General features: G+C 61.4%; 58 protein-coding genes (1 of these 58 running past the window's edge). 16 read left to right on the top strand and 42 right to left on the bottom strand.

The window, feature by feature from the left end:
* Window positions 1-548: 548 nt before the first annotated feature.
* From FSO04_RS27045 to phnS, 8 genes are all read right to left on the bottom strand, one after another.
* Window positions 549-1,109 (bottom strand): phosphonate degradation HD-domain oxygenase, encoded by a 561-nt coding sequence (locus FSO04_RS27045; protein WP_168435864.1) that lies wholly within the window; start codon window positions 1,107-1,109, stop codon window positions 549-551.
* A 4-nt stretch (window positions 1,110-1,113) separates the two neighbouring features.
* Window positions 1,114-2,565 carry a phosphonoacetaldehyde dehydrogenase gene (phnY, locus tag FSO04_RS27050; RefSeq protein ID WP_154564287.1) on the bottom strand — a complete coding sequence of 484 codons (1,452 nt, stop codon included), beginning with the start codon at window positions 2,563-2,565 and terminating at the stop codon, window positions 1,114-1,116.
* Window positions 2,562-3,818: a phosphonoacetate hydrolase gene (gene phnA, locus FSO04_RS27055; protein WP_154564289.1), complete on the bottom strand. Its 1,257-nt coding sequence runs from the start codon at window positions 3,816-3,818 to the stop codon at window positions 2,562-2,564. The genes phnY and phnA overlap by 4 nt, the downstream gene beginning before the upstream one ends.
* Before the next feature lie 57 nt (window positions 3,819-3,875).
* Entirely contained in the window at window positions 3,876-4,610 is a 735-nt protein-coding gene (locus FSO04_RS27060; protein WP_154564291.1) for a phosphonate utilization associated transcriptional regulator, read from the bottom strand.
* A gap of 94 nt (window positions 4,611-4,704) precedes the next feature.
* Window positions 4,705-5,568: a 2-aminoethylphosphonate ABC transport system, membrane component PhnV gene (phnV, locus tag FSO04_RS27065; protein WP_154564293.1), complete on the bottom strand. Its 864-nt coding sequence runs from the start codon at window positions 5,566-5,568 to the stop codon at window positions 4,705-4,707.
* Window positions 5,558-6,502, bottom strand: coding sequence for a 2-aminoethylphosphonate ABC transporter permease subunit (locus tag FSO04_RS27070; protein WP_154564295.1), 945 nt, complete (start codon window positions 6,500-6,502; stop codon window positions 5,558-5,560). Before FSO04_RS27070 ends, phnV begins: the two co-directional genes overlap by 11 nt.
* Window positions 6,480-7,580 (bottom strand): 2-aminoethylphosphonate ABC transport system ATP-binding subunit PhnT, encoded by a 1,101-nt coding sequence (phnT, locus tag FSO04_RS27075; RefSeq protein WP_054039278.1) that lies wholly within the window; start codon window positions 7,578-7,580, stop codon window positions 6,480-6,482. The genes FSO04_RS27070 and phnT overlap by 23 nt, the downstream gene beginning before the upstream one ends.
* 88 nt (window positions 7,581-7,668) lie before the next feature.
* Entirely contained in the window at window positions 7,669-8,760 is a 1,092-nt protein-coding gene (gene phnS, locus FSO04_RS27080) for a 2-aminoethylphosphonate ABC transporter substrate-binding protein (protein WP_154564299.1), read from the bottom strand.
* A 375-nt stretch (window positions 8,761-9,135) separates the two neighbouring features.
* On the opposite strand from phnS, the gene FSO04_RS27085 reads away from it, so the two are divergent.
* Window positions 9,136-10,245, top strand: a complete 1,110-nt coding sequence (locus FSO04_RS27085; protein WP_168435868.1) for a 2-aminoethylphosphonate--pyruvate transaminase — start codon at window positions 9,136-9,138, stop codon at window positions 10,243-10,245.
* A 103-nt stretch (window positions 10,246-10,348) separates the two neighbouring features.
* Here the strand turns inward: FSO04_RS27085 and FSO04_RS27090 are convergent, their stop codons facing one another.
* Window positions 10,349-11,104, bottom strand: a complete 756-nt coding sequence (locus FSO04_RS27090; protein WP_154564301.1) for a DeoR/GlpR family DNA-binding transcription regulator — start codon at window positions 11,102-11,104, stop codon at window positions 10,349-10,351.
* Between the two features lie 175 nt (window positions 11,105-11,279).
* On the opposite strand from FSO04_RS27090, the gene FSO04_RS27095 reads away from it, so the two are divergent.
* Window positions 11,280-12,839 carry an ABC1 kinase family protein gene (locus FSO04_RS27095; RefSeq protein WP_154564303.1) on the top strand — a complete coding sequence of 520 codons (1,560 nt, stop codon included), beginning with the start codon at window positions 11,280-11,282 and terminating at the stop codon, window positions 12,837-12,839.
* 87 nt (window positions 12,840-12,926) lie between these two features.
* On the opposite strand, the gene FSO04_RS27100 is transcribed toward FSO04_RS27095, so the two are convergent.
* Window positions 12,927-13,937 (bottom strand): L,D-transpeptidase, encoded by a 1,011-nt coding sequence (locus FSO04_RS27100; RefSeq protein ID WP_233464995.1) that lies wholly within the window; start codon window positions 13,935-13,937, stop codon window positions 12,927-12,929.
* 414 nt (window positions 13,938-14,351) lie between these two features.
* On the opposite strand from FSO04_RS27100, the gene nadE reads away from it, so the two are divergent.
* Window positions 14,352-15,212, top strand: a complete 861-nt coding sequence (nadE, locus tag FSO04_RS27105; RefSeq protein WP_154564307.1) for an ammonia-dependent NAD(+) synthetase — start codon at window positions 14,352-14,354, stop codon at window positions 15,210-15,212.
* 133 nt (window positions 15,213-15,345) lie between these two features.
* On the opposite strand, the gene FSO04_RS27110 is transcribed toward nadE, so the two are convergent.
* The 5 genes from FSO04_RS27110 to FSO04_RS27125 form a co-directional block, all read right to left on the bottom strand.
* The gene (locus FSO04_RS27110; RefSeq protein WP_154564309.1) at window positions 15,346-15,612 is read right to left on the bottom strand and encodes an RNA-binding protein; all 267 of its coding nucleotides are present in this window, start codon (window positions 15,610-15,612) and stop codon (window positions 15,346-15,348) included.
* 5 nt (window positions 15,613-15,617) lie between these two features.
* Complete coding sequence (locus FSO04_RS46475; RefSeq protein ID WP_166618253.1) at window positions 15,618-15,764, bottom strand: hypothetical protein; 147 nt, start codon at window positions 15,762-15,764, stop codon at window positions 15,618-15,620.
* Between the two features lie 399 nt (window positions 15,765-16,163).
* A complete protein-coding gene (locus FSO04_RS27115) occupies window positions 16,164-16,817 on the bottom strand; it encodes a hypothetical protein (protein ID WP_154564311.1) in 654 nt (217 codons plus the stop codon).
* 253 nt (window positions 16,818-17,070) lie between these two features.
* Window positions 17,071-18,735 carry a S10 family peptidase gene (locus FSO04_RS27120; RefSeq protein ID WP_154564313.1) on the bottom strand — a complete coding sequence of 555 codons (1,665 nt, stop codon included), beginning with the start codon at window positions 18,733-18,735 and terminating at the stop codon, window positions 17,071-17,073.
* 223 nt (window positions 18,736-18,958) lie between these two features.
* Window positions 18,959-20,515 carry a S53 family peptidase gene (locus FSO04_RS27125; protein ID WP_154564315.1) on the bottom strand — a complete coding sequence of 519 codons (1,557 nt, stop codon included), beginning with the start codon at window positions 20,513-20,515 and terminating at the stop codon, window positions 18,959-18,961.
* Between the two features lie 306 nt (window positions 20,516-20,821).
* Between FSO04_RS27125 and FSO04_RS27130 the strand changes: the two genes are divergently transcribed.
* A complete protein-coding gene (locus tag FSO04_RS27130; RefSeq protein ID WP_154564317.1) occupies window positions 20,822-21,331 on the top strand; it encodes a DUF1993 domain-containing protein in 510 nt (169 codons plus the stop codon).
* Window positions 21,332-21,467: 136 nt separating this feature from the next.
* Here the strand turns inward: FSO04_RS27130 and FSO04_RS27135 are convergent, their stop codons facing one another.
* Both FSO04_RS27135 and FSO04_RS27140 read right to left on the bottom strand, forming a co-directional pair.
* The gene (locus tag FSO04_RS27135; RefSeq protein WP_154564319.1) at window positions 21,468-21,788 is read right to left on the bottom strand and encodes a YnfA family protein; all 321 of its coding nucleotides are present in this window, start codon (window positions 21,786-21,788) and stop codon (window positions 21,468-21,470) included.
* Window positions 21,789-21,974: 186 nt separating this feature from the next.
* A complete protein-coding gene (locus FSO04_RS27140) occupies window positions 21,975-22,604 on the bottom strand; it encodes a LysE family translocator (protein ID WP_154564321.1) in 630 nt (209 codons plus the stop codon).
* A 155-nt stretch (window positions 22,605-22,759) separates the two neighbouring features.
* Between FSO04_RS27140 and FSO04_RS27145 the strand changes: the two genes are divergently transcribed.
* Together FSO04_RS27145 and FSO04_RS27150 are read left to right on the top strand one after the other, a co-directional pair.
* On the top strand, window positions 22,760-23,227 hold the full coding sequence (locus FSO04_RS27145) for an Lrp/AsnC family transcriptional regulator (RefSeq protein WP_054039235.1): 468 nt from the start codon (window positions 22,760-22,762) through the stop codon (window positions 23,225-23,227).
* A gap of 65 nt (window positions 23,228-23,292) precedes the next feature.
* Window positions 23,293-23,526 (top strand): hypothetical protein, encoded by a 234-nt coding sequence (locus FSO04_RS27150; RefSeq protein WP_054039234.1) that lies wholly within the window; start codon window positions 23,293-23,295, stop codon window positions 23,524-23,526.
* Between the two features lie 244 nt (window positions 23,527-23,770).
* Here FSO04_RS27150 and FSO04_RS27155 read toward each other — a convergent pair whose 3' ends face one another.
* Together FSO04_RS27155 and FSO04_RS27160 are read right to left on the bottom strand one after the other, a co-directional pair.
* Entirely contained in the window at window positions 23,771-25,243 is a 1,473-nt protein-coding gene (locus tag FSO04_RS27155; RefSeq protein ID WP_154564399.1) for a carbohydrate porin, read from the bottom strand.
* A 599-nt stretch (window positions 25,244-25,842) separates the two neighbouring features.
* Window positions 25,843-26,037 carry a hypothetical protein gene (locus FSO04_RS27160; protein ID WP_154564323.1) on the bottom strand — a complete coding sequence of 65 codons (195 nt, stop codon included), beginning with the start codon at window positions 26,035-26,037 and terminating at the stop codon, window positions 25,843-25,845.
* Between the two features lie 393 nt (window positions 26,038-26,430).
* On the opposite strand from FSO04_RS27160, the gene FSO04_RS27165 reads away from it, so the two are divergent.
* Window positions 26,431-26,574, top strand: coding sequence for a hypothetical protein (locus FSO04_RS27165; protein WP_154564325.1), 144 nt, complete (start codon window positions 26,431-26,433; stop codon window positions 26,572-26,574).
* 136 nt (window positions 26,575-26,710) lie between these two features.
* Window positions 26,711-28,387: an NRAMP family divalent metal transporter gene (locus FSO04_RS27170; protein WP_154564327.1), complete on the top strand. Its 1,677-nt coding sequence runs from the start codon at window positions 26,711-26,713 to the stop codon at window positions 28,385-28,387.
* Window positions 28,388-28,451: 64 nt separating this feature from the next.
* Here FSO04_RS27170 and dhaK read toward each other — a convergent pair whose 3' ends face one another.
* The 10 genes from dhaK to FSO04_RS27220 all read right to left on the bottom strand — a co-directional run bounded on the left by dhaK (window position 28,452) and on the right by FSO04_RS27220 (window position 37,531).
* The gene (dhaK, locus tag FSO04_RS27175; protein ID WP_168435865.1) at window positions 28,452-29,441 is read right to left on the bottom strand and encodes a dihydroxyacetone kinase subunit DhaK; all 990 of its coding nucleotides are present in this window, start codon (window positions 29,439-29,441) and stop codon (window positions 28,452-28,454) included.
* Between the two features lie 14 nt (window positions 29,442-29,455).
* The gene (gene dhaL / locus FSO04_RS27180) at window positions 29,456-30,088 is read right to left on the bottom strand and encodes a dihydroxyacetone kinase subunit DhaL (RefSeq protein WP_154564329.1); all 633 of its coding nucleotides are present in this window, start codon (window positions 30,086-30,088) and stop codon (window positions 29,456-29,458) included.
* Window positions 30,085-31,131 (bottom strand): ABC transporter ATP-binding protein, encoded by a 1,047-nt coding sequence (locus tag FSO04_RS27185; protein WP_154564331.1) that lies wholly within the window; start codon window positions 31,129-31,131, stop codon window positions 30,085-30,087. The genes dhaL and FSO04_RS27185 overlap by 4 nt, the downstream gene beginning before the upstream one ends.
* Window positions 31,124-32,227 carry an ABC transporter ATP-binding protein gene (locus FSO04_RS27190; RefSeq protein ID WP_154564333.1) on the bottom strand — a complete coding sequence of 368 codons (1,104 nt, stop codon included), beginning with the start codon at window positions 32,225-32,227 and terminating at the stop codon, window positions 31,124-31,126. The genes FSO04_RS27185 and FSO04_RS27190 overlap by 8 nt, the downstream gene beginning before the upstream one ends.
* 4 nt (window positions 32,228-32,231) lie before the next feature.
* The gene (locus FSO04_RS27195) at window positions 32,232-32,426 is read right to left on the bottom strand and encodes a hypothetical protein (protein ID WP_154564335.1); all 195 of its coding nucleotides are present in this window, start codon (window positions 32,424-32,426) and stop codon (window positions 32,232-32,234) included.
* Entirely contained in the window at window positions 32,423-33,376 is a 954-nt protein-coding gene (locus tag FSO04_RS27200) for a carbohydrate ABC transporter permease (protein ID WP_154564337.1), read from the bottom strand. Before FSO04_RS27200 ends, FSO04_RS27195 begins: the two co-directional genes overlap by 4 nt.
* Complete coding sequence (locus FSO04_RS27205) at window positions 33,373-34,329, bottom strand: carbohydrate ABC transporter permease (RefSeq protein ID WP_154564339.1); 957 nt, start codon at window positions 34,327-34,329, stop codon at window positions 33,373-33,375. The genes FSO04_RS27200 and FSO04_RS27205 overlap by 4 nt, the downstream gene beginning before the upstream one ends.
* Window positions 34,330-34,395: 66 nt before the next feature.
* Entirely contained in the window at window positions 34,396-35,727 is a 1,332-nt protein-coding gene (locus FSO04_RS27210; protein ID WP_154564341.1) for an ABC transporter substrate-binding protein, read from the bottom strand.
* A gap of 114 nt (window positions 35,728-35,841) precedes the next feature.
* On the bottom strand, window positions 35,842-36,861 hold the full coding sequence (locus FSO04_RS27215) for a LacI family DNA-binding transcriptional regulator (RefSeq protein ID WP_171928806.1): 1,020 nt from the start codon (window positions 36,859-36,861) through the stop codon (window positions 35,842-35,844).
* Between the two features lie 193 nt (window positions 36,862-37,054).
* Window positions 37,055-37,531 (bottom strand): OsmC family protein, encoded by a 477-nt coding sequence (locus FSO04_RS27220; RefSeq protein WP_154564343.1) that lies wholly within the window; start codon window positions 37,529-37,531, stop codon window positions 37,055-37,057.
* A 109-nt stretch (window positions 37,532-37,640) separates the two neighbouring features.
* On the opposite strand from FSO04_RS27220, the gene FSO04_RS27225 reads away from it, so the two are divergent.
* Window positions 37,641-38,282, top strand: coding sequence for a GntR family transcriptional regulator (locus FSO04_RS27225; protein ID WP_154564345.1), 642 nt, complete (start codon window positions 37,641-37,643; stop codon window positions 38,280-38,282).
* Window positions 38,283-38,285: 3 nt separating this feature from the next.
* On the opposite strand, the gene FSO04_RS27230 is transcribed toward FSO04_RS27225, so the two are convergent.
* Window positions 38,286-38,624, bottom strand: coding sequence for a hypothetical protein (locus FSO04_RS27230; protein ID WP_154564347.1), 339 nt, complete (start codon window positions 38,622-38,624; stop codon window positions 38,286-38,288).
* Between the two features lie 346 nt (window positions 38,625-38,970).
* On the opposite strand from FSO04_RS27230, the gene FSO04_RS27235 reads away from it, so the two are divergent.
* Window positions 38,971-39,690 (top strand): glycine zipper 2TM domain-containing protein, encoded by a 720-nt coding sequence (locus FSO04_RS27235; protein ID WP_154564349.1) that lies wholly within the window; start codon window positions 38,971-38,973, stop codon window positions 39,688-39,690.
* A gap of 152 nt (window positions 39,691-39,842) precedes the next feature.
* Window positions 39,843-41,849 carry a bifunctional DedA family/phosphatase PAP2 family protein gene (locus FSO04_RS27240; protein ID WP_154564351.1) on the top strand — a complete coding sequence of 669 codons (2,007 nt, stop codon included), beginning with the start codon at window positions 39,843-39,845 and terminating at the stop codon, window positions 41,847-41,849.
* A 260-nt stretch (window positions 41,850-42,109) separates the two neighbouring features.
* Here FSO04_RS27240 and FSO04_RS27245 read toward each other — a convergent pair whose 3' ends face one another.
* The 5 genes from FSO04_RS27245 to FSO04_RS27265 form a co-directional block, all read right to left on the bottom strand.
* Complete coding sequence (locus FSO04_RS27245) at window positions 42,110-42,697, bottom strand: PqiC family protein (RefSeq protein WP_154564353.1); 588 nt, start codon at window positions 42,695-42,697, stop codon at window positions 42,110-42,112.
* Window positions 42,698-42,796: 99 nt separating this feature from the next.
* The gene (locus tag FSO04_RS27250) at window positions 42,797-43,183 is read right to left on the bottom strand and encodes a response regulator transcription factor (RefSeq protein WP_154564355.1); all 387 of its coding nucleotides are present in this window, start codon (window positions 43,181-43,183) and stop codon (window positions 42,797-42,799) included.
* Between the two features lie 252 nt (window positions 43,184-43,435).
* On the bottom strand, window positions 43,436-44,071 hold the full coding sequence (locus tag FSO04_RS27255; protein ID WP_154564357.1) for a response regulator transcription factor: 636 nt from the start codon (window positions 44,069-44,071) through the stop codon (window positions 43,436-43,438).
* Window positions 44,072-44,076: 5 nt separating this feature from the next.
* On the bottom strand, window positions 44,077-45,291 hold the full coding sequence (locus tag FSO04_RS27260; protein ID WP_166618254.1) for a PAS domain-containing sensor histidine kinase: 1,215 nt from the start codon (window positions 45,289-45,291) through the stop codon (window positions 44,077-44,079).
* A gap of 689 nt (window positions 45,292-45,980) precedes the next feature.
* On the bottom strand, window positions 45,981-46,265 hold the full coding sequence (locus FSO04_RS27265) for a hypothetical protein (RefSeq protein ID WP_054039195.1): 285 nt from the start codon (window positions 46,263-46,265) through the stop codon (window positions 45,981-45,983).
* Window positions 46,266-46,481: 216 nt separating this feature from the next.
* Between FSO04_RS27265 and FSO04_RS27270 the strand changes: the two genes are divergently transcribed.
* Window positions 46,482-47,069, top strand: coding sequence for a hypothetical protein (locus FSO04_RS27270; protein ID WP_233464996.1), 588 nt, complete (start codon window positions 46,482-46,484; stop codon window positions 47,067-47,069).
* Between the two features lie 38 nt (window positions 47,070-47,107).
* Here the strand turns inward: FSO04_RS27270 and FSO04_RS27275 are convergent, their stop codons facing one another.
* A complete protein-coding gene (locus tag FSO04_RS27275; protein WP_168435866.1) occupies window positions 47,108-47,869 on the bottom strand; it encodes a bestrophin-like domain in 762 nt (253 codons plus the stop codon).
* Between the two features lie 145 nt (window positions 47,870-48,014).
* On the opposite strand from FSO04_RS27275, the gene FSO04_RS27280 reads away from it, so the two are divergent.
* Window positions 48,015-48,422 (top strand): lipid-binding SYLF domain-containing protein, encoded by a 408-nt coding sequence (locus FSO04_RS27280; protein WP_154564363.1) that lies wholly within the window; start codon window positions 48,015-48,017, stop codon window positions 48,420-48,422.
* Window positions 48,423-48,581: 159 nt separating this feature from the next.
* Here the strand turns inward: FSO04_RS27280 and FSO04_RS27285 are convergent, their stop codons facing one another.
* From FSO04_RS27285 to FSO04_RS27300, 4 genes are all read right to left on the bottom strand, one after another.
* Window positions 48,582-49,166, bottom strand: coding sequence for a YceI family protein (locus FSO04_RS27285; protein ID WP_154564365.1), 585 nt, complete (start codon window positions 49,164-49,166; stop codon window positions 48,582-48,584).
* 36 nt (window positions 49,167-49,202) lie between these two features.
* Window positions 49,203-49,763, bottom strand: a complete 561-nt coding sequence (locus FSO04_RS27290) for a YceI family protein (RefSeq protein WP_154564367.1) — start codon at window positions 49,761-49,763, stop codon at window positions 49,203-49,205.
* 150 nt (window positions 49,764-49,913) lie between these two features.
* Complete coding sequence (locus FSO04_RS27295; RefSeq protein WP_154564369.1) at window positions 49,914-51,065, bottom strand: porin; 1,152 nt, start codon at window positions 51,063-51,065, stop codon at window positions 49,914-49,916.
* Window positions 51,066-51,182: 117 nt separating this feature from the next.
* On the bottom strand, window positions 51,183-52,832 hold the full coding sequence (locus FSO04_RS27300; protein WP_154564371.1) for an FAD-dependent monooxygenase: 1,650 nt from the start codon (window positions 52,830-52,832) through the stop codon (window positions 51,183-51,185).
* A 368-nt stretch (window positions 52,833-53,200) separates the two neighbouring features.
* Here FSO04_RS27300 and FSO04_RS27305 point away from each other — a divergent pair, with 368 nt between their 5' ends.
* The 3 genes from FSO04_RS27305 (at window position 53,201) to FSO04_RS27315 (ending at window position 55,180) form a co-directional block, all read left to right on the top strand.
* The gene (locus tag FSO04_RS27305; RefSeq protein ID WP_325063536.1) at window positions 53,201-53,587 is read left to right on the top strand and encodes a MarR family winged helix-turn-helix transcriptional regulator; all 387 of its coding nucleotides are present in this window, start codon (window positions 53,201-53,203) and stop codon (window positions 53,585-53,587) included.
* Between the two features lie 119 nt (window positions 53,588-53,706).
* Complete coding sequence (locus FSO04_RS27310) at window positions 53,707-54,276, top strand: TetR/AcrR family transcriptional regulator (protein WP_154564375.1); 570 nt, start codon at window positions 53,707-53,709, stop codon at window positions 54,274-54,276.
* A 58-nt stretch (window positions 54,277-54,334) separates the two neighbouring features.
* The gene (locus FSO04_RS27315) at window positions 54,335-55,180 is read left to right on the top strand and encodes an SDR family NAD(P)-dependent oxidoreductase (RefSeq protein ID WP_154564378.1); all 846 of its coding nucleotides are present in this window, start codon (window positions 54,335-54,337) and stop codon (window positions 55,178-55,180) included.
* 70 nt (window positions 55,181-55,250) lie between these two features.
* On the opposite strand, the gene FSO04_RS27320 is transcribed toward FSO04_RS27315, so the two are convergent.
* Window positions 55,251-55,580 carry a 4Fe-4S dicluster domain-containing protein gene (locus FSO04_RS27320; RefSeq protein WP_154564380.1) on the bottom strand — a complete coding sequence of 110 codons (330 nt, stop codon included), beginning with the start codon at window positions 55,578-55,580 and terminating at the stop codon, window positions 55,251-55,253.
* A protein-coding gene (locus FSO04_RS27325) for an FAD-dependent oxidoreductase (protein WP_154564382.1) crosses the window boundary here: on the bottom strand, window positions 55,577-56,306 show its 3' end. It continues 935 nt past the right edge of the window; only the last 730 of its 1,665 coding nucleotides appear in the window; its start codon lies off the right edge, out of view — the gene reads right to left on this strand; the stop codon is at window positions 55,577-55,579. Before FSO04_RS27325 ends, FSO04_RS27320 begins: the two co-directional genes overlap by 4 nt.

Genomic DNA, 56,306 nt, shown 5'->3' on the forward strand with positions numbered 1-56,306 from the left:
AGAACCGGTCGCTCACTCAACGTACTGACGAATGATTAACCTGCCGGCGTGAATCCACCCCGACAGGAAAACCTTCCTTTAATACTCGTGTGAGACTTGATACTTTCGCTTCCGGCAGACCCCGAAGGATCCACTGCGCGTCGCGCATCAAGCGCCCACACTTATCGGCTGTTAATTTTTAAAGATCGATTACGCATTCACTACCGAACCTGCACCGTCGTCGTCAACATCACAACCACCCGGCACCGCTTCGTTCTGCGTCGCTGCATCAGCAGCAGAGAAACGAGATTATGAAGAACTTTCGCTACGCCGTCAACAGGTTTTTCTAACTTCCTGAACCCGCTCACATCGCGCAAAGCCTTGCCACTACTGGCTCTCCCGCTCCCCGTGCCCCGGTGTCCGAAGCACGAAAGAGCGAGATTCTAGCGAGCCGGACGGCCCCTTGCAAGCGTTATTTTGATACGCATGGACTGCGCCAGAAATGGCGCGAGAATTGAAAACGAGTGGCACAACAAGCTCACCCGACGCTCAGCCGAAAACCACCTCGTTCAGGTGGCCACGTGCTTCTGCATCACGCGCTCGACTACGCCCAAAAAATGATCGAGCCCCGGCGTCGCACGGTTCTCTTCTTTTGCGCGATCGTCCCATTTACGCAGACGCAATGCGTCTTCCGCGTAGGGTTTCTGCAGGAACGCCTCAGCCTCTTCCTTGCTGAAGATGCCGCCTTGCAATTCCAGGCTCCGCACCGAATCAGCGGAAAGCTGGCCGAAGTACGCATCGTCGATTGCGCAGAGACAGCGCTTGGCGTCGACGTGCAACCGGATCGGCTCCAGCACCGCGTCCGACAACACCGGCCGCAAGAACGGTAGCGCGAAATACTGATGCAGATCGTCGATGCCCCGCTCCGTCGGCGTTTCGCCTTGCAGATTCAGCAAATGGCCGAGGTCGTGCAGAAACGCGGCGGCGACGAGTTCATCGTCCGCATCCGCCTCTTCCGCCAGTGCGCCGCTTTGCAGCGCATGCTCAAGCTGCGTCACAGGCTCACCGCTATAGGCGAGCTTGCCGTATTGCTCATATAACGAACGGATGTCGTTCAGACTCAATGCCACGTTCTTACTCCCAAGGTAATGAAAAGGTCTTCAGATTGGTGAAGCTCTTCATCGCTTCCTGAACACCTTCCTTATAGCCAAGCCCGGAATCCTTGATGCCGCCGAACGGCGTCAGCTCGATCCGGTATCCCGGCACTTCCCACACGTTGACTGTTCCCACGCGCAATTCATTGATGAAGCGCGTGATCGCGTCCTGCCGGTTCGTGCACACACCGGACGACAACCCGAATGGCGTCCCATTGCTGATACGAATAGCGTCGTCGAGCGTATCGAAGGTAATGATCGGCGACACCGGGCCAAACGTTTCCTCGCGCACCAGCGTCATTGACGGGTCGACGCCATCGAGCACCGTCGGCGAATAAAGCGCGCCGTCGCGCTGATTGCCGATGCGCAAGCGCGCGCCACTAGCCACAGCCTCGTTCACACGCGCCTCGAATAGTTGCGCGGCGGCGACGTCGATCACGGTGCCCATCTGATTGGACGCGTCGAATGGATCACCATAGGTCCATGCGCGCGTCTTCTCCACGACCAGATCGGTGAAATCCGCCGCGATGCTCTTCTGCACCAGCATCCGTTTGACTGCAGTACACCGCTGCCCGGAGTTCTTATACGAACCCTGCACGGCTAGTGTCGCCGCACGATCGAGATCGGCGTCTTCGAGCACGATCAGCGGATCGTTGCCGCCCAGTTCCAGCACGACTCGCCGGTAAGCCGCCTTCGCCGCAATGTATTTGCCGATCGCCACGCCACCGGTGAAAGTGACGAGATCGGCCAAAGGATGCGTAATCAGTTCGTCGGCGATTTCGCGCGGATCGCCGGTCAGCACTTGCAGCATCGGTGCCGGCAAACCCGCTTCATAAAGAATGTCCGCCAGAAAAAACGCCGACAACGGCACCTTCTCCGACGGCTTCAGCACCACACGATTATTGGTTGCAATAGCCGGCGCAATCTTATGCGCGACCTGGTTCATCGGATGGTTGAACGGCGTAATCGCGACGATCACACCCGCCAGCGGCTCACGCTGCGAAAACACCCGACGCTTCTTGCCATGCGGCGTGAGATCGCAGGAAAAACTCTGCCCGTCGTCGCGCAGGGCTTCGATCGAGGCGAACTTGAACACATCGGCGACGCGGCCGATCTCGTAGCGCGAATCCTGCTTCGACAAACCCGACTCGAGCGAAATCAGATCCGAGGCCTCCTCGGTCCGCTCCCGCAGCAACGCCGCAGCGCGCTCGAGAATCTGCGAGCGCTCGTAGCGCGTGAGCTTCGCTTGATAGGCGGCGGCGTATTCAAACGCGGCGCGTACATCGTCGATGCTCGCCAACGGGACCGTGCCCACCCGCGCCCCTGTATAAGGATCGAACACATCGAGCGTGCGCGAGCGCGTCGCGTGCTCGCCCTTAAGCCGCAGCGTTTCCGCCCGAAATGCCGGATGATCCCGCAGCACGGCGTTCATGATGCCGACACGTGATTCAACGCGACGTCGAAGATATCGAAGTTGCGCAACCGTTTCCCGGAAGGCAAACCCTCGACGCGGCGATTGAACAGCAACGGCACTTCCTGCTCGGAGATGCCGCCGTGCGAGCGTAACGGCACGGTCAGTCCGGACAGATCGTGCTCATCGCGACGCGTGCCGAGCACCACATGTCGGGTACTCACCACGACGATATCGCCGACGCGGTCATTCGGCAGTTCGAAGCGCTCGCAAGCGGCGTGATTGTCGAGCACGACTTCAATGCCCTGCAATCCGCCGATTCGCTCAATCACCTGCGTAACGCTCACATCGTGCGGCAAGTAAATCGTCGCGAACGAACCGAGCGCGCCGTGATGCACGACATAGGGATCGGTAATCGGCAAGATGACACGGGCGCGGCGAGCACCAAGCCATTCATCAAGCACGTCCTGCAGATAGATCACATTCGGCTCGCCGGTCTTCGGATCATGCTTGGCGTTCATGCCGTGGTCGGCGGTGAGGCCGATCACCCAGCCGAGCGCGTCGAGCTTGGCGAGGTAGCCGTCCATCATCGCGTAAAACGCATTCGCGCCTTCGGTGCCCGGCGCCCATTTGTGCTGGATGTAATCGGTGGTCGACAGATACATCAGGTCGAGCTTGCGGGTTTCAGCAAGCCGCACGCCGGCGGCGAACACGAACTCGGACAAGCCCGCGCTATATACATCCGGCACCGGCAAGCCGACCAGATCGAGTACTTCATCGATGCCGTTTTCTTCGCGCGTCACCTTGTCGGCTTTTTCCGCCGAGAAGCAAATGCCCTCCAATTGCCAGCCGAGCAGCCGGCGCAGCTTGTCTTTCGCGGTGACCACGGCGACCGCCGCGCCTGCGTCCGCCGCGGCAGCCAGCAAGGTCCCCGCGCGTAGATAGGCCGGATCGTTCATCATCACTTCCGCGCCTTCGCCGCCGTTCGCGTCCGGGTCCCAGAAGTAGTTGCCGCAAATGCCGTGAACCGAGGGCGGCACACCGCACACGATCGAGAGATTATTCGGGTTGGTGAACGACGGAATCACACAATCGCCCTTGAAGGCCGCGCCGCCCTTGAGCATCTTGCCGATGAAAGGCGCGACGCCCGCCGCGACCGCGGCTTCGAGGTAATCGTATTCGCAGCCGTCGACGCACACTACGACCGTCGGTTGCGAGGGCAGCCGGTAACTGCGGCCGTTGACTTCGATCGTACGTTCGCTTGCGTTTGCCATCATTACCTTCCATCCGTTGAGAGCACGCGTGCTCTGGTCAATCCGTTGCAGCCAGCCTCAATCGTTCGATGCCGCCGACATCTGCACCGCGCCCAACGACCCCGCCGGTTCGCACGCCTCACGCGCGCGCTGCAGGCCGCCGTTCACATGCGCATGCATCAGCGCCGCGGCATGTTCGGCATCGCGCGAGGCCAGCGCCGTCAGAATCGCACGATGTTCGGCGAGCGAGCGCTCCATCGCGTCGGCATGCACCACCAGCGCGGCGCGGCGAAACAGACTCAACTCGCTCACCAGCCTTCGATATGTCTCATATAGCTTCACATTGCCCGACGCCGCCACGATCGCGTCGTGAAACGCCACGTTGGCGCGCGCGTAGGCATCGTGATCCTGCGCATCGAGCGCGGCGCGCATCGCGTCGAGCCACTCGCGCAACACCGCAAGCTTCTGCGCATCGATACGCGAAGCCAGCATCCGGCACGCCGCTTCCTCAAGCACCGCGCGCACCGCATAAATCTCGTCCGCTTCAGCCAGCGACACCGTTCGCACGAACACGCCGCGGTTTTTTTCGGTGCGCACGAGGCCCGCTTGCTCCAGCGCGCGAAACGCCTCGCGCACCGGCCCGCGCGACACTTGCAGACGCGCGGCCCAGTCGGCTTCGTTGAGTTTGTCGCCGGGTGCGAGCGCACCTTCGATGATGTGCCGTTCGATTTCGTCGCGGACCAGCGTCGTCAGCGAATGCCTGCGCACAACCTCAATCGGATCGACAGAAGCAGTTTGCATATATTCGGTCATTTTGACAAATTTCGCCACATCGATATGTGTTTGCGTGTTTGCGCGCCCGCCGCCTGGCATGCGCCACGCAAACACAACAATCAGAAGGTGCCCGTCAGTCCACCCGACGGCGCGGGACACGCGCCGCGATCAGCAGCAGCGCGGCAAGCGAGACCATCAGCAGAATCAGCGACAACGCGGAGGCCGGCAGGTAATACCCGCGCTCCACTTGCCCAACCACCACGATCGGCACCGTCGCAAAGCCCGGCGGGTACACCGTGAGCGTGGCGCCGAGTTCGCCGAGCGAGAGCGCGAAGCCGAGTGCGAGACTCGCGCGGATCGCCGGCACCAGTTGCGGCAGCACGACGCCGCGCAGCACCATCGACGGCGGCGCACCCAGGCTCGCTGCCGCTTCGCGCAGAATGGTCAATTCCGGACGCAACGCGGCGGCCGCGCAGCGGTAGCAGAACGGCAGCACCAGCGCGAGCTGCACGAACACGACGATGGCCGCCGAGCTCGACAGATCGAGCGGACGCTTGTGGTACGCGATCAGCACGGCCAGCCCGAGCACCACGCTCGGCACGCCGTTGGGCATCATCGCGATGGTGTCGACGAACGCGCCGAGACCGCGCCGGTCACGGCCTTCGAGCGCCAGTGCCAGCCACAGTCCGAGAATCGTGCCGAGCACGGCAACGCCCATGCCGATTGCGAGGCTCGTCGTCAGCGCGTCGAAGTCGCTGGAGCCGAGGCGCTCGAACCAGCGCGTGCTGAGGCTGTCGGGCAGGATCGTGCCCGACCAGTGCCCGGCCACGCTCGACAGCGCGACCACCAGCACCGGCAGGACGAACAGCCAGAAGCACAGCAACGCGGCAAAGCCGAGAAACAGACTGCCGAGTATGCGTACCGGCAGACTGCGGCGCACCGGCCGCGCCTTCTTGTGCATAACCGGCAAAACGGTTGGGTCGAGTTCAACGGCCATGGCCCGCTCCTTTCACCTTGCGACGGTTGACCTGGCGGTACAACGCGTACAGCGACAACGACATGATCAGCATCACGACCGCGCCGGCGGCGGCGGTCGGCAGATCCAGGTCGACGGTCGCCGAGCTGTAGATCGCGACCGGCAGCGTAATCAGATGCGCGCTGCCGAGCACGAGCAGAATGCCGAACTCGTTCAAGGTCAGCAGAAAGCACAGGATCGTGCCCGCGGCGATGCCCGGCCACGCGAGCGGCAGGATCACCTTGAATGCAACCATCCAGCCGCTCGCGCCGAGACTGCGGGCGGCTTCGATCAGACGCATGTCGAGCGTGGCGAACGACGCCAGCGTAGGACGCACGACAAACGGCGCGTAGAAGACCACTTCCGCGAGAATCACGCCGCCCACGCCGAACAGGAAATTGAGCGGCGGCGCCTCGAGATGAAAAAGCTGCTGCAAGGCGATGCTGACCGAGCCTTGCGAGCCGTACAGAAAGATCAGCGTGAACGCGACCAGAAACGACGGGAACGCGACGAACAGTTCGAGGAATCGCGTGACCATACGCGCGCCGGGAAACGGCTTGAAGAACAAGAGCGACGCGAGGCCGATACCGAGCAACGATGCGAGCCCGGCACTCACACACAGAATCCACAGCGTGGTGCCGACTACGCCGCGCGTTTCAGGATTGCCGAAAAACGCCGAGTAGGCCTGCAGGCTCAAACCGTGCGGGCCCGTGAAGCTCAACAGCACCAGACGTACAAGCGGATAGATCACCAGCGGACCCAGCACGACCACCGCAAGGAACAGAAGATGCCATTGCGCCGCGCGTTCGCGTCGCTTCACCGCCGCCGTGTGCGAGGCCGCGCTCGCGCTGCGGCGGGCATCGGCAGCGGCTTCGCTGATCGAATTTGGGGTATCAGGGGTTGATAAGGACGACATCGTCAGCCTCATAACGCAGGGAAACACGCGCGCCCTTCTCCGGCATCATGCCGTGGCCACGCTGCATGGTGACCAGCACGGGCTCGTTAGGCATCGCGTCCAGAGCGACCGACACCGACAACACCGCGCCGTACCATTCGACCGACGTAATCGCGCCATGCAATTGCCCCTCGCCAAGCGGCACGATACGCAGCGCTTCCGGACGCAGACAGGCCACCCGCTCGCGCTCGTTGTAGCGCACGTCGTCCATGCCGAATGCGACCTGCGGCGGCAACAGATTGGCCGCGCCCAGATAACGCGCGACGAAACCGTCGTTCGGCGTGTCGTACAACTGTTGCGGCGTGCCGAGTTGCGCGATGCGGCCTTCGCGCATCAGCAGCGTGCGGTCGGACAGCACCAGCGCGTCGTCCTGATCGTGCGTCACGCAGACGATCGTCAGATTCGGCAGGCGCTCGTGCAGCGCCTTCAGTTCGGAACGCACCGAGGCACGCAGATTGGCGTCGAGTGCGGAAAGCGGTTCGTCGAGCAACAACACATCGGGCTCGATCACAAGCGCACGCGCCAAGGCCACGCGCTGCTGCATGCCGCCCGATAATTGCGCCGGCATGTGATGCCCGGCGTCACCCAGTTGCACGAGCTTCAACGCGTCGGCGACACGTCGCGCGACATCCTTCGACTGCGTGCGGCGCGCACGCAAGCCGAAAGCCACGTTGTCGAATACCGATAAATGCGGGAACAGCGCATAGCTCTGGAACAGCAAGCCGAGATTGCGCTTATGCGGCGGCACGTGCGTCAGGTCGTGACCGGCGACGGTCAAGGTGCCCGACAGTCCGTCCGCTTCGATGAACCCGGCGATGAAGCGCAACAGCGTGGTCTTGCCACAACCGCTGCGGCCGAGCACGGTGAGCAATTCGCCGCGCTGAATGGTCAGCGACAGATCGTCGAGCACGGTGCGCGTGCCGAAGCGCACCGTCAGATGGTCGATCTGCACGCCGCCCGGCGTGTTCGAACGCGCGCCGTCGAGCGCGTCCGGTGAGGCGCCGAGCGCGCCTGGGTGAGCAAGACTGGCCGTATTCACCGGGTTCATCCTCCAACTGGATTAATGCTGATACGGCGCCCCGCACGAATGCGAGGGCGCCGCCTGACTCAATGGCGAACGGTCCGGCTTACTTCGGCTTGACGACTTCGATCTGCTTGCCCGACGAACCGATCACATCGCTCTTCCAGCGTGCCGTCCAGTCAGCCTTCTTCGCCATCACTTGCGTCCAGTCCACCGGGATCAGCGTTACGCCGGCGATCGCCTTCTTGACTGCTTCGCCGTTCTTGCCGGCGAGCGGCACGTCCGTGCGGCCCGGGATGCCGAAGATATCCGGCACCTTGGCTTGCACGTCGGTCGACATCAGGTAGTCGATCAGCTTCTTGCCTTCTGCCTGATTCGGGCCGTTCTTGATCAGGCCGATCGCGTACGGCAACTGGAAGGTGGTCGGCTTATCGCCGGCTTTGGCTGCGAGGAAAATCGGCTTGAGCGACAGACCGCCGTTCGCTGCATCGTCCAGATCCATCTGCAGGTCGCCGTTGGCGAAGGCGATTTCGTTACGCGAGAGCAGCACGTCGAGGTAGCCCGTGCCCTTGGTGTGGAACTTGGCGCTCTCTTCGAGCTTCTTCAGATAGTCGAACGCCTTGTCTTCGCCCATCAGCGACGTGGTCAGGATGATCACGGCCATACCGTCGCCAGCCGTAGCCGGGTTCGAGTAGGCGACCTTGCCGCTGTAGTCCGGGTGCAGCAGGTCGGCAAAGGTCTTCGGCTGGTTCTTGGTGACGTCCGGGTTGATCGCGAACGAGAAGTAGTTGTTCACGAAAGTCGCCCACGAACCGTTCGGCGCCTTGGCGATCGCCGGCACGTTCTTGTAGTTGGCGCTCTGATAAGCCTGCAGCAGGCCGCTCTGGTCGGCTTGCTGGATGAACGGCGGCAACGTGACGATCACGTCGGCCTTCGGCTGATCCTTCTCGATGGTGGCGCGGTTCACCACTTCGCCGCTACCTGCCGTGACGATGTTGACCTTCACGCCTTCCTTCTTTTCGAAGGCCGGCAGCACATCCTTATAGAGGTTTTCGAGGCCGTCGGCGGTGTACAGCACCACAGCGTCAGCCGCATGGGCCTGCATCGCCGTGCCGCCGAATGCCGCCGCGGCGATCAGCGCCGGCAACAGCTTGCGTGCGAGGCCAGCCGTGGCGTGAAGGGAATTCGTCTTTGTCATGTCGCTCTCTCCGAAAGGCAAAAAACCAGACGGTCGGGATATCCCGATACCTGTTGTGATTGAACGGCGGTAGCGCCGCGCCGCTTGCGTGTTGCCCGCAGCCAGTTGCCGTGCAGTTTCGCCCGAATTCGCGCGGATTGCAGATTGCCGACAACTTTGCCGCTTCTTCTCCAGCCTGACTTACAGCTCATCTACGACACTCGCGCTGCCGGCCATGCCTGAACGGGCACGGCAAGGATCACAGGTTTCCATGACAACGCCATGACTATTCTGTCGAATTCCAAAAATTGACACAATTCGCCAATAATATCCAAATCAATCTTTTCGTCACCCTCCCCGGGCGACGGACATTCATCTGATGACGGAGGCTCTGTGATTCCTGGAAACGATCCGATCCTGTTGACCCCGGGCCCGTTGAGCACTTCGCTGCAAACCCGCGAGGCGATGCTGCGTGACTGGGGTTCGTGGGACGCCGCGTTCAACCGTATGACCCATAGCGTGTGCGCTGACCTGGTCAAAATCGTACATGGTGAAAGTGACTATGTATGCGTACCGCTTCAAGGCAGCGGCACGTTCGCGGTCGAAGCGGCGCTCGGCACGCTGGTGCCGCGTCAAGGCTGCGTGCTGGTTCCGAACAACGGCGCGTATTGTGCCCGTCTGATCCGGATATTGCAGCGAATGGGGATCGCTTATGTGGAACTGACGCTGCGCGAAGACGAACCGGTCAGCGCGGCGGCCATCGAAGACGCCCTGAATCGCGACTCGCGTATCACTCACGTCGCGCAAGTCCACCTGGAAACGAGCGCCGGCCTGCTCAATCCGCTCGACGATATCGCCGCGGTGTGTCAGCGGCACGGCAAAAGTCTGATCGTCGACGCGATGAGTTCGTTCGGCGCGCTGCCGATCGATTTACGGCGCGGCGGCATCGACGCGCTGATCTCGGCGAGCGGCAAATGCCTGGAAGGTGTGCCGGGCATGGGATTCGTGATTGTGCGGCGCAGCGTGCTGGAGCGGAGCGAAGGACGCTCGCCGTCGCTCGCGCTGGATCTGTACGATCAATACGTCTATATGGAGAAGACGACGCAGTGGCGTTTCACGCCGCCGACTCATGTGGTCGCGGCTTTGCGGCAGGCGCTCGATCAGTTCATTGCGGAAGGGGGACAAGCGGCACGCGGCGCGCGCTATACGCAGAACTGTGCGGCGTTGGTGAGTGGCATGAAAGCACTCGGCTTCGAACCGTTTCTGAAACCCGAAGTGCAGGCGCCGGTGATCGTCACGTTCTACGCGCCGCGCGACCCTGCGTGGAATTTTGCAAACTTCTATGCCGCGGTGCGCGAGGCGGGTTACGTGCTGTATCCGGGCAAGCTGACGCAAGTGGACACGTTCCGCGTGGGTTGCATCGGCGCGATCGATGCGAACGAACTGCATAACGCGGTGGCCGCGATCGACCGTGCGCTCAAATGGCTCGGGATTCGCGTGAAGTGAAGTGACGTGGATGCCGCGAAGCAGCCGTGGTGCGCAGGTACGTGGGGCGCTCGCTCATGCGCCCAGGCCACCAGCCGCTCGGGTGCTCCGTGGGCACAGCCGCTCAGGCGATCAGGATTTCCGGCCCATGCGCCGTGATCGCCTTGCCGAGCGCCTTCTCCGGCGCCAATTCGGTGACCAGATAGCGCGCCGATTCGATACCGTTGATGCGCACCGGCGTCACGCGCCCGAACTTCGAGTGGTCGGCGACGACCACCACCGTGTCGGCGGCGGCGATCATACGGCTGCGCACTTCGGCGGCCATGCGGCTGTAGTCGGTCAGGTAGCCGTCCGGCGAAATGCCGCCCGCGCCAATGAAGGCGAAGTCGGCGTGGTACTGCGTCAACTGATGGACCGTGTCGAGGCCGAAAGTGGCGTCTTCGATATCCGACAGTTCGCCGCCGAGCAGCGTCACGCGGTTATCGTTGCGGCGGCCAAGCAGCAGCGCGATGCGCCAATCGTTCGTATAGACCGACAGGCGATGCCGGTCGAGCAGCGCCCGGGCCACCGCCTGGGTGGTGCTGCCCGAATCGATGATCAGCGAGGCGCCGTCCGGCACGAACTCGGCCGCGCGTTCGCCGATGGCCCGCTTGGCGCCGGCGTTGGCGCCTTCTCGCGTATCGAGGTCGGGCTCGCGCCGGTCGCTGGATAGCGCGCCGCCGTGGGTCGTGACGAGCAGACCGCGCCCGGCCAGTGCATTCAGATCGCGGCGGATCGTCTCGCGCGACACATTCAGTTCGCGCACCAGTTCAGCGACCGAGAGCGCGCCGGTTTTGGCGACTTGCGCCAGGATGTATTGGTGACGTTGTTCTGCGAGCATCTATTGGAGGCCGGGAGCCGGCACGCTTGGGTTTCGCCACGATTGGAGAAGGCCGCGGTATTGTATTACGCGTGGCGCGGGGATGCTCCTCTTACGGCGCTTACCTGCTAACCTGAACGCCTTGGCCGCGCGCCGACGCCTGTCGAAGCCGCGTAGTCCGTCAACCGAACTGCCGATGCCGCCACTGTTTCGCCGTTTACTGCTGCTGTTCCACGCGTTGCGTTATGGCGCACGCCTGCTCTGGCTTGCCGCCCCATCCGACCACAAACTGCACTGGATGATCGAGCTGATCGGCCGCGTGCACGCGGCCGGGCGCAGCGGCGCGAGCCTGCACGGCGTGCTGCCCGCGCTCGGGCCGCTCGCAAGCCGCTTCGCGCAGACCCTGGTCGACCGGCCCGAACTCGCGACCGGCACCCTGCACGATGCCATCGACGCAATTGATCATCTCGAAGCCCCGCTGCCGCCGCAGGAATCCGAACAGGCTTTGGCACGCGCATTCGGCCGGCCGCTCGCCACGATCTTCAGTGCAGTCGATCTGGTGCCGGTGCGCGGCGGCTTTGCCGAACAGACGCACTTCGCGCGGCTTATCGTGCCGGTCAACGGCCATAGCGAAGTGGCCATCAAGCTGGTGCGCGCCGATCAGTTGCAACAGATCGGCGACGAACTCGCGCTTCTGCGCTGGGTCGCGCGCTGGCTGGAGAAACTTTCCGGCTCGGCCCGCCGCCTGCAACTGCGGACGTTGGCGCAGACCTTCACCGACGACATCCAGCGCCGTTTCGACCTGCGCGCCGAAGCCGCCAATCTGAGCCAGACCGGCCATCACTTCGACGGCGACCGGCGCATCGTCGTGCCGGTCGTGATCTGGGACCTGTGCACCAACCAGACGCTGACGATGCAACGCGTCAGCACCTTGGCCGCCAGCGACCTGCCCGGCCTGCATTTGCATCACGTCAAGCTTGCGCCGCTGGCTGCACATATCGTCGAGGTGGTGACTGAACAGGCATTCGAGCACGGCTTTTTTCACGCGACGCTCGATGCGCGCAAGGTGCGCGTGAGCATCGAACCGGACACGCTGGGACGCCTCGTGCTGGCGGAGTTTTCGATCATGTCGAGTCTGTCGACCGGCGAGCGCGAATTCTTCGTACACGGCGCGACTGCCCTCTTCGACCAGGACTACGGCCGGCTCGCCGAACTGCATCGCGACGCCGGTCATGTGTCCGACGACACGCGCAAGGAGATGCTCGAAGCCGAGTTGCGCACGCGCGCCGAAGCGCACTTCGCAGCCGCGCCGGAGGACCGCTCGGCGGGTTCGCTCTTTCATCATCTGCTGCACGCCGTGCATCCGTTCGACGGCGCCGTGTCCGGGCGGCTCGCCACCGCCCAGCGCTCGTTCCAGCAGGCGGAAATGCTCGCGCGTGCGCTGCATCCAGGCGTCGATACGTGGAATGTCACACGCGGCGTGCTGGCGGGCATAGCGCGGCGCGACATGGATCACCGCGGCTGGATCAAGCGCATCTCGCGCGAGTTGCCGCATTTGGCGCATATGCTGCCGCGCGTGCCGCAACTGGCCGTGCGCTATCTGCAGCATGAGCACGATCGCGCCCGCACCCCGCAGCAGAATGCGCAGTTGATGCTGGATATCAGCCGTGAATATCGGCGCACGCGTGTGCTGCTGTGGGCGTGCGCGGTGTGCGGCGGAGTACTTGGCGCGGGGACGGTATTGCTGATGTGGTGATGATTGCAGCTTCGAACAAGACGCGCGTCTTGCATCCCGGCAGTTCGATATCGGCTCAGTACCCTCGCCCGCCGCTTAACCCGCCGCCTAATCCGCTGTGTCGGCGCCGGCCGGCACTTTCGCGCGCACCTTGCTTCCCGGGGCCGGCGCCCAGGCCGGGCGGCTCTTGCGCGCCGAATCCACCACGACGATGTAGCGCCCCGCCCACGGCGTCACCTGGCGATCGCTTTTCAATACCCACAGCGATTTGCCGGACTCGACGAGCGCGACATATTCAGCGTCGAGAATGCCGTAGTGGTCGATAAACGCATTGAGCGAAGCAGGAATCCGCACGCAGCCCTTCGAATGACGAATACCGAGCAGCGGCTCGAGCCGGTCCGGATCGGTGGCGTGCATCTGGAAACGCATCTGCGACATGCCACCCTTGCCCCAACCCCGTTCGCCCTGCGCCCAGCCGAGGTCGAAGATCCGCATGTCGCGCTTGCCGTAGCCGCGGATGTGGTTCTCGTTCAGCGTGCCTTCGGAGCGAAAGTCCATGTTGGACGGCGTATGTTCGAACACGCCGAGCGGCGTGATGAAGTGGTCGTACTCGCCAGGCCTGCCCGTTGAGACCGGCGACGCGCCGATCATCTGCCAGTTGTCGGACGGCGTTGCCCGGAAATAGATGAACAGCGCCTGCACGTTGGTGTTGCGATCGACCACCACGACATATTCGCCCGACAGGTTGCCGAACATGTGCTCGCCGAGCGCCGTTTGCAGACGGTCGGCATAGGCGCGCTGCTCCGCGGCCGGCACTTTCAACCGACGCGTGACGTCTTGCGCGAACACGTCACGCAGCAGAAACGCGCGACGCGGGTCGACCACGCCGGCCGCACCGGGCGCGGCAACGGCCGACGCGTCGACCGCGCGCGCCGGGTGGTTCGCCACTGCGGATGCCGATGGTCGGGCGGACGTGGCGCCCGAAGCCGAAGCCGTGCCCGACGCCGCGATAGCGGCGCCACATGACGCCGCGCAAAAGACAGCCGCAAACACGCGCGCCAGATAGCGCACTGAACCAACGGCGCGCGCGAAACTCGGCACGAAGCGTAAATCCGACATACACACCACTTCGCTTCGACGATCTACCGATGCGGAAGTACTGCGGTCCGGTGCAGGCTGGCGAGGCCAATTGGGGTAGTTCATCGCGTATTTGAGCAAACCTGATTATTATTGATTGCTCGCCGGCTCACGGCGGCGCTCGGAACGAGGATGTTACTAAGCACATTGGCATCTGTCGATGAAGACTCGGCTAATTCACCCATATCACCGTATTAACAACCGATATTCGACGCTCTGGGCCGCGGTTTTAAAAGCAGCGCAAAGTGAATTGAAAGCCAATCCGCGATAAAACCGCGAAACCGATTCGTCACGACATGCTCGCAGAATCGGCTCGTTCGTGGACCGGTCGCTCGAGCAATCCGCGCGAGCGTTCATGGTTGACACTCGCGTTACGCACATGGAGGAAAGAGGAACATGACGCAACAGGACCCAGCCGCACGCCAGGCAAGCATCGCAGCGGAAATGCATGTCGCCGCCGAGTTCGACGCCGCACAGGAAATCGAGCGCCGGGTCGCCTTTCTGGCGAACTATCTGCGCAGCAACGGCCTGAAAACTTACGTGCTCGGCATCAGCGGCGGCGTCGATTCGACTACCGCCGGTCGGCTTGCACAACTCGCGGTCGAGCGGCTGCGCGCCGAACATTACGACGCGCGTTTCGTCGCGATCCGTTTGCCCTACGGCGTGCAAAAAGATGAAGCCGACGCGCAGCAGGCTTTGAGCTTCATTCGCGCGGACGAAAATCTCACCATCGATATCAAACCCGCCGCCGATGCAATGCTCGCCGCACTGGATAACAGCAGTGTGCGATTTAACGACGACTCTCAGCAGGATTTCGTCCACGGCAATATCAAGGCACGCCAGCGAATGATCGCGCAATACGCGGTAGCCAGCGCACGGGCCGGCGTGGTGATCGGCACGGATCACGCGGCCGAATCGGTGATGGGATTTTTCACGAAGTTCGGCGACGGCGGCGCCGATGTGCTGCCGCTCACCGGCCTGAACAAACGTCGTGTGCGGGCACTGTCCAAAGCCTTGGGCGCACCCGAATCGCTGGCGCACAAGGTGCCGACCGCCGACCTGGAAATGTTGCGCCCACAACGACCGGACGAAGACGCATACGGCATCCCTTACGATGATATCGACGACTTTCTGGAAGGCAGACCGGTGAGCGACGCGGCGCGCGCAACGGTCCTGCGCTTCTATGACGTCACGCGGCACAAGCGGGCGCTGCCCTACACGCCGTTCGATTGGCCAGTGAAGACAGGCGGGGAATGAGAAAAGGGAAGTAAAGAAAAGGGAAGTAACAACCAGAATGCGCGGGGATGCCCGTCAGGAATTGGCGCCTGACGCAGCGCGTTCTCCCCACGCGGCGCATTCGAAGCAATCGGCAAACGCGGTTGCGACAGACTCAGTGAGCAGGCGGTGTGTCGTCACTAAACAGATCAGCACTGGCCTCGAGCGTCAGGCCGCCCAAATGCTTGCCGTGAATCTGCCGCGCGATCACCTCGCCCACATACGGCACTTCCGCGTTTAACTCGACAGTAGCGTAGGCGCTGGGTTTTCCGGCGTCGACCACCTCGACGTGTTTCGCGTAATGCCCAAGCTCACGCTTGAGGAATTCCCGCACTTCCTGCTCGCTGCACGATTCCGCGATATTGCGCACGATCAGGTTCATGCCGCCTACCCTCGGCGCGCGCTGCGATCCGCAGCCTGCACTCGCACCGGGCGCAGCGCTGCACGCTGTTTCGCCTGAGCAGCCGCGAGTTGGCGGATCAAGGCGGCGCCGGCCGCACCCACAGCAGCCAATGTCAGATAGAAGGCAATCATTTAAATCTCCCCTTCGAATTTCGTCCTGTTTTCAGGATAGCCACAATCGACAACAAAAGCGATGCGACACAATGTCGTAAAAACGGACCTAAAAAACTTCCGTTAATGCACTGTACCTGAATAAGCAGCGATAAAAATAGCAAAACACATGTTCATTCAGTGGTGCAGGCCCGGTACACGCACCAGACGCGGACGCTGGACGCAAAAATCGGGCCGCACCGGACAGCGACATTTATCGCCACCGGCATCCTGCGGGGGACGTGCGCAAAGGGCGGGCTGATCGTCGGGATCAGTCCGCCGCTTGCACGTTCGGCGCGCTCACCCACCATGCATTCTTGCCTTACGGCACGTGAACCAGCACCGCGGACGAAGCGTCGACGCCGTCGGAGACAGGCGGCCTCATGGCGCGCTGTCGCGACCGTCGCCTCGTCCATTGCTGTCGCCGGTTGCGACATCGAGACGGCTCACATCGCAAGACGTCTGGCTAAAGCCCGAATAGACCACCGACCAGTTACCGACAATCGCGGCTTGCGCCTCCGCGAGACTCAGCTTCCCTTCGCAAACGCAGCGTTTGAGCATGACCGCGGCGCGCGCCTTGCGACGCTCGCCCTGCTGGCCTGCCCACGGCAGAAGATCGAGATTGGCGGGTGCGTTCGGCGAGCCGCCGAGCACAATGGGCACGCGCCTGTCCAGCGCGAAAGCGGGACCGTTGTCGGCAGCGATGCCGCGCGCGGCAAGCATGCGGTCCTTGTGGGCCATCAATTCGTCGAACGGTGGTGCAACCGTGTCCGCATAGCCGGGTCGGCAAATCGTTTCACCGACCGACTCCTGCGTGACGCGCTCGTCGAGCATCGCTGAATCCTGAGCCTGGACTTCACCGACGCGCAAGGCGAATATCGCGGTGAAACCAAGCAGGAACGCAAGACGCATCTTGCGGCCGGGACGCGCCGCACTCCACCGGCGCGCAGGCGTCGGCGGAACCGTCTGGTATGTCCTGCTGGTTGCGTCGCTGTAATAGATGATGCGGCGCCCGTCTGCAATGCCTGCGTTCATTCGTTGGCGCGCCGGCAGCGGCGCGCAATAGTTCAATTCGCAGACTAATTAAAACACATTCAAAATCCCTGCGCGAAAAAGGCATACAGACGCAGGTTAGTGGAGATGCGCCCCAAGGCGCTCGCAAGTGAACGCCAGCGCGGTCCTGGCGTGCACGAATACACGTGGCAGGACCGTGTCGATACGCCGTACAAAGGCGGCGCAGTTGCCTGCGCCGCGCCCGGGCACGGCTCAGGCAACGCGCAACCGCAAGCTACTTCGCCTTTTGCACCACCCGAGCCTGCAAGGCGCGGATACGGAAGAGCGCCTGGGTATTGGACACCGTCGTGTCGTACATCTTGGCGAGATCCGCCTTGAGCGCGGTACGCGAACCACCGTCGAGATAGACCATATGTCCCGACGGATAAAAACGCGCCGACAGATTCTGCCGGACCTGCTGGCTGACAAGCGGCATTTGCTGCAGATCGAGCACGGTCTGATAGAACGGCGTGACGTAGTCGAAGAAACCGTTCGCCGACAGCACCTTCAGGTCAGGATTGAGCGCCATCACGGCGGCAAGGTCGCCGGCGGTGTACAGAATGATGTTGCCCTTCGCGTCGAGCCCCTTCTGCGCGCCGGTCGGATCGATATGGCTGAAGTCCCAATACTGGAATGCCTGATCGTTGAGGTCCGTGAACGCCGAATTCGACGTGTATTTCAACTGCTCATTCAGATACACGTTCCACATCGTCGTATAGACGCCGGTCACCGCCGTCATGGTCGGATCGTTGCCGCCGGAATTCGGGTCGATCTTGCCGGCGATGCCGGTGTTGATCGCCGTCACGCGGCCGTCGTACTCGCCGAGCGCGAGACCCTGCGATTTCAGCAGCGTGGTCAGGAACAGCGAATTGCCGCGGCTGTCGTACGATGCGATGTCGAGGCTCCAGGCGAGCAAGGTGGTTTTGTCGATACCGGTGTATTCGCTGAGTTTTTCGACGGTTGCGGAATCCGTCGTCGGAAACTTGCGCAGCGCCGCCAGATAGTCGGTGCGCGCGAATTGCGCCACTTCTTCGGCAAACGTGCCGAGGTCGGTTGGCCGCGGCGCAATGCCGAGTTTCTTGTGATACCACGCGTCCGCCGCGGTGGTGGGCAACGCGCCGACCGGGTTGCCGGATTGCGTGTAGTCGAGAATGGACGATTGCAGCGTGATGCCGTTCAGGTCGACGCCGTCTTCGTGCAGCCGGTACGCCAGCACGCAACTGCGCGCCGTGCCGTAAGACTCGCCGAACAGATACTTCGGCGAATTCCAGCGGTTGTTCTTGGTGAGAAAGCGCTTGATGAACTGCTTGATCGAGTCGGCGTCCTGGTCGACACCCCAGAAGGCACGGTTCGTCTTCGGCGCAATGGCCGCCGAGTAGCCGGTGCCGACCGGATTGATGAAGACGAGGTCGCTCTTGTCGAGCAGGCTGTCAGGGTTGTCTTCCATCGAATATGGCGCGGGCGGCGTAAAGCCCGGCATCGATGTCTTGATGCGGCGCGGCGCGAACGAGCCCAGCAGCACGAACACCGAAGACGAACCCGGGCCGCCGTTGTAGAAGAACGTTACCGGGCGGGTTTCCTCCTTCTGATTGTCCTGCGTGAACGCGACGTAGAACATCTTGGCTTCAGGCTGCGAACTGCTTGGGTCGACAATGACGAGGTGACCCGCCGTCGCCGTGTAGTTGATCTTCTGGCCGCCGATCGTGGTCGAATGGTGCGTCACCGCGGCTGTTTCCGAGGTATCGGTGACGGAATCGTCCGGACCGTTGCCATACGCGACCGGGTCGAAGAACGGCTGATCTCCGGCTTTGTGCGACGTGCCGGCGGCGGCCGTCGCGGGCGAAGCATGCGTGTTGTGTGACGACTGCGGACTAACGGAAGCTGACTCGGTGTTCGTCATGATCGCTCCATGGATTCGTTAAAGCCTTGGTGTGTCTCTCTTGATGTGTCTCGATGTCTCTTGATGTCACTCGTGTGTCCTGCGTTGCCTGCGTCTCCTGAAGGCAAGCACCGTACCGCCTGCGGCCAGAACGCAACGCACCGCGACCAAGCGCGGACAGCCGGTGAGCGCCGGAGCTGGCAATCAGCGAGGCGCGTTCCGAACTGAACCGCGACTCATCAGACTATAGTGCCGCCGCCACCTTCTGACCATTGGGACTGCCGAGCCCCGTGCACGCATCCCAGCCTGGCGACGCGGCGAAGCTGCCGTTGTTGCCCTGGGTGATGTCGTTGAACGCAGCCGGCGCCTTGTACAACTTGGGGTTGATGAAACCGGCCGGTTGCCCCTTCGCCGCGTTGATCCGCGCAATCAACGCCGCCCACAGCGGTGCAACCGCGCTGGTGCCGCCGACCACCGTCTGCGTGCCGTCGATCAATACGCTATAGCCGGTGATGGGCGATGCATCGCCGGCGACGTCCGGCACGCCGCGCCCGCTGAGCGCCGTCTTCGCGCCGCTCGATGAAGTGGCCGACAGACCCTGTTGCCACACCGGCACCGGAAAGGTCCGGCTCACGCCACCGCCGCCTGCGCCGCCCTGTGCGCCGTCGTTCCACACCACCTCGTGCGAAATCGATGTGCCCGACGCGGTCAGGCTCGTGCCGCCACATGCCAGCACGTAAGGGCTCGACGCAGGAAAGTCGACCTGATCGCCGCTGGAACCATCGCTCGAGCCGCTATCGCCCGACGCCGCGCAGACCGTCACACCGAGCGCTGCCGCCGTTTGCAGCACACTGTTGAACGCCTGCTGCGACTGGCTGGTCCAGTTCGACTCCGGGCCGCCCCAACTGATCGAGACGACCGAGGGTTTGTTGGTCGCGTCATGCACCGCTCGGCTTACTGCGTCGATGAAACCGGCGTCGCTGTTCTGTGTGAAATAGACCGCGATCGTCGCGCCAGGCACAATCGCACCGACGATCTCGATGTCGAGCGTGACTTCGCCGTCGGGCCCGTTCGGGTCGCCGCTCGGCTGATTGCTACCCTGATCGACGCCGACAGATTTCACCTTGGGTGAAGCAACGCCCAAGCTCGCAAAGTAACTCGTGAGGTCGGACGTGTTGTACCCGCCGCCGAGTTCGATGATGCCGACGCATTCGCCGCTGCCGTCGCCTTGCGGAAACTGATACAGCGACGCGAGCTGCAGCGGCGTAAAGGACGCCTGATGCGCTTTGGCCGGCTGGAACGGCGGCCGGATGCGAAAGTGCGGCCGCGCCTGAGGCCGGTTATCAAGGCCGAGCACGGCTTGCACGATGCCGTGCAAATCGTCCGGCACACTGATCGTGCCGGTTCGGCCGCGGAACTGGCCCGCCGTGTGGTGCTGGTAGTGTTCCAGCTTGACGCCAAAGGCGGTCTGGAACTGCGCGATCGTGCCGCTCAGCACCACCTGGCGCGCTGCCGGATCTTCCCGCACCACCGTCAGGCCGTGTGCAGTTGCAAAGGCTTTGACCTTGGCGATGTCGTCCGGAGCGGCGCTGTAATCTCTTGCAAAGGCCTCCCGCGATAGAGGTTTGACGCTCGGGTCGCCCGCTTCGATCTTGCTCATCAGTGCGTCGAACTGCGCCTGGTGTTGACGGCGCAGCATCACGAAAACCTCGATCCGTTCTGCCGGATCGCATTGCCCAACGACTGTCGAACCTTGTTCCGCCGTGCGCTCGCTTCCCGGCAGCGGTTGTCTATTGACCATGGTGTCGATTCTCCTGTTAGCGTGACGGCGCGGGCCGCAAAGCAGACCCCAGGCACGGCACGCGCCTGCACGAACTCACCGCCACGTGGCCAGCGGCGGATTGCTGTTTCAAGAACTTCGCCAAATCGTCCGACCCATGCATTCGAACACAGTTCCGGCGTGCGCGGCAGTTGTCCGAATGGCTAACGCCGCGTTCGATCAATGCGCATCGCGCAGCACCCGCGCTATCATGCTGAAGCGGCAATCCAGCCGTTGCAGCGCCTCGCGCGCCACCCGCGCGCACGATCGAAGAATCAGAGGAACCCCATGTCAATTTCGATGTATCAAGCATCATTGCCCGTGCTGGTGCGCGGCATGACTAACCTGCAAGTCATCCTCGGCAAGGCCGAGGCGCACGCTGCAGAGAAACAGATCGACCCGTCCGTGCTCACGAACGCGCGGCTCGCGCCGGACATGCTGCCACTATTGCGCCAGGTCTATATCGTGAGCGACACGGCGAAGGGCTGCGCCGCCCGTCTGGCCGGCGTCGAAGCGCCGAAGTACGACGACGTCGAACAGACCTTCGAAGAACTCGATGCTCGCCTTCAAAAGACGATTGATTATCTGAAGGAATTCAATCCGCAACAGATCGACGGATCTGAAGAACGTCCGATCACACTGAAAATGCGCGTTGGCCCGATCGAGTTCACGGGGCTGTCCTATCTGCTCGGTTTCGTGCTGCCGAATTTTTATTTTCATGTCACGACGGCGTACGACATTCTGCGTCACAACGGTGTCGAACTTGGCAAGCTCGACTATCTGGGCGGCATCAAGTAAGAAGGCGTATGCGCTGTGGCGTGAGTGCCATGTGATTGCGACATGAACTGCACATGAGCCGCACATCGGCCGCGTGCGAACCGGCGCATGAACCGCTCATGAAGCGGGTACGAGCACGAGCAGTACACGTGCGGCGTCAAACACGCGGCTGGAACGCGATGATCGCCATGCCGGCCAGGGTGAATGCCACACCGGCCGCATCCCACAGCGTGGGGCGCACTTTGTCGACACCCCATAGCCACACGATCGCCACTGCCACGTACACACCGCCGTAAGCCGCATATACGCGGCCTGCGGCGGTGCCGTGCAGCGTCAGCAGCCAGGCGAACAATGCGAGGCTGAGCGCGCCCGGCACCAGCAGCCAGATGGAGCCCCCCTCCTTCAGCCAACGCCAGGGCAAATAGCATCCAACGATCTCGGCAATGGCGGTCACGGCATAAAGCAGAAAAGTTTTCATCGACAGATAGAAGCGAGCGGTTGTGTTGCCGCGGGACGGTACGCGGCTGTCTATCGGCTTTATTAACACAATCACTTAGCGCGCGGGCATGATGCATGCATCGACCGTCGCGTCGCGCCACTCTATTCGCTACCTGTCGTGGGCATCGCATCACCGTGTGCCGACATCCGCAAGTCCGGAAGTCAGTCAGTCCAGCGAAAGCCGCAACGCAAAGCCGATCAGCGCCGCTGAGAAAGTCCAACGCTGCAGTGTCTGCGCGAGAGGATGAGCCCGCATCCAGCCGGCAATGCGCGCCGCGCCAATCGCGTACGCGATGTCGAAACATGCGCCGATGGCGAGCAGCACCAAACCTAGTTCGACCATCTGCAGCGCAACCGGTCCGGCTACAGGACGCACGAACTGAGGCAATAACACCGAGCAGAACAACAGTGCTTTTGGGTTCAGCAGATTGGTCAGCAAGCCCTTGACGAAAGCGGTCCGCAACGGCCGCGACTCGGCGCCCATCACACCACCTTCGGGCAATGCGAACACCGGTGAACGGAAGATCTGGATACCAACCCACGCGAGATAAACCGCGCCACCGTAACGCACCACGTCGTACAACCAGGGCGCACTGCGCAACAGCGCCGCCACCCCGCATGCCGACAATGTGACGTGCGTGGCCCGCGCCACCCCAAGGCCGCCAGCCGCGGCGAAGCCACTGCGCACGCCGCGTCCGATGCTGGTCTGCAGAACCAGCGCCATGTCGGGCCCAGGCACGGCATAAACCACAAACAACGCAGCAATATAAACGACCAGAAGGTGTGCGGAAATCATAGAAGCCTCTTGTTTTCAAGGGCTCTATCTTGCCGTCGTCGGCGGAGGGTTTGCTGGCGAAATACAGGAGCAGCGACCTCATCTTTGAAGGAATACGCTAATATTCCACTCCCGAGCCATGTTTTCCGCCAACGCACTGTCAACACCCCAAAGCCATGACAACCGACCTCGATAAAACAGACCGCGCGATCCTCGCCGCGCTGCAGAACGACGGCCGCATGTCGAATGCACGGCTCGCCGACATGGTCGGCCTGAGCGAGACACCTTGCGCCCGCCGCCTCAAGCGCCTCGAAAACGACGGCTATATCGATCAGTACCGCGCGATGCTTTCGCGCTCCGCCCTCGGCCTCGGCGTCGTCGCGTTCGTCTATGTGCGTTTTGCCGTGCACGACCGCGCGGTCGCCACCCGTTTCGAACGCGAGGTCCAGGCAATCCCGCGAATTCTGGCGTGCCACAACGTGTCGGGCAGCGCCGACTATATTCTGCAGGTGGTCGCGCGCGATCTCGACGATTACGGCACGTTCATGCGCGATGAGATGCGCAGCCTGCCGGGCGTGACTTCGGTGGAATCGGCGTTGTCACTCCGGGAAATCAAGGCTAACGGCGGCCTGCCGCTGTCCTGACTGCGGACGTGGCATAGTCACGCATTTGATACGGCGCGAGCCGACCAGACGAGCACGGAGTTTTCATGGATCACGAACAGGCGAGAGCCGAAGAATCAGCCGCGATGGAGCGCGTCTTGACTGCAACCACGCGGGTAAAGGCGGCCTTCGCGTCACTGCAATCGCAATTCCCACCGGCCGGCAGCGGCCAGCCTTCGCAGTTCGCGCTGCAAACGTTCGACGCTGCGTTGCAGGAACTCGAAGATGCGCAGGCCGCATTCGACGAATTGCTTGGCGATCTGCTTGACGGCAATCGGTGAGTGGCATAGCCGGTCTCTTCACTGCATAGCTGCTGCGTAGGACGCGTGCGGTGGCCGTCTTCAGTTTCCACCGAGGCGGGCGTCGCGTTATCCGGAGTGGCCGGCCGGGCTTGACCGTTAGTTGCGTATTGACGTCATGGAACTGGAATTCCCACAACGCCCCATCGCCCATCCCCCTACCCGGTCCTGCGGGCTTCAACGTGCCACTGCGTCCAGAAGCGCGTTGAAACGGCCAGCGGTCCACTCAGAAAACGATATTGGTCCGCAACCCGACGATCGCCTCGTTACCGACGCGTTGGGACGGATTGCCCGGATCCGGAATACCGCCCGCCGGCCGGGACACATATTGGAAGTCCGCCTGCAACTGCCACCACGGAGCGACCTGATACTGGTAGGTCGCCTCGACGACGGTCTCGGCGCTGCGCGACGGATAGCCCGGTGTCGTCAGCGAGGCGGTATCGCTCGCGAGCCCTTGAGCACGCGAGCCGATCTTCGCGTAACCGACGGCCAATCCGGCAACGTCGTTGTCGCGCCCTTTGAACGGCGCTTTAAGTGTTACACCCGCATTCACGCCGAGGTCCACCAGATTCCGATCACCCGGCGCGCCCATGATTCTCGCGAAGGCACCCACCGACTGCGGACTGTCCCCGCCCCGTTGCCAGACCGTCTGATCGGCCACTGCGTAGAAGCTGTAATCGCCCCGGTGACTCGCCGGCACGCCACTGCTCGCCGGATTCGCCAGCGACAAACCGGCACTGTCGAAACGCTGGTCCGCAAATTTTTGCGTGTTGTACCAGAAGCCCAGCTTGTAGGTGCCAGGCAGACCGGCTGCCTGCGTACCCGAGGGATTCGCCGCAGGCTGGTTGATGGCGTACTGCACCTCGCCGATGAACAACGCGCCGCCACGCAGATTGAAATTCGTGCCGTGGCGGTTCTGTTGCTGTGGGTCGCCCGTCTCGCTGCCCGCCGGATTGCCGTCGAAGACACCGGCCATCACAGTCCATGCATCCGAAGGCCTGGCGCGCAATCGCACGCCGAGTGACGACAGCGGATAGGCAGGGCCGCCCGCCGGCATATCGACCGACGGCAACACAGGCCAGCCGAAGGTCGCGTTGACGAACGGCGTCGCGAACTGGCTCACCATGAATTCCTGGTCGAGACTCTGCTGCCCGACCTTCAGGTCCACTTTTCCGCCGATCAGGGATTGCTGATACCAGAGCTCCCATAGCCGCGTCGTGTCCTCGGCCTCGATGCCGCTCGCGCTTTGCAGGGTCTGCAGATTCCGTTGGCTCAGATTGCTGCCGTGAATCTGCAATGCCGATACATTGAACGTGCCGCCCGGCAGTCCCACCGCTTTTTCCGTGTCGACGACGATACCGAACTGGGTCAGTCCATCGTAAGCGCCGCCTCGTTTGACGCCGCCCGACAGGTTGTTCAGATACTCGCTGGTTTCCTGCAGGTCGAAGGTCACGCCGTAGTTGCCGAGCCAGGGGCGCAGCCCGCCCATGTCGCCGAGCAGATTCGAACGTTCCCAGAGCCCGGTGGGCGCGGCAGGGGTCTGCTCAGCGGCAGACGTCTGCCCTGCGGCCGGAGACTGAACTGCGGCAGGCGCCTGATCCGAGGCGGGCACCGGATCCACTATCGGCGTCTGTGCCAGCACGGACGGCGCCACGCCGACCGACAACAGAAACGTCAGCCCGACGTGGCCGCCCGACATCCACCACCCCGCTCTTTCAGGGACTTTCTGCGTGAGACAAGTCTGAGCGCCGCGCGCGCGGCGCGCCAAAGAACGATACGACAACGATTTGACGAACATAAGCTCACTCCCATCGGGCCCGGCAAAACCGGGCGATGTACGAAGACGTGACCGGGTCTCGCAAACAATGCGATACCGATCAAACAGAGGGAGCGTGCGACTGGCAGACCGGCTGGAACCGGTCACTGAAGAAGCGCGCTAACCCGAACGGAGCGAGTTAGCGGCGAAGGAGTAATCCTGCTGCTAACTCGCGGGTACTGCGCCGGCGTAGACCGGCATCGGACTTCCACTACTAGAGCATGTGTCCACGGGGGACTCCTTTTGCTGAGACGGGCGGATTGTATTCGGCACACTTATAAAATCGCAAGTAAAAATCACACAAAAGAGATCGCACTCCGAATTTGCTGGCGAGCGCGTCATCTGCCCCCGCCGTTGCCCTATCCACCGCTGCATCCGCGCCCTTCATTCCCCTGTCCTTCCTGTCACTTCTGAAAGAATCAGCCTTGCCAGCAATAGCGAAGTGCGTTGCCGCACGCATAAAAAAAGAATATTTGCTTCGCTTAACGAAGCATGTTGACTTCTGCTTGCGGGAGTGCATAAAATTCGCCAGTCATCACAAACGGGGCCATTGCCTTGGACACCAGCAGTAGTCGATTTTCGAACAGTTTCACTGCCTGACCGGCCCGACGCCCGCGCTCTCTTTTCTCAGCCGCCGTCTCGCCAGCAGGCAGACGGTGCGCGCCGTAGTAACTCACCCCGTGCACCTTAACTAGCGCCATTCGGCCGCGCCGTGCTTACGCACGTCCCGCAACCATATGGCATCGCGTCGCGAGCATCCACTCGCGGCAGCGTTCGCTCACGCCGGTTCGATCCATTCGAATTCCGGTGCGGTCGAGCGCGTGGACGAGCACGTACTTAACGAACGCAGATTAGCAACGTCGATAAGCAACGCAGATAAACAAAACCGATAAGGAGCCGCCATGCCGGACAGTGACAGTTATCCCTTATGCCGCTCAATTGCCACGCAATTTTTCATTTGCCTGAGGAAAGCAAGCAGAGGTTCGCCGCCGCGCGCATAGTGCCGGCCGCGCTCCGTGTCTGCTGGCTTTCCGCAACCCGCGTCAAGCCATACGCACCGGAGAAATACCATGTACATCGCCGTCCTCGTACCGACCCTGCAGCAAGCGCATATTCACAGCGACGCTGCACTCGCGCTTCACAGCATCAAGCCGCACTGGCTCGCCGTGTCCTGGCAGCGCGTCAAAGCGCTCATCTCGAACCCGGCTTCGTAATTAGGCACTGTCAGCACCCGCACGCCTTCGCGATCCGCATGCGCCGCCGTCGCTCGACCCCATTCGACGACACTCGTGCTGCGGATTCCGAAGACGCGCCACTGCATACAAACCACATCTACTCAGGCGGCCAAAAATGTCCACTCCAATCAATGTCTCACCGCCACGCAGCGCCGTTCTCGACGAAGCCCATCTCGGCGACATCAAAGGCGCGCTCGGCACCATCGCGCACCACGATACCGCGCCTCGCAACAACTGGTGGGCCCGCATCCGAACGCTGCTTGCGATCCTTGGGCCCGGCCTCATCGTGATGGTCGGCGACAACGACGCCGGCGCCTTCGGCACCTACACGCAAGCGGGACAGAATTACGGCACCACCTTGCTGTGGACCATGCTGCTGCTAGTGCCCGTTCTCTTCGTCAATCAGGAAATGGTGCTGCGTCTCGGCGCCGTGACCGGCGTCGGCCATGCCCGGCTGATCTTCGAGCGCTTCGGCAAGTTCTGGGGGGCATTCAGCGTCGTCGACCTGTTCATCCTGAACGCGCTCACTATCGTGACCGAGTTCATCGGCATCACGTTCGTGCTGGATTTCTTCGGCATTTCGAAAGTGGCCGGGGTCTGCATCGCCGCCGCAGTGACAATGGCCGCAGTCAGTACGGGCAACTTCCGGCGCTTCGAGCGCTTTGCGGTCGCGCTCTGTCTGTTGAGCCTGTTGCTGGTGCCCGTACTGGTGTCGATTCATCCGCCGGTCGGCCAGATGGCGCACGACTTCCTGATTCCGAACTGGCCCGCCAATTCGAAACTGAGCGATGTGATGCTGCTCGTGATCGGCATTGTCGGCACCACTGTCGCGCCGTGGCAGTTGTTTTTCCAGCAGAGCTATATCGTGGATAAACGCATCACGCCGCGCTTCATGAAGTATGAGAAAGCCGACTTGTGGATCGGCATCGTATTCGTGATGATCGGCGCGGTGGCCATGATCTCGTTCTGCTCTGCACTGTTCGCAGGCAAACCCGAGTTCGGCAATTTCACGGATGCCGGCGGCGTGATCGCCAGCCTCGAAAAATATGCCGGCCGCACACCCGCGGTTCTCTTCGCGGTTGCTCTGCTCGACGCCTGCATCATTGGCGCGGCCGCCGTCTCGCTCTCCACCGCTTACGCAATCGGCGACGTGTTCAAGATTCGCCACTCGCTGCACCGCGGCGTGACGGACGCGAAGGGCTTTTACGTCGTCTACTTCGGCATCATCGCGGCCGCAGCGACGCTGGTCCTGATTCCCGGCAGCCCGCTCGGTCTTCTGACTGAAGCCGTGCAGACGCTCGCAGGCGTGCTGCTCCCGAGCGCGACCGTATTTCTGCTGCTGTTGTGCAACGACCGTGCGGTTCTTGGTCCGTGGGTGAACTCGAAGAAGCTCAACTTCTTTACAGGCGCAGTTGTCTGGGTGCTCGTCATGCTCTCAATCATCCTGACTGCATCGGTGATGTATCCGGACATTACCGGCGAAGCAATCATTGAAGTACTGGCCGGCGGCACGCTACTGGCCGTGGTCGGCTACGCTGCAACCGTGACGGTTCGCAGGCTGCGGCTCGCATCGACGGATACAGCGGCTTCCGCGGTCGCCCAGGCTTCCGCTGGCGAGCAGCAGTTTTCGAAAGAAGCACGCAATATGTGGCGCATGCCACCCCTGGAAGAACTGCCGGCACCGCAACTGACGCTATCCAAACGCATCTGGATGGGCGTGCTGCGCGGCTATCTGATCGTGGCGGTCGCACTCGTTGTCGTGAAGGTCGTGCAGATGACGTTGCTGCATTAAACCAATGCTGCCCGCCTGCTCACGGTTACTCCGGTGAGCGGCGGGCAAACGGCAGACCTTCGCATTACACGCCCCAGCGTAGTCCCGGCGTATGCACTGCGCTGTCCCAATGGCGCTTCATCTCATCGTCGAGCACGCACAGTGTGATCGATGCACCGGCCATCTCCAGCGAAGTCGTCAGCGCGCCTACCTGCACCCGGCCGATATTCAGCCCGCGCTGCTCGAGCCACGTACGCGTGGAATTGAAGAGCAGATACAGTTCTCCAAGCGGCGTACCACCGAGCCCATTGACGAGCACAAGTAATTCAGCATGTGCCGCCGGCTTCAGATCTTCAGCAATCGCCGTCAGCAACTCGCCCGCAATCGCGTCAGCGGGTGCGAACTTCGCGCGCCGACGCCCAGGCTCACCATGAATGCCGACACCCACTTCGATCTCGTCGTCGCCGATTTTGAACGTTAGCGTACCGGCCGCCGGCACCGTGCAACTGGTGAACGCCACACCCATCGACGCGGTGCGCTTGTTGATGCGGTCGCCAAAGGCCTTGCATTGCTCGAGATCCGCGCCGCTCTCCGCCATACTGCCAACCAGTTTCTCGACGATCACCGCGCCGGCCACGCCGCGCCGCCCTGTCGTGTAACTCGAATTCTCCACGGCCACGTCGTCGTTGATCAGCACCATTGCATTCGGCACCTCGGACATCTCCGACGCCATTTCAAAGTTCATCAGGTCACCGGAGTAGTTCTTCACGATGAAAAGCACGCCGGCACCGGTATCGACAGCCCTTGCTGCGGCCATCATCTGATCGGGTGTCGGCGACGTGAAAATCTGCCCCGGACAGGCCGCATCGAGCATCCCATAGCCGACGAAGCCTGAGTGCAGAGGCTCATGGCCAGAGCCGCCACCCGAAATCAGCGCAACCTTGCCGGGCTTCAACGCCTTGCGACGCACAAACACCGGCTCATTGTTCAGCACGACCAGGTCGCTGTGCGCAGCGGCGAACCCCGCCAGACTCTCGGCGAGAAAATCGTCCACATCATTGATGAATTTTTTCACGGTCTCTCGCTCCTTCACTCGTTATGAAGCGCCAGGCGCGCGCATACCGACGCAATCATGATCTGACTCGAACGCGCTCCCGGATCGATGTGTCCACGCGAACGTTCGCCGAGAAACGACGCCCGCCCTTTGGTCGCCAGCATATCGCGGGTAGCGAGCATGTTTTCCTCCGCGACCCGCGGCAACGCATCGCGCACCTCTTGTGATGTCGCGCCCTGTGCGGCCAGTTCGTCGAAGCGCTTCGCGACCGGGATCAGGACGTCCATCATCGTTTTGCTGCCGACGCCGGTCTTGCCGCGTTGACCGACCGCTTCGACCCCCGCGGCAAAAACGTGCGCAAAGCCCGCTGTATCCGGTGCATGCCGTTCGGAAGCTTTAGACATGCCGCTCAGCAGCGAATAGAACAATGGCCCCGACGATCCGCCCACCGTCGAGAGCACCTTGGATGCCGCGATTTCCAGCGCGGGGCCGAATGCTGCGGCTTCGATGTCCGACCTCACCGCGAGCAGGGCCTCCATGCCTCGCAGCAGATTGAAGATGTGATCGCCATCGCCGATCTGCTGGTCGAGCAAAGCGATCTCGTCGGTATGTTCCTTCAGCGACGCATATGCGGCGTCGATGCACGCCATGACCGTTTTGCCGTTCATGTCGCTATCCTCCTGCCGTCGGCTCGGAAATATAAAAGGCTGCGCGCCGGCAGCGAAACGCCGACCGATTGCCCGGGCGTGAAATTGCGCTCCGCCACTGTCGTTGCCACGACGGCGGTTCCCGCGCGATCGAGGATCAGCAGGTGCCGCAGCGGCGAATATTCGAGCACCTTCAGATTCAATGCGTCCTGTGCACCTGAAACATCGCGTTGATTCCGCGTGTCGCCGTCATGCAGCACCACGTCTTCGGGACGGATTGCCACTGTGGCCGTACCCGCCGGCATGTGCGCCGAATCGAACAGCGCCGGCGGCAGCAGGTTGATCGGCGGAGAGCCCAGCCGCTGCGCTGCACTGAGCGAAACCGGATTGCCGTATACCTCGCGGGGTGTGCCGAGCTGTACCAGACGCCCATGTTCGAGAATGCCGATACGATCCGCGAGCGTCGTCGCTTCAACCTGATCGTGCGTAACGTAAACAATCGTTGCGCCGATCGTGCGATGCAGGCGTTTGAGTTCGATACGCAACTCTTCGCGCAGCTTTGCATCGAGCGACGACAGCGGTTCGTCCATCAAAAATGCCTTGGGTTGCCGCACGAGCGCACGCCCTATCGCCACGCGCTGCATTTCGCCGCCTGAGAGGTGTGTCGCCATATTGTCGAGCTTCGATTCCATATGCAGCATCTCGGCCACCGCGTGGACTCGCGCGCGCACCTCGGTCTCGCTGCTGCGCCTTCTTGGCGAGCGCAGCGGAAAAGCCAGATTGCCGAACACGGTCAGATGCGGATAGAGCGAGTATTGCTGGAAGATAAACGCGACGTCGCGATCCGATGGATGCACGCCCGTAGCAATGGCGCCATCGATCAGTACATCGCCGGCATCCGGTCGTTCCAGCCCGGCAATCAGACGCAGCGTAGTCGTCTTGCCCGCACCGCTCGGCCCAAGCAACACGATGAACTCGCCATCATCGACGTCGATCGAAAGATCGTCGACAGCGCGGATGTCGCCAAACCGTTTCGATACATTGCGCAACTGGATTTCAGCCATGAGCCTCTCCGTATGCGGGAATCGTTTGAGCGGCGCGTGGCAGCAGGCGGCCCGATTGCGCGTCGTACAGCAGCGTGCGCTCCTTGCGAAACGACAAACCGACCGGCGATCCGGCAGGCAAACCATCGTCCTTGCCCGCCCGCACGCGCACGACGCCCAGCGCGGTCTCAATCACCAGCACCTGATGCGAGCCGAGATATTCATCGGCGATGACCTTGCCGCGCAGTGGGCCGCGCTCGTCGATCACCACATGCTCCGGGCGAATGCCAAGCAGAACACGCTCGGCCGCCGCCTCGCAACGTGGTACAGGCACTGCGGCGCCGTGAAGTTGTACCGCTTCGCTACCCGCATCGACACCGCGATCGACCGGCAGGAAGTTCATCGGCGGACTGCCGATAAAGTTGCCGACGAACACGGTGGCCGGAAAATGATAAATCTCATGTGGCGGCCCGGCTTGCAGCACTTCGCCCTTGTTCATCACGACAATGTCGTCGGCCATCGCCATTGCTTCGCTCTGGTCGTGCGTCACATAAACCGTCGTTGCCGCGAGCGCGTTATGCAGCTTGCGCAGTTCAAGACACATCAGCTCGCGGAAGTCCGCATCGAGCGTCCCAAGAGGCTCGTCCATCAGAAAAGCCTTCGGCTGCCGCACGATCGCGCGGCCGAGCGCGACGCGCTGCCGGTCACCGCCCGACAGGCCGCCCGTTTTGCGATCGAGAATGTCCTCGATGCGCAGCATGTGCGCGACCGCATCGACCCGCGTCGCGATTTCCTTGCGCGACACATGCTCGTTCTTCAGCGGAAACGCAATGTTGTTGCGCACCGTCATATGCGGATACAGCGCGAACATCTGAAACACGAACGCGATATCGCGCTGACGTGCACGCAGCGCCGTCACGTCTTCGCCGTCGATCAGAATCTGCCCTGAGGTCGGCAACTCGAGCCCGGCGATCATCCGCAACGTGGTGGTCTTGCCGCAGCCCGACGGACCGAGCAGTACGACAAAGCGTCCCGCATCGATCGTCAGACTGGTGCCGCGCACCGCGACGAAATCGTCGAAACGTTTATGGAGGTTGGCAAGCACGATGGTCGACATGGCGCTATTCCGGGAAATGGCTCGTCACGAGGAACGCAAATGCACCCACCAGAATGACCGGAAACGACCACGTGAACAGCGCCAGCGAAAACGGCTGAACCAGCATCGCCATGCCGGTGCCGATCAGCACGGTGGAGGCCGTTTCGCTATAGCTGCGGCGCAGCCAGCGCCCCTGCGTGAGAACGAAATCACGTTTCATTTGCGCACCGCTCCAAATGTGATACCGCGCAATAGATGTTTGCGCAGCACGACAGTAAAGAAGAGAATCGGCAGTACGAATAGCGTGGTCGCCGCCGCAACAGCGGGCCAGTCCTGCCCGCCTTCGCCGATGATGAACGGAATGAACGGCGGCATGGTCTGCGCATCGCCGCTCGTCAGCAAAGACGCGAACGCATACTCGTTCCACGCGAAGATCAGACAGAAAATCGCGGTTGCCGCAATGCCGGTGATTGCCTGCGGCAGCACGACTTTGACGAAGGCCTGCAGACGTGTGTAGCCGTCCACCAGCGCCGCCTCTTCGTATTCGCGCGGAATCTCGTCCATGAAGCCCTTCAGCAGCCACACCGCCAACGAGACATTCACTGCCGTATAAAGCACGATCATGCCGACATAGCTGTCGCTCAGGCCCAACGCGCGATACATCAGGTAGATCGGAATCGCGACCGCTATCGGCGGCATCATGCGAGTCGACAGGATGAAAAACAGCAGGTCGTCGGCGAGGGGTACTTTGAAACGCGAAAAGGCATACGCCGCGAGCGTGCCGAGAAACACCGCGAGGAAAGTCGAACCGAATCCGATCACGAGCGAATTGACGAAGCGCGGCAACACCTTCGACGGACCCGCGATCACCATGTTGCGCTTGCGCACGTCGCGCTCATACCAGGTTTGCGCAGGCGGCAGACTGGCGATGAATTCCGGCGTCTGCCGCGAACGGATCGTAAACAGGTTCACGTAGCCTTCCATGGACGGCTGGAACAGCACGACTGGCGGATAGGCGATCGCGTCTTCCTGGGTCTTGAAGCTCGTCAGGAAGATCCAGACCATCGGCAAGGTGGCGAGCAATGCATACGTGATGACGGCCGCGGCGGCGAAGCGCTTGGCGCGCGGCGACGACGCCACCACCGAGTATTGACTGGCAGTCGGTCTCATCGTTGTTTCACCCGGTTGAGTGCCTTCACATAGATGTTCGCCGCACCGAACACCGTCACGAAGAGAATGATGGCCAGCGCCGACGAATAGCCGGTCTGCCACTTCTCGAATGCGGCGCGCTTTAGCGTGATCGACACGGTTTCGGTTACCGAACCCGGTCCGCCGGAAGTCAGCAGGTTCACCATGTCGAACATCTTGAAGTTCTCGATGCCGCGAAACAGCACCGCCAGCATCAGGAACGGCAAGGTCATCGGCAGCGTGATCGACCAGAACTGCCGCCACGGCGTGGCGCGATCCACTTCCGCCGCTTCGTAGATGTAGTCGGGAATCGAACGCAGACCCGCGAGGCAGATGAGCATCACATAAGGTGTCCACATCCACGTATCGACCATCACGATGGTCCACGGTGCAAGCGAGACGTCGCCGATCATCTGGAACGACCCGGGAGCAATGCCCGTGAAGAAGCTGACGATATCGTTGAAAAGACCCGTTTGCGGTTGCAGCAGAAAGGTCCAGAAATTGCCCACGACGGCGGGCGAAAGCATCATTGGCAGCAGGATCAACGTGGTCCAGAAACTATGCCCGCGGAACTGCCGGTTGATCAGCAACGCGAGGCCGAAACCGAGCAGCACCTCCAGTCCGACCGACCAGAACACGAAACGCGCCGTGACTTGCATGGCGTACCAGATGTCTTCGTCGGTGAGAATATCGACGTAGTTGTCGATGCCGACAAAGTGCGCCGGCACGCTCGGCATATTCGACTTGAAATTCGTGAACGAGAGACGCAATGCCCAGATCAACGGGAAGATGTTGATGGCGAGCAGCAGCAGGATCGTCGGAAGAATGAACAGCCACGCAATGGTTCGGTCCGATAGCCCGGCCAGGCGCGTGCTCACGCGCGCCCGTGCGCCTGACTCGAGCCCAGCCGACGGAAAAGGCTTGTTTGCCAACATGCCTGACTCCTTTAAGCGGACCGGCGGCAATCCGTGCAGGCGGCGCCGGTCCAGTCGGGAAACGCGCTAGTTCTTGCCTTCGGCCTTGAAGACCTTGTTCCAGTCTTTGACCAGGAGATCGAGCGCTTCCTTGGCCGTGCCCTTATCGGCCACCACGTAATCATGCACGCGCTTTTGCATGTCGAGCAGCAGTTCGGCGTAAGCGGGCTCCGCCCAGAAGTCCTTCACGATCGCCATCGACTTCAGGAAGGCCGGTGCAAACGGGGCGCTCTTTGGGAAGTCCGGGGCATCGACCACCGACTTCGCCGCCGAATAACCGCCCAATTGCCACCATTTCTTCTGGACATCCGGCTGCGCGAACCATTTGATGTACTCGAGCGCGTCGTCTTTATGATCCGAGTACGAAACGACCGAGATGCCCTGCCCGCCCAACTGTGTGAACTGCTTCAACTCACGCGGATTGACGAAGAACCCGATCTTGTCGCCGCCGACGTTCGGGTCTTTATAGAGTCCCGGGAAAAACGCAAACCAGTTCATCTGCATCGCCACCTGGCCTGACTTGAACGCGTCGAGTCCTTCCTGCATGTACGCGTTGGTCATTCCCGGTGCCGTGCAACACTTGTAGAGCGCCTTATAGAACTCCAACCCCTTGATCGCGCCCGGTGAATTGACGAAGCCGTCCAGGTGATAAGGCTTCTTCGGGTCTTCGTATTCGAAGCCGAAGTTATAGAGCGCGTTGGTCACGCCCATCGTGATGCCTTCGGAACCGCGCTCGGTGAAGATATACGCGCCGTACACGGTCTTGCCGTCGATCTTGCGGCCCTGGAAGAACTCGGCGGTTTGCTTGAGCTCATCCAGCGTGGTGGGTGGTTCGAGTTCGCGTTTATATTTTTGCTTGAACTCCGCGCGCAACTCCGGGCGCGCGAACCAGTCCTTGCGATATGTCCAGCCGACCGCGTCGGCCATTGCCGGCAATGCCCAGTAGTTCGGCGTATTCTTCGGCCACTCCGAATAACCGACCACGGTCGCCGGCACGAAGTCGTCCATCGATATCTTGTTCTTCACGAAGAAATCGTTGAGCTTGACGTAGTGCCCATTAACCGCCGCGCCGCCAATCCACTGGCTATCGCCGATGATCAGATCGCATAGTTTGCCATGCGAATTAAGTTCATTGATGAAGCGGTCGGCGTAACTGGTCCACGGCACGAACTCGAACTTCATCTTGATGCCGGTCTTGCTCGTGAAATCTTTCGACAGTTCGACGAGTGCGTTGGCTGGATCCCATGCCGCCCAACATAATGTCAACTGCTTGCCCTGCGCCTGCGCGCCCGTCGCCATGCCGAATCCCAGCGATACGATGGCTGCCGCCACTACCCTTGCTGACGTAAGACGTAACATGTGTCTTCTCCTTGTCTTTCTCGGGTCTCCAACCTGATATGGAACAGCGCCCATGCGCCGGGCACCGCGTTTCGGCTCCAGCGGATTCAGACGGCAATCCGCGTGTCGCGAGCTTCAGGCATGCGCATTCTCACGAAGATAAATTCGGGTTTCCGGCGTTGGGATGGCGAGCGCGCCACGCACGTCGTTAAGAAAATTAATCGCGGCAAGGCCGGCCCAGTGCACGATGCCTCGCACGTCCTGATCGAGAATCACATCGATCGCGCGTTCGGTGAGCTGGCTGCGGGTCTCCGCGGTGCATTCATGGCCGATCACAATCAGACGGGCCTTGTCGCCGGATTCCTGCAATGCCGCGGCAATCCCGGAGATGCCGCCGCCCGTTGCATAGACGCCGACCAGATCCGGATGGCGTGCCAGCAAACCCTGAGCGGCGAGACCCGCACCGTCGTCGTCTTCTGCGAAATCGGGCTCGGCGATCCAGCGCAGATTGCGAAAGTCCTCTTCCAGAACCTGCGAAAAACCAGTGCGCCGCTCCAGTTGATCATGCAGGCGTGACGAGGCGGAAAGCACCGCCACCGTGCCAATGCGGGAACCGAGAAATCTGCCCATCAACAAACCGGCCGTACGACCGGCGACCCGGTTATCGACGCCGACATACGCGGCGCGGCGGCTCGACGGCAGATCGGAGAACACCGTGACGACAGGCACGTTCGCCGCGCTCATGTCTTCGATCAGACGTTCTACCCATGGATAGTCGAGCGGCACGAGCACGAGCGCGTCGTAGCTGGCCACCTGTTCGGCGAATGTGGCCGTGTCGCGCTGACTGGAAAAATCGCAGCGATAGAACGAAGGGATGATGCGGTGTTCGCGAAAGAAGCTGGCGGAGAGCGCGATACCGCGCTCGACATGATCGAGAAAGCGCGAGTTGATCTGGGGAAGCACAAAGGCGACGCGAAACGAACCGGCCTTCGCCGGGCGGCCGCGACTCGCGCGTTCGTCGCGCAGCGTGGCCAGCGCAAGGTGAACGCGCTCGGCAGTTTCCGGACGCACGGCCTGATCGTCGCGCAACACACGATCGACCGTGGCCACGCTAACGCCCGCACGACGCGCAATCATCATACGTGTAGCCGGCATGTGTCTCCTCCGGTGCCGAGCCAGAAGTCGTTTTGTTTTATGAAGGTAGCTTTTTCTGTACGAAATGCAAGTTTTTTTACTTCGATAAATCCATCATTTTTGATGGCATGGTGCGGCGCACATGAAGGTGTGAAGCAATTGGCAATGGGATGCCGAACGCTCGCCATGCTGAATCACTTGCACCGCACAAGCGTCAGTTCCCATCCGTCTCGATAGCCGGTTCGCACAGAATCGGAAAGTTGACCGAGTTCGCGATATAGCACTTCTCATGGGCCGTATGATGCAAACGCCCAGCCAGCTCCAGGTCGCCGCCTGCCTGAATGACGACGTGCGGCCGCAGAACGATCTGTGAAAAGCGGCCCTGCTCCGGACTATCGAGCATCGTGCCTTCCGCGTTGTCGCGATAGCTCAAAACAACGATGCCCGCATCCGAACAAAGATGCAGATACCAGAGCTTGTGACAGGCGGACGCTGAGGCGACCAGCAGATCTTCCGGGTTCCACCGGTTCGCGTCGCCGAGAAATGCGGCGTCCGATGACCCGGGAATGTCAGGCTTGTTTCCCGCAGCGATGATGTGGTCTCGACCGTATTCACGGTATCCCGAGGTGCCGCTGCCGCGGTTGCCTGTCCATTGCACCGATACCGCGTATTTGTGCTCGCCGTACGCCATGCCAATCTCCTTCGCTGTTGACCCGGATTTGATTTCGCAACAGGCGCATTCTAAATGCGCGCACCCGTTTTGGTATACCATTATTCCAAACGACAGGAACTCGACGCACATGGACCACAAACTGGATTCGACGGCCGATGCCATCGCCGTCTCACTACGCGAACTGATCGCGACTGGCGAACTGGAGGATGGCGCACGGCTGGTCGAGCGCGAACTCGCCGATCGCTTCGGCGTGAGCCGGGTGCCGATGAGAGAGGCGATACAAAAGCTCGAGGGCGAAGGACTGGTTGAACTCATGCGCAATCGCGGGGCGGTCGTGCGCACCTTGACCGAGTCGGACCTGGACGAGATTTACGGCCTGCGCATCTTGCTCGAAGGCGACGCCATTTTCCACGCGGTCAAACGCATGGACAGTGAGACGTTATCCCGCGCCGAACTCGTTCATCGGCTTCTGGGAGATGCCGATACCGCGCAAAGACAGGGTGAACTGAATCGCGAATTTCATGAACTGCTATACCGGCCGTGTGCAAACAGCCGGCAATTGAAAGCGATCCGCGAGCTGCGCGCTCAGGTCGAGCGCTACGAGCGATTGCAAAGCACGCTGCTCGCCGATACACCGGCGTTCCAGGACGAGCATCTCAAGATTCTCGAAGCATGCGAGACCGGCAACGCACGCCTCGCGCGATCGATGACGGCGGAACATCTCAAGTCGGCGAAGCGCATCGTTCTGCAACTGGTTCGGGCTGAGTGACGACTACTGTCCGAACGCTTTTCCCGTCACGTTCGGTGCGCGAGGATCCGGGCTCATATTCAGGCTGGTGCCGTTCGCCCGCATGTTGTTGAGCGCCGGGCCGGATCCAGTGCCGCCGGCTCCTCCGATCGCTGGGGCGTGGCCCAGGGTGCCCAAGCCTGGCGTTGGGCTCAGCCCGGCCGCGCCCGCCCCCAAACCCGTTCCCTGCCCTGCACCATTCATCCCACCTGCCTGCAAACCGACCATACCATTGGCGTTAAGGTTTGCCGATTGAGCGCAAGCCGCGCCCGTCAGACCCATCATCAGCGCTGCGGCCAACAGGGTCTTTGTCACGATTTTCATAGCCCACTCCATCATGCCGTCGAATTGCCCGACCCATGCTCCCCGCACATCGTAGCGAGGTCGAGCCAACGACGCTCGCAAAGGAACCCGGTCAAACGGTAAGACCGCCCGCCAGCCACTTTTGTTCATCGCTGAAAGCATCCGGTTTCCAGACAGCAACCGGCGCGCGTCTGGCGAAGATTCGCCACAATCGTCTGCAGCGCTTCCTCGACGAATTTACCGACGAAATCTGACCGGCCCATCTTCGTCGGCAATTTGTACAAATGCTTACAAAGCAGCGTGCGTCTGGCGTCCACCGGCCGCGCTGCTGCCGCGTTATTGCAGGCATCTACCCGCGGAGCCCGCAATGAACACGAACCTCACCTCCAGTAATTCGCAGCGCAGCCGTATCCACCCCCTGGTCGCCGGCGCAGCAGTAGCCGTCATCCTCGCGAGCGCCACCGGCATCGCAGCGATGACTGGCCTTCTGCCTACCTCGCACGCCGTTACCGAGCCCGCGCAGCCGGCCACCACGGTCGCCGCGCAGGTTGCCAGCGCTCCGGTCGCCGCGCCCCAGGCGGCCCCGGTTCAGCAACCGGTTCAGCAGACGGCCCAGCAAACGGTCCAGCAAGCCGCACCGGCACGGCCGCGCGTGCATCACACGCACAGCACGCCCGCCGCGGAGACACCGAGGTACGCAAACAATCAGGGCTACCAGGCACCCTATGAACCCGCGCCGGCAAGGCCGGTCGCCGACCCTTATGCGGGCGAAGTCGTCGCCATCAACACGGTGCAGGCGCCTGAGCCGACCACCGGGCTCGGCGCGCTGGGTGGCGCGGTCGCCGGCGGCCTCGTCGGCAATCAGATCGGCGGCGGACGGGGCAAGATTCTCACCACCATCGCGGGCGCTGTCGGCGGGGGTCTTGCCGGCAACGGGATCGAGCACGCCGTGCGCAAGCAGACCACCTATCAGGTCCAGGTGCGTATGCAGGACGGCAGCTACCGCAACTTCAGCTACCCGACGCAGCCGGACGTTCAGATTGGCGAGCGGGTCCACGTATCCGGCGATTCGTTGACGGCTTCTTAACGGGCGAACGCGGGGCGAACGCATCTGGCGATGTGCTGACGGCTTCGTGAGATTGTGCGCCGGCATGTCGCCCGATGCCGGTTGGCAAAAATGTGGCGCAGCGCCGTGCGCGTTATGATCAACCGTTACGCCAGAACGGCTGATCGCGCACGATGGAGCACGCCTACATCCACCTTTTGCATCTGCTTGCCGGCCATCCGGCGTGGATGCTCACGGTCGTCTTTCTTGCGGCCTTCCTGGAGGCCGTCGCCGTCATTGGCACCTTCATCCCGGGCAGCACTGCGATGTTCCTCGCCGGCGCGCTGGCCGGCACCGGTTCACTGAGCCTCGGCTGGGTGTTCCTGTGGGCGATCGCCGGCGCCATCGCCGGGGACGGCATGAGCTTCTGGATCGGTGGCCGCTACAAAGACAGGATCGTCCAGTTCTGGCCGTTTCGCACCCACCCGCAGATACTCGACGCCGGCCACCGCTTCTTTCAGAAACATGGTGCCAAAGGTGTCGTGTTCGCCCGCTTCGTCGGACCACTACGAGCGATCGTGCCGGTGGTGGCAGGCATGCTGGGCATGACGCCGCTGCGCTTCTACGGCATGAATGTACTGTCGGCGCTGCTGTGGGCTCCCGCGCATATCCTGCCGGGCGTGGTCTTCGGCGCCTCGGTGCTGCTGGCCGGCGCGGTGTCGTTCCGCCTCGTTGTCATCATCGCGTTGCTGGTGGGCATCGTCTGGCTGAGCTATCGCGCGATGGAGTTCCTGGTCTCGCATGCCGGTGCGTGGTCGAGCGCGGCGGGACGCTACCTGGGAAGCTGGGCGTGCCGCCACCCAGGCCCGTTCGGCCGATTCGCGCGACGGCTGCTCGACCCCGAACAGCCGGATGCCAGCAGCATCGTGTTGACGTCGCTGGTCGTGCTCGCGGCGGGTGCGCTCTTCTTCGGCGTGCTCGATGACGTCGTCAGCGGTGATCCGCTGGTGAGCGTGGATCTGTCCGTCTATCACTTCCTGCAATCGGTGCGCACGCCATGGAGCGACACGGTCCTTGCAGGCGTGGCGACACTCGGCAGCGTCTTCACGCTGACGGCGGTGGTCGTGACCGTGGTGGTGTGGATGCTGCTCGAGCGGCGTTGGCGCGCCATCGGCTACTGGCTCGCCGCGGTCGTGTTTTCCCAATTGCTGATTTTCGCCCTGCAGTTCGCCATGCACCGCGCGCCGCCCAATGAACTCCTGTCCGACGCGTACGTGTTTCCGAGCAATCACGTCGCCGCGACGGTGATCGTCTACGGCTTCCTCGCGTTCCTGCTCGTGCGACGGGTCGGCATGCTGGAAGGTTTGCTCGTGGCGACCGCGAGTATGGTGGTCGTGATCATGGTCGCGCTCGCAGGACTTTACTTCGGCAGGTACTGGGTCTCCGACGCGATCGGCGGCGCCGCGCTCGCGTACATTTGGGTAGCCATCGTCTCGCTGACGGCGATATTACGGTATCCGGAAGTGCCGCCCTCACGCGGCTTCATGCCGGTCGTGGTTCTGGTGGTCATGCTCGCGAGCGTGGGCCTGCAACTGAGCGTCAATCCCCTGGCAGCGGCGCCGGACCACATGCCTCACCCGCAGCCCGTGCTGGTCACGCAAGCGCAGTGGACAGTGTCGCTGTGGAAAAGACTGCCATGCTATCGCTCGGACATGGGCGGCGACCACAAGGAACCGCTCACGCTGCAATGGGTGTCGAACCTCGATTCGATCAGGGGGCAACTGCGCGCCCAGGGATGGATCGAGGGCACGGACCTGTCGGCGCGCAGCCTGCTCTCGCTTGCCTCGCCGAACGTCGCGGCGACATCGCTGCCGGTATTGCCGAAGCTGAACAACGGCGTGCCTTCGTCACTGGTCCTCATGCGCCCCGGCGACACGCGCGACGAACGCGACGTCCTGCGTTTCTGGCCGAGCGGCTATGCCGTGGAGAACGGCGCGTCCGCCACGCCGCTGTGGGTCGGGTCCTTTGCGCACGAACGGCTCGCCCGGGCATCGTGGCCGATTAACATTCTGCGAGTCGACAAGGAAGAGTCATCGTTCGATGCGCACACTAGAGCAAGCGCCGATCTCGGCGCGGCGCTCGTGGCCAGGGTGAGTTGTCAAGGCGTGCCGGTGTCGCTGCTGGCCTCGCCGGTGGAATGAGCGGCGCGTTGCCGATGGTCTGCCTGGGTCTGCCTGGATGTGCGGGTTCGCCGTACCGATCAGGAAATCGCTCTGCGCTCAATCACTTGGCGGCTTTGGCCAGGACTTGTCCACAAGGATATGAACATTTTCTGTGGATAACCTGCGCTATTCGACTCGCACATGCCGGTCGACGTCCATTCGGGAGGCAGCTCGCACGAGCGTCGTACAGCCTGCATCGCAGATGCCGTCCTACGCGCGACGTCATGCTCGAGCGCCCTTCAAGGCGACGCCGGGCGGATCGCGCTGGCAATATCGCGGCTCACCGTTCCGAGCGCCCTGCTGTATGCCGCGACCACACCATCGAAGCCGGCGCCGGTGCAAGGCTCGTGGACCGTGCTTCGGCCGCTTAGCGCCGGTTTCTTCCCCGGCGACGCGACCGACCACAACACGTCAACCGTCACCGCGTCGCCAAGCGCCGCATCGAAGCGCTGGATGTCGAGTTGTACCCGGTAAGCCGACGCCGGATCGCCGCCCATCGCATAGGTGGAGACAAGCGGGACGTTCAGCAACTGCCCCAGGTCGGCGCGTACCACACGCGGGATCTGGCTTTTCAAAGGATCGGCCCAGCGGGCGAATTCGTCGATATCCACCTTGTTGTCACCGGAGCGCACCACGATCTGCGGCCGGTCGACGAGATCGGGCACGGTCACCACCGTGATCAGGACCGCAATCGGCGCTGCAGGCGGCATGTCCGTCTGCGCGGCCGCCGGGCTCAACGTGTAGAAGTCCGACTTGGGCGACGAAGCGCAACCGTACAACGCGGCGAGCGCCAACGCCACTGCTACGATTAAGGATGGGCGCATCATTTCTTATCCTCCAGCTTGCCGCGGATCAGTGCCTCTGGATGGCGCTCGAGATAGTCCGCCAGCGTGCGAATTCGCGGTACGGGCCTATGCAATTGCTCGTCAGACAGGCGGTACACCGTCGAGCGCGGCGCGCACCGTCTTCACGAACAGTTCATCGTTGAAAGGCTTGCGCAGCCAGGCAACCGTACCGGCCGCGAGCGCATGCTCGCGTACGCTGATCTCGTCGTGTGCAGTAATGAAGATCACGGGCATGCCTTTGCCGGACAAGCGCCGCTGGACTTCGAGTCCATTGAGCCCGGGCATCTGCACGTCGAGAATGACGCAGTCGGGTCGATACGACGGCATCGAGGCGAGAACGTCGAGGAACGCGTCGCCGCTGGCGAACGTTTCGGCAGCGATCCCGATGGAGCGAAGCAAGCGCTTGATCGCCCGGCTCACCGATTCATCGTCATCGACGACGACAACGAATGGTTTGAGTTTTCCCATGGAGAGTAGTCCGGTGTCCGGGAATACGCGGGTCAGCGCACTCCCCCAGACGAAAGCCTACGAGGCGGAAAGGTTCACGGATATTGGACCTTGGTCCCGTGTCGATCGAGTAGGGATCAGGTGCGGGCCGGGTGTGGACCGTGCGGACCTTTTGCGAACCGCACACGGATCGGCCGTGCGGCCCTTCGGCGACACGCGCACCTGAGCAGGCCCCGAACCGGGCCACACTACGGCTAACGGACTGCAATGACTTCAGCGCGAAACGTGGGTTTCGCCCGCACCGCCGAGACCGACTTTGTCCGCGACGCGCACGAGTTGGGCCAGCGAAGTGACTTCCATCTTCGCCATCACGCGCGCGCGATGAGCCTTGATGGTCTTTTCGACCGTGCCAAGCTCGCTTGCCACCTGCTTGTTCAGGCGGCCCGTGACCACGAGCGCCATGACTTCCTTTTCACGCGGCGTGAGCTTGTCCAACCGGCCACGGATCGCATCCAGCTCGCAACGCGCCGCGCGAGTCTCTGCAACGCGTTCGAAAGCGGCTTCGATCGCGCGGAGCAGATCGCAATCGTTCACAGGTTTTGCCAAAAAATCGGTGGCCCCTGCTTTCATCGCGCCCACTGTCATGGCGATATCGCCATGACCCGTGACGAAGATGATCGGTAGCATCGCTTTGAGTTCGCGCTGCAATGTCAGCCCGTCCAGGTCAGGCAATTGCACGTCAAGAATCAGGCAGGCCGGAGAATCGACCTCGCGCAACCGTTCGAGAAACGCGCGGGCATTGCCGTATGCTTCGACACGGTAACCAGCGGAGTGGATCAGACGCGCCAACGCACGGCGCACGGAATCGTCGTCGTCGACGACAAAGACAAGCGAATCGGATTCAGTCATGGCCTTTATCGCGACTTATCCTCCGGCGTGGCATCGCCAACCGGCAATGCCACGTAGAATGTCGCGCCTCGATCGTTGTTATTTTCGGCCCATAGTCGCCCGCGGTGCATGTCGATAATGGAACGGCTGATCGACAATCCCAAACCGAGCCCTTGGGGTTTTGATGTAAAAAACGGCTTAAAGATCTTGTCCAGCTTATCGGCGGTCAGTCCATGGCCCCGATCGCGAACAGCGATCAACACCATGCCGTTGTCGGCCGGTTTGAGCGTGACGCACACCATACGGTCGACGGGTGGGACCTCATTCATCGCGTCGAACGCATTCAGCAACAAATTCAGCATGACCTGCTGCAATTGAACCCGATCGCCGCGCACTGGCGGCAATGTCGAGTCGATATCGAGCGTCACGCGCGTACCGCGCACGATCGCATCGCTATGCACCAGCGCCACCACATCGCGCATCACGCCGGCGAGGTCGAGAGGAATCACCTCGAGACCACCCTTCTTGACGACCGCGCGAATCCGCCGGATCACCTCGCTGGCCCGGTAATCGTCCTGGACAATATCGTTAAGAATATCGCGCAACTCGGCCAGATCGATCGGATCGGCCATCATGAAACGCTGCGCAGCCTGCACGTTGCTGAGTATCGCGGTAAGCGGCTGATTCAACTCATGTGCGAGCGAGGAAGCGAGTTGTCCCATCGTCGATACGCGTGTCAGATGCGCAAGATCCTCGCGCTGGCGGCGTAACTCATACCGGTCAGTCTTGTCGATGACGAATGCGAGCGTGACGTTTTCACCACCGAAACGAAATGCACACAGGTCGATGTCGGCACGAAACTCGGTGCCGTCCTTACGGCGCGCGCATAGATCGTCCAGCGGCAAGAACCTGCACAATTGCTGCGTGGCTGGGGGAGCATCCCAGCGTGACGCGTGGCTGTCGAAACGCAGCGCGTGAATCAGCATTTCCACCGGCTTGCCTGGCAGCTCGTTACGGTCATAACCGAAGAGCCGATCCGCTTTCGGATTGACCATTGCCATCACGCCGCGCCCGTCGAGCATCAGCGTCGCTAGCGGCAATAACGCCAGTACCTCACGAAAATAATGCTCGCCGCTTACCTGTTCGTCATTGTCATCGTCAGCGTGTGAATCGTGCACGAGCACCGCTCGCGCGACGTCATCATGAGTTCTCCTGCGCGCGGTTCTCGCGGAGGTCATCATGCGAAGCCGATCCGTAAAACGCCGTCTCGCGCGCGATGCCGGTAGACCGCTATCTGGCGCACCGAAAACCGCGGGAGGGGTGAGAAATTGTTCGGGACGCTGACATTCCGATTGACGGGGTTGATTTAAGGAATCATGTAGAGCCGCTTTATCCGCCAGTTCGAGATGCGCTGAATGCGCCGCATGCTCACCGGGCATCCCGCGGTCGCGAGAATTCGCTCCGGCAATTGGCGGATTAACACTGCTGAACGCCGCAGATGCGCGATGCCGCAATCCGAGCACCAGCAACCCGAGAATGATCGCGGTTTGCAAAATGACGATAGCAGGCATGACGAAGCTCATGTCCGAACGGCCTCTCAAGATTCGGCACCGCGAGATTGGTTGCCAAAAGTCTTGCTGAACATCGGCGCGAGACTGCGCCTCTTGAACAGCAGGCTCATCGTCTCTTTAGACAGTTAACAAGTCGACGAAGATACGCGCTGTCTGTGGACGCATGCGGAACGAGTGCACCGGTAGGAGTTACATCTGCGGAACGCTTTCAACCGGCAAAATTAATCCTAGTACGGACGGTTAAACATGTAAACGTGATTGAGGTATTTCTTTTGCACATATTTCGGTCCGCCGACGAATGTGACCAAATTCAACCTGTCCAAGTGCTTCATCGATTGGTAACACAGTTTCACATCCCATCAATTGCACCCGTGACCATTGGCCGTGCGATAGCAGGTCTGTCCGCTCGGACTCTTATATACGCCCTTACCGTTTTTGGTCTTGGCTTCCCCGCCTTTGCTCGTCGTTGTTGTCGTGACACCGTTCTGATTCTTTTGCGCCTTCCATGCGTTGCCGGTGTTCGGGTTATAGCCGCCGGCCGCCTGCCCGTTATTGCATTCGGTCATACCTCGCGCATTAGTGGTGCATTCCGCGAATACATTGGATGAAAGCGCAAAGGCTATCAACACGAACAACACTTTCATGGTCGTCTCCTGAGGCAGCAGGCACAAGCACATGCACGGCTACGCCTGCCACGACTTCCAGATTAGCCTCATCCGCTCGCATGCATATTGGACCTTAGTCCTATTGCAGGCAGCAGCATAAGTGGATTTGACCACTATGCCGCATGCAACGAACGATTCGAATCGCACAGCCCCGAAATCACGGCGCTTTCGGTTCGCGTGGCTCTGCTGTGCTCGATGTCCGCACTGTCGATTCACGCACAGGAGATGGAGCCGCGAGCCTATTCTGCTGTGCCGGTGGCTACCAATTTCGCGGTATTCGACTATGCACGTTCGAGCGGCGACGTATCGTTCGATCCATCGTTGCCAATCACCAATGTGCAGGCACATATCAACATCTTTTCGCTCGGCTATTCGCACAGTTTCGGGGTCGCGGGACGTACCGTGAGTACCGCGGTGTCGGTGCCCTATGCGAACGCGAATGCGAACGGCGACGTGAAGGGTGTTTTTCAGCAGCAATACCGCTCGGGTCTCGGCGACGTGCACTTCAAGATCGCGGCGAACCTGCTCGGCGACCCGGCACTCTCTCCGGAAGAATTTGTGCGACGCGCACCCAGCACGATACGGTGTCACGCTGTCCGTGCCGCTGGCAGCGAAATGGTCCGCCAAACTCGCGTGGTCGCGTGGCCTGGTAACGCGTGTGGGCGGCAATTTCCAGACAATCTCGATCGCGCTTCAATACCACTGGTTCAATTGAGCCCTGTCTGGCAATGCAGCTGTGTAGCGGATTCGCAAAAAACGCAGCGCCTGACTCCCACTACCTAATGCATTTTACCTAGTGTTTTATGCCTAGTGTTTAATGCTTAATGCCCGAGAATATCGAGCGCCGCGCGCATCGGTGCGAAAGATATTTTTACTATTCCGCCGAGCGGCGTATTCATTTCCATGATCAGGAAGATTGCACCGGAAGTCGACAGTGCACACATCACGAGCGCCGTCATCGTCGTGCCGTTGCGAGGTGCAAACAGGCCAAACGTGCCAAAGAGGATCGCCAGCCACGACACCAGAACCACGAGCAACGGTATCGGAATCGAACCCGTTTGCTGAAGAAGCGCGAGCCATCGCGTAGCTAATACATCGTCGACGATTTGCAGCGCCCGCGCCTGCAATTGACGCTGCGTATCGGTGTGCGGCGAGAGTTCCTCCACTTGACGCTGAAATGCTTCTCCGCGGGCCACGGCTTCGGGGCTGCTCAATCTGGCCAGCTGAGCGGGATCGCCGGAAGACATCGCCGCAACCGAAGCCTCGGTTGTGCGTTTAAGCGCGCTGCGAATCTCCTGAGTCTCCGGACCATAGTGGGCCAGCACGCGATCAAGACGAACGATAGCGGCAGCGCTATGCAAAAGCTCCGTATTCATGGTGTCGAAAGAGTCTTTCGCCGACGAAATCAGCAGGCCCAGCACCAATGCGGCCATGGTTGCAACAAGACCGGTCGCCAGTTTGACCACACCGGTGGATTCATCGCTGAGGTGGTGCTGTGGCAGCACGCGGCGCAGATACGAACCAAGCAGCGCACTGCCGAAAACGCACGCGAATACGACTGCCGCATCGACGAGGTGGTTCACCCTGCGGTCCTCCGTCTCTGGTTGCGCACGTGGCGATTCGATATCTTGCGCTCCGCGCTGCAACGTGCAATTGGACCAAGGTCCAATTGTCTTTACGTGCGCGCAACACCACTATTTATTCCACTCGAAGCGTCCCGCAACCGGTATGGGCCGCACCATCACCGCCCTTCGAGGCCGCGAACAATCCGACGCGCCACGGACACAACAAATTCAGCAACAGGCCAAAGCGGTTCTGGTATTCCCCGATATTCTGAAAGTGGGGCTCATCGCCGGCGCGCAAGGCGGCAAGGGGGTGATGTTCGCCCCCGATGGAACGGTAATGGGCTACTACACCGCGAGAGCAGTCTCCTGGGGATTGCAAGCGGGCGGACAAACCTTTTCTGAAGCCATGTTCCTGATGAGCGATTCAGCCATCAACTACCTCAACGCGAGCGACGGATGGTCGGTCGGCGTCGGCCCGAGCGTCGTGGTCGTGGACGCGGGAATGGGCAAATCGATGACCACCACGACCCTGAAATCCGACGTCTATGCGTTCATCTACGGTCAGCAATGATTGATGGCAGGTCTCGGCGTGCAAGGGCAAAAAATCACCAAATACACGCCGTGATCCGGCGCGCGGCTCCCCTCGCGCAAGCTGAACGTTGCGCGTGAGGAGCCTTGTCTGGTATCGCGGTCCGATGAAAATCGCCCCATATGACTGGGCGATGCCGCCTTATTGTTTGATACCTTCAGCCTGGATGTGCAGCACCGTTTGCATCCTGAAGCCGTAAGTCTTGCCCATGTCAACGCCAAAGTCCGACCGGTCGAAACTCGCGGTCGAATCTGTGCCGCACACTTCGCGCTTGAGCAGCGGGTTCTGGAAGCACTTGAACGACTCGATCTTCAGATTCAGCGGCTTCGTCACACCGTGCAGGGTCAACTCGCCGATCACTTCGACCGGCACATCGCCCTTGAACGTCATCGACTTGCCCTTATAGACAGCGGTCGGGAATTGAGTGGCATCGAAGAATTTCGGGCTCTTCAACGCCGTATCCAGCGTATTGTTGCCGATATCCACTGACGTCATGTCAATAGTCGCTTCCAGCGTGCCGGTCCTGGCTTCGCGATCGATCTTCACTGTGCCGCTGCTCTTGTTGAACTTGCCGCGCCAGATCGAGACGCCACCGAAGTGATCGGCTTCAAAGCTGGGGTACGTGTGCGTGGGATCCAGTTGATACGTGGTCTCCGCTGCCTTTGCGCCGAACGATGTGCCTGCTGCCAGAGCGGCGATCGCTACGGCCAAAAGTTGCTTCTTCATTGTGATCCTCCTGGGGAGTCTGAGCGGTTTTGCTGCTTACTTTTTGGCTTCAACAATGTGAAACCTGATCGACACTTCGTCGGCGACGACCGACGTGTCTTTCCATTCGCCTGAGCCGATGTCGAACTGGCTACGCTTGATCGGCAAAGTGCCGTCGAAGGTTTGCGTCGCACCCTGCTGCGTGACGGTGACCGGCACCGTCACGTTTTCAGACTTGCCCTTGATGGTCAGCTTGCCACTGACCTTGAACTGGTTGCCGCCAGCCGGTGCAATGGTGCTCGAGACGAATGTGGCGTTGGGAAACTGCGCCGTGTCGAACCAGTCTTTGCCACGCACCTGCTGGTTGTAGCTTTGGTCGCCGAGATCATAGCTGGCGGTGTCGATGGTCAGTTGCGCGCTGCCCGCCGTCGGCTTGGCCGGATCGAAGACGAGCTGCGCAGTGAACTTTCTGAACGTCCCGTCGACAGGTACGTTCATCTGCTTCGAGGTGGCGGTCACCATGCTTTTCGATGTATCGACCTGCGCATGTGCAACACCCAGAAAGGGCGACATGGCAACCGTAGCGGCCAATATCAGTTGACGGAATCGGGGTTTCATATCTGTCTTGAGCCTCTTGCTACTTTGGAAAATGGATCATGCGGGCGAGCAAGCCGTCACGATCAACTGTGTGGATAAACGATGGCGAATAGCGTATTCAAAGAGAACATATTGTTATCCTCACGATGCAATCGAGCGGCCGCAGGACATTTAGAACAGGTGTCGAATACCCACCATCGCACCGGTTTGACTCACGCCTGGCAATGGCGTCGAAGCGGGCGGCACCACGCCACCGTCAATCGAGAACGCTGCGTTACGCTGGTTAAACACATGCCCTGCCGTGACGTACACCGCAGTGCCCTTGGACAGGAAGTACATCGCGCGCGCTGCGATCACGGAGCCTCCCAAGTCGTGGCCGCTCACGGTGATATGACCGAACTGTGCGTCAAGCGCAATATATGGAACGGGCAAATAGGATCCACCGACCCACCAATAGTTGCTGGTCGCGTCGAAGACTTTCGGCGTCTGTGCTCCGTGATTGATCCGGTGTTGGAATCCCGCTCCGAAAGTCGAATTGCCAAACTTCACGTAGCCGTCGATGACGGCGCGTGTATCGGTTTGCGAGCTAAGTGGCAAGGGCGAGCCAGTGCCGCCCCCACCGTAGTTGCGATCGATGGCCGCTGCCGCACCCCATTTCCCGGCGTCATATTTCACCATCGCGGACATTGATTTGCAGGCCCGCCAGTCAGTCGGCGATTGGCCGGCGCACCCTCCGGCCGGCGCACTATCGGCCACGTCACGTCCCAGTGAATACATCGCGCTCACAGTCAGTCCCGACGACGTGAAGGTATAGGCGATCGAATTGTCAACGCGCGGCTGGGTCAAGTAGGGGTCAAGATCGGCGGCGGCAAAGATATTCGGCGCCAGCGTGTCGCCCGTTAATACCGCCCAGAAGATTTGCGAATATTGCCGCCCGAGGGTCAAGGTCCCCCACCGCCCCGCAAGCCCGACATAGGCCTGCCTGCCAAACAGACGTCCCCCTTGATTCAGCGTGCCCTGTCCGGGAGCAAACCCCGACTCCAATACAAAAACCGCACTCAGACCACCACCCAGATCCTCTTTGCCACGAAGGCCCCACAGCGATGGTAGCGAGGCTGTGAGAGACGGCATGTGCACTGAGCTGGATTTTTTAGCACCGACGTTCGTCACATATTCGACGCCGGTATCGATGATCCCATATAGGGTGACAGAACTCTGCGCATGCGATACGCCTGACGCACATGCCGCAAGCGACGTGAGCGTCCACCAAAACAGCCGGTGCCATGAATACCCACCTCTGGCCCGATTCAACCGTGCGCTCATTTTCTCGTCTCCTATGTTGTTGAAATATCAAGACGACGGCACCCCTGCGCCGTCGCGCGTCGAGCCTGCTGCGTAGTGCTGACCGAATATGGATTTGCTTCGATTCAGCCGGCTCGGTCAGCCGCTGCTGATCGAACCTGATGCGCGGTTGATGTCGCGATGTCCTGTCACCTTCGCGGCGAGATCATCGACGGCCTGCGGAAGCCGGTCGCCGCGCCACGCGACATGCATGTCGGGCCGCACGAGGATGAGGTCGCGCTCATAGACGGTGCGAAGCGCCGAATCCGCGAGCACGAGCACGTCGAGCGGCGCGCCGAGCGCTTCGAACGCGGCGAGAAGCGGGCCCGCATCATGCCCACCCGTGACGTCGATCAACGTGTAGCGCTCCGGCCGTAATCGGTCCTGGATGGCGCTTCCGTCGGTGAGCCACATATGGGGAAGCCGCGCGCCCGGCCACGTCGTGGGAAGATAGGCACGCAGATCGTGCTGCGGCCCTCCCGGTACATTGTCGATAATGGGCGAGTCCACATAGCGATAGCCCAGTTCCGCTCCGATCATCTCGTTCGACTTGCGCTGCTCCACGTTCGCCACAACGGCCAGGTGAGCACGAGCAGTCGACCCTGCGGGCGTATCGTCCCCGATCTCCGGGCGCACCTCGGCCAACCATGCGCGATATCCAAGCGACGCGTAGCGCGATGCGCCGACAACCCGCTCGCCAATCTGGCGCCGTTCAACTTCGTAGGAGGCCAACAAGCCCGGGCCGCCCCACCCTTGCAGCGTGGCGGCCAGCTTCCAGGCAAGATCGGTGGCATCACCAACGCCGGTGTTCATGCCAAGACCGCCAGTAGGAATCACGAGGTGCACTGCATCGCCTGCGAGAAACACCCGTCCCTTTCCATAGCGTTCGGCCAGCAGCAGATTCTGCCGCCATTCCGCGCAATACAGCATCTCGTAGGGCAACGCATCGCCGATGATCCGCTCGAACATCCGCCGCATCTCGTCATCGCTCTCGACGGCGGAATGGACCGTCCAATGTCGTGTGGAATCCTGCATGATCATGAAAGTGGGAGGCCCGCCCGCCACCAGATAGTGCCGCCCCCGGCTCGGCCCGTTGCCCATCGGAAGCCGCTCGTAGAGTTGCTCGCAGTAGAACAGGCCCTGCCTCAATCGCGCAATGTCGCCCTCGCCCTCCAGACGGATGCCCAGTTGCTTGCGTACATGGCTCGCGCCACCGTCGCAGCCCACGAGGTAGGCGGCCTTCAAGGTTCTTCTCACACCGTCGGCGGCATTGACCGCGACCAGAACGCCATCGTCCTGCTCGGTGAATTCCAGAAACGTCGTACCCCGCATCACCGTGACCGCCGGCAATTGCTCGGCCACCTCAAGAAGAAGCGGCTCCAGTGTGTACTGCGAGATGAGCTGATAGGGCTCGAGCGGAAGGCTGCCGTCGTGGCTCTCGTGCGTGAGCGCGCGAGCCTCCGCCACCGACGGATAGGGCAAGCGCAGAATCGGAGGCTCGGTCATGGAGCGGATGATCTGGATGTCCATGGGGACGTCTTCGGGCATGCCGGCAGCCCGGATGCAGTCCGCGAGATCAAGCCGCCGGAAGATCTCCATGGTGCGCGCGTTGCAACGCTCCATTTTCGGCAGAAACTGAGGCTCTGCCTTTTGCTCGACAAGCACACACGCTATGCCGCGCTTGCCAAGGTCGATCGCAAGTGTCAGTCCTACCGGGCCAGCGCCGACAATGATGACTTGAGTGTCCAAATCCGATCTCCGTTCGCGTAAATCGTCGCTACAATTGTTATTTTTATTAGTAATGCCAATGAAGTTATTGAAGGACGAACTCTGAACCTTTCATATCCAACCAGGCTCGATTGATCCGACTCCTCCCTCACGTCTGCCCTGGTTCAGCGTATGACGCGTTGCTCACTCAGAAAGGAAGCTGACTATCCGAATTCGCCCGGGTAACATTTATTTGATTTTTCAACTACATTTGAAGTGGAGTATAGTTGATTTTTCAAATATACGTACCCATGTAAACCCGCAACCCACCGATGACCATGAAGACACCCAAGCGACCACAAGAACTCGAGCAGGCGATTCCGTTCCTGTTGACACGTGCCGGAGGCCGGATGGGCAACGCATTCGCGAAGGCACTGAAACCGTTCGGCCTGAACCTCAGCGAGTGGCGGGTCTGTGCCTCGCTGCTGTACGTTCCGCACCAGACCTTGTCTGAATTGTCGGTGCACGCGACATCGGATATTTCCGCGCTGTCGAGGATCATTGACCGTCTTGAGAGCCAGGAGCTCGTCAAGCGCGAGAAGAGCACGACGGATGGACGATCGATCAGGATTGCCCTGACAAGCAAGGGAGACGAACTGGCGCTGCGCATCGTCCCGGTCGCGAAGCAACATGAGTTGGTGATACTGAGCGGTTTCACGGCAAACGACGTCCAGGTGCTTCGCACCATGCTGCTCAAGGTGTACGAAAACGCCGGCGCGCTTGATGACCTTGTTTGACTTGACTCGGCTCGTTCGCGGCTGACGTGTCATTCTTCGCCCCGTCTTCAGGTCGGCGCTCATCCCAAAAAGTAGTTATAATTGAGCGCGTAATCACTCTATATTTATGCAGGCATACGATGGCACGCCCTTTGAGTCCGGAAAAACGCGGCGCCCTGCTGCTGTCCGCAACGCAGACCGTTGCTGAACAGGGCGTGCTGGCCACCACGGCGGGCATCGCCCGGCGCGCCGGTGTGGCCGAAGGCACCTTGTTCACCTACTTCGAGAGCAAGGACGCCTTGTTCCAGGAACTGTACCTGCACCTGAAGCAGGATCTGGCGCGATCCGTGATGCCGGACTATCCGCACGAGGCGGGCTATCGCCAGCGCATGCAGCACGTCTTCGAGCGCTATGTGAATTGGGGGCTGGCCAACGCGGCTGGGCGCTTCGCCCTCTCGCGGCTTTCGGCTTCCGGCCACATACTCGACGACACACGGGCACAGGGAATGGGACCGTTTCTGGCGATATCCCAGATGATGGAGGACGCCGTGCGCGATGGCGTGCTGGTTGATGCCTCGATCGCATTTCTTTCGTCCATAATCGAGCACATCGCCGACACGACGATCGAGTACGTCGACAAGCACCCCGAGAGCGCCGAACGTCACCTGCAACTCGGCTTCCATGTCGCCTGGCGGGCAATCACGGTTTAAAAATTTTCGATCATTATTGAGCGCGTACGCGCTCATTATTTGTAAGGAGAACGGTATCATGGCAAATCAGAAGTGGTTCATTACCGGCGCGTCCGGCGGTCTCGGGCTCGCCCTCACCGAAAAAGTACTGGCCCAGGGGCATCCTGTGGTTGCAGCCGTGCGGCGTGTCGAAGCGATGCAGGCGCTGAAGCAGGCCCATCCGGATCTGCTCCAGGTGGAGTCGGTCGACCTCGCCGATCACGAACAGGTTCGGGCCGCCGCAGCGCGCCATTCCGATGTCGACGTGGTCGTCAACAACGCGGGCGGCGCCGTGATCGGCGCGATGGAGGAAATGAGCGAGGCCGATATCGAGCAGCAGATTGCGCTGAATCTGCTGGCACCTATCCACGTCACGCGCGCCTTCCTCGGCGCGTTGCGCGCCAGGAAACGCGGCACGTTCATCCATGTCACCAGCGTCGGCGGACGTGCGGCCTTCCCGGGAGGCGCGCTGTACCACGCCGCGAAGTTCGGTCTGGAAGGTTTTGCCGAAGCGGTGAGCCAGGAAATCGCCGAGTTCGGTATCAAGACCATCATCATCGAACCGGGCTCCATCAAGACCGGCTTCGTGGCCAATATCCGCTGGACCACAGAACTCGATGAATACAAGGACAGCGCGGTTGGGAAGCTGCGCCGCTGGATCGCGGAGAACGGCGACGCATACGCTTCGGGCGACCCCGTGAAAATGGCCGACGCCATCTATACGGTCAGCCAGATGCCGGAGCCGCCGCTGCGCACCGTCCTCGGCGGAGATGCCTATTCGGTGCTGGAAGCCGGCTACACCAGGAGTCTGGCCGCGCTGCAGGCGCAAAAGGACATTGCAGAGTCCGTGATGTTCGAGGGCAAGACCGGCTTCGTGCCCGAGTGAGCGGTGCCGCTACCCCTCTGACGAGGGGTGCGGCGTCTCGTCGAAGCTATGGCATTGCTGCCGTCTTTCATCAATGGATAGGCGTCAGCAGTGCGTAACTTGCGTCAAGCGCGGCGGTAGAGCTGCGACCTGGACCCCAGCCGAGTGCTTCGCGATAGCTGCCGAGGTGTACACCGTGCGGAAGACGTGCTTCGTCCACCTCGACGGCGGCATCGGCCTGCGGCGCGACGAACAGGGCATCCGCCGGACAGTACAGCTCGCACATGAAGCAGGTCTGACAGTCGTTCTGCCTCGCGATCCGCGGAATGCCGCCTTCCACCGCCTCGAACACGTTGGTGGGACATGCGCGCACGCAGATATTGCATCCCGTGCAGCGCGATTCGCTCAAAATTTCGATCATGCATGGGCTCCTTGATGTTCAGCCGGCACCAACCCCGTGTCCACCTCCTTGCTGCGGACCCATACGTCGTCGAGACCTCCGCTGATCAACCTGTGGCGCTGCCCGGCATCGATCGACTTATATTCCACGCGTCGATGCATGCCGCGCGTCTCGGTACGTACCTGCGCGCTGCGATACATCCAGCGCGCGGTCGCCACCATCGCCGCCGCCTCTCGCGCACGCACGACCTCGTGCGCATCGCGTGCCGGCGAGCTTGCGCGCAAGCTCGCCCACAGTGCATCGAGGCGGCTGAGCGAATCATCCAGCAGGTCGCCGCTGCGCGTCCAGTTACGCTCATAGGGGAACACCTCGTCTTGCACGGCCTTCACGACACTCGCGCTGTCAAAGGACGTGTTGTGCGACGTGTCGCGCAAGCCGACATCGCCCGCGCAATAGAGTCTGCCGATGCCGATGCCGATGCCGGCCCCGGCGCGACGCTTCGCGAGCGCGTGGTCGGCAGCACCGGCACCCGCCCAGAAACCCGACGACATCGCCCATGCTGCGTTGTGGCTACCGCCTCCGGTGAACCCGCCGCAAATCATCTCGCGTGTCGCGGCGTCGCCTGAAGCATAGAGACCCTCCAGCGACGTCGAACAATCGCGGCCCGTGACATGCAGGCCACCGGTTCCGCGAACCGTCCCTTCCAACCTGAGCGTTACCGGGAAGTGCTGGGTGAAGGGATCGATT

The organism is Paraburkholderia madseniana (assembly GCF_009690905.1).
GTDB lineage: Bacteria > Pseudomonadota > Gammaproteobacteria > Burkholderiales > Burkholderiaceae > Paraburkholderia > Paraburkholderia madseniana.

Coding starts and splice junctions, on each gene's coding strand:
- FSO04_RS27215 (WP_171928806.1), bottom strand. CDS start 36,861: ATGCCGGCTACACGTATGATGATTGCGCGTCGTGCGGGCGTTAGCGTG.
- FSO04_RS27310 (WP_154564375.1), top strand. CDS start 53,707: ATGGCACGCCCTTTGAGTCCGGAAAAACGCGGCGCCCTGCTGCTGTCC.
- FSO04_RS27095 (WP_154564303.1), top strand. CDS start 11,280: ATGCCGCCACTGTTTCGCCGTTTACTGCTGCTGTTCCACGCGTTGCGT.
- FSO04_RS27165 (WP_154564325.1), top strand. CDS start 26,431: ATGTACATCGCCGTCCTCGTACCGACCCTGCAGCAAGCGCATATTCAC.
- FSO04_RS27270 (WP_233464996.1), top strand. CDS start 46,482: ATGTCCGCACTGTCGATTCACGCACAGGAGATGGAGCCGCGAGCCTAT.
- FSO04_RS27285 (WP_154564365.1), bottom strand. CDS start 49,166: ATGAAGAAGCAACTTTTGGCCGTAGCGATCGCCGCTCTGGCAGCAGGC.
- FSO04_RS27250 (WP_154564355.1), bottom strand. CDS start 43,183: ATGGGAAAACTCAAACCATTCGTTGTCGTCGTCGATGACGATGAATCG.
- FSO04_RS27110 (WP_154564309.1), bottom strand. CDS start 15,612: ATGAACCTGATCGTGCGCAATATCGCGGAATCGTGCAGCGAGCAGGAA.
- FSO04_RS27060 (WP_154564291.1), bottom strand. CDS start 4,610: ATGACCGAATATATGCAAACTGCTTCTGTCGATCCGATTGAGGTTGTG.
- FSO04_RS27320 (WP_154564380.1), bottom strand. CDS start 55,580: ATGATCGAAATTTTGAGCGAATCGCGCTGCACGGGATGCAATATCTGC.
- FSO04_RS27305 (WP_325063536.1), top strand. CDS start 53,201: ATGGGCAACGCATTCGCGAAGGCACTGAAACCGTTCGGCCTGAACCTC.
- FSO04_RS27220 (WP_154564343.1), bottom strand. CDS start 37,531: ATGGCGTACGGCGAGCACAAATACGCGGTATCGGTGCAATGGACAGGC.
- FSO04_RS27245 (WP_154564353.1), bottom strand. CDS start 42,697: ATGATGCGCCCATCCTTAATCGTAGCAGTGGCGTTGGCGCTCGCCGCG.
- FSO04_RS27135 (WP_154564319.1), bottom strand. CDS start 21,788: ATGAAAACTTTTCTGCTTTATGCCGTGACCGCCATTGCCGAGATCGTT.
- FSO04_RS27315 (WP_154564378.1), top strand. CDS start 54,335: ATGGCAAATCAGAAGTGGTTCATTACCGGCGCGTCCGGCGGTCTCGGG.
- FSO04_RS46475 (WP_166618253.1), bottom strand. CDS start 15,764: ATGATTGCCTTCTATCTGACATTGGCTGCTGTGGGTGCGGCCGGCGCC.
- FSO04_RS27205 (WP_154564339.1), bottom strand. CDS start 34,329: ATGTTGGCAAACAAGCCTTTTCCGTCGGCTGGGCTCGAGTCAGGCGCA.
- FSO04_RS27150 (WP_054039234.1), top strand. CDS start 23,293: ATGGATCACGAACAGGCGAGAGCCGAAGAATCAGCCGCGATGGAGCGC.
- FSO04_RS27125 (WP_154564315.1), bottom strand. CDS start 20,515: ATGGTCAATAGACAACCGCTGCCGGGAAGCGAGCGCACGGCGGAACAA.
- FSO04_RS27130 (WP_154564317.1), top strand. CDS start 20,822: ATGTCAATTTCGATGTATCAAGCATCATTGCCCGTGCTGGTGCGCGGC.
- FSO04_RS27115 (WP_154564311.1), bottom strand. CDS start 16,817: ATGAACGCAGGCATTGCAGACGGGCGCCGCATCATCTATTACAGCGAC.
- FSO04_RS27090 (WP_154564301.1), bottom strand. CDS start 11,104: ATGCTCGCAGAACAACGTCACCAATACATCCTGGCGCAAGTCGCCAAA.
- FSO04_RS27225 (WP_154564345.1), top strand. CDS start 37,641: ATGGACCACAAACTGGATTCGACGGCCGATGCCATCGCCGTCTCACTA.
- FSO04_RS27210 (WP_154564341.1), bottom strand. CDS start 35,727: ATGTTACGTCTTACGTCAGCAAGGGTAGTGGCGGCAGCCATCGTATCG.
- FSO04_RS27185 (WP_154564331.1), bottom strand. CDS start 31,131: ATGGCTGAAATCCAGTTGCGCAATGTATCGAAACGGTTTGGCGACATC.
- FSO04_RS27140 (WP_154564321.1), bottom strand. CDS start 22,604: ATGATTTCCGCACACCTTCTGGTCGTTTATATTGCTGCGTTGTTTGTG.
- dhaL (WP_154564329.1), bottom strand. CDS start 30,088: ATGAACGGCAAAACGGTCATGGCGTGCATCGACGCCGCATATGCGTCG.
- FSO04_RS27295 (WP_154564369.1), bottom strand. CDS start 51,065: ATGAGCGCACGGTTGAATCGGGCCAGAGGTGGGTATTCATGGCACCGG.
- FSO04_RS27280 (WP_154564363.1), top strand. CDS start 48,015: ATGGGCCGCACCATCACCGCCCTTCGAGGCCGCGAACAATCCGACGCG.
- FSO04_RS27170 (WP_154564327.1), top strand. CDS start 26,711: ATGTCCACTCCAATCAATGTCTCACCGCCACGCAGCGCCGTTCTCGAC.
- phnS (WP_154564299.1), bottom strand. CDS start 8,760: ATGACAAAGACGAATTCCCTTCACGCCACGGCTGGCCTCGCACGCAAG.
- FSO04_RS27200 (WP_154564337.1), bottom strand. CDS start 33,376: ATGAGACCGACTGCCAGTCAATACTCGGTGGTGGCGTCGTCGCCGCGC.
- FSO04_RS27100 (WP_233464995.1), bottom strand. CDS start 13,937: ATGTCGGATTTACGCTTCGTGCCGAGTTTCGCGCGCGCCGTTGGTTCA.
- FSO04_RS27070 (WP_154564295.1), bottom strand. CDS start 6,502: ATGTCGTCCTTATCAACCCCTGATACCCCAAATTCGATCAGCGAAGCC.
- FSO04_RS27240 (WP_154564351.1), top strand. CDS start 39,843: ATGGAGCACGCCTACATCCACCTTTTGCATCTGCTTGCCGGCCATCCG.
- FSO04_RS27235 (WP_154564349.1), top strand. CDS start 38,971: ATGAACACGAACCTCACCTCCAGTAATTCGCAGCGCAGCCGTATCCAC.
- FSO04_RS27255 (WP_154564357.1), bottom strand. CDS start 44,071: ATGACTGAATCCGATTCGCTTGTCTTTGTCGTCGACGACGACGATTCC.
- FSO04_RS27260 (WP_166618254.1), bottom strand. CDS start 45,291: ATGATGACCTCCGCGAGAACCGCGCGCAGGAGAACTCATGATGACGTC.
- FSO04_RS27190 (WP_154564333.1), bottom strand. CDS start 32,227: ATGTCGACCATCGTGCTTGCCAACCTCCATAAACGTTTCGACGATTTC.
- FSO04_RS27145 (WP_054039235.1), top strand. CDS start 22,760: ATGACAACCGACCTCGATAAAACAGACCGCGCGATCCTCGCCGCGCTG.
- nadE (WP_154564307.1), top strand. CDS start 14,352: ATGACGCAACAGGACCCAGCCGCACGCCAGGCAAGCATCGCAGCGGAA.
- FSO04_RS27195 (WP_154564335.1), bottom strand. CDS start 32,426: ATGAAACGTGATTTCGTTCTCACGCAGGGGCGCTGGCTGCGCCGCAGC.
- FSO04_RS27155 (WP_154564399.1), bottom strand. CDS start 25,243: ATGTCGGGCGGCCACGTCGGGCTGACGTTTCTGTTGTCGGTCGGCGTG.
- FSO04_RS27265 (WP_054039195.1), bottom strand. CDS start 46,265: ATGAAAGTGTTGTTCGTGTTGATAGCCTTTGCGCTTTCATCCAATGTA.
- FSO04_RS27230 (WP_154564347.1), bottom strand. CDS start 38,624: ATGAAAATCGTGACAAAGACCCTGTTGGCCGCAGCGCTGATGATGGGT.
- phnV (WP_154564293.1), bottom strand. CDS start 5,568: ATGGCCGTTGAACTCGACCCAACCGTTTTGCCGGTTATGCACAAGAAG.
- phnY (WP_154564287.1), bottom strand. CDS start 2,565: ATGAACGCCGTGCTGCGGGATCATCCGGCATTTCGGGCGGAAACGCTG.
- phnA (WP_154564289.1), bottom strand. CDS start 3,818: ATGGCAAACGCAAGCGAACGTACGATCGAAGTCAACGGCCGCAGTTAC.
- FSO04_RS27290 (WP_154564367.1), bottom strand. CDS start 49,763: ATGAAACCCCGATTCCGTCAACTGATATTGGCCGCTACGGTTGCCATG.
- FSO04_RS27120 (WP_154564313.1), bottom strand. CDS start 18,735: ATGACGAACACCGAGTCAGCTTCCGTTAGTCCGCAGTCGTCACACAAC.